Annotated in this window: 59 protein-coding genes and 2 tRNA genes (2 of these 61 cut by a window edge); 37 read left to right on the forward strand and 24 right to left on the reverse strand. The window is 31.4% G+C overall.

Going from position 1 to position 57,671, the window contains the following annotated elements; translation table 11 throughout:
* From C1X07_RS11225 to C1X07_RS11330, 22 genes are all read right to left on the reverse strand, one after another.
* Positions 1-211, reverse strand: partial view of a hypothetical protein gene (locus C1X07_RS11225; protein WP_103070115.1) — the 5' portion only. It extends 53 nt beyond the left edge of the window; the window shows 211 of its 264 coding nt (coding positions 1-211); the start codon lies at positions 209-211; the stop codon falls past the left edge of the window.
* Between the two features lie 24 nt (positions 212-235).
* Positions 236-2,290 (reverse strand): leucine-rich repeat domain-containing protein, encoded by a 2,055-nt coding sequence (locus tag C1X07_RS11230; protein ID WP_103070116.1) that lies wholly within the window; start codon positions 2,288-2,290, stop codon positions 236-238.
* A gap of 3 nt (positions 2,291-2,293) precedes the next feature.
* Complete coding sequence (locus C1X07_RS11235) at positions 2,294-2,929, reverse strand: hypothetical protein (protein ID WP_103070117.1); 636 nt, start codon at positions 2,927-2,929, stop codon at positions 2,294-2,296.
* Positions 2,916-3,335 carry a DUF6678 family protein gene (locus C1X07_RS11240; protein ID WP_103070118.1) on the reverse strand — a complete coding sequence of 140 codons (420 nt, stop codon included), beginning with the start codon at positions 3,333-3,335 and terminating at the stop codon, positions 2,916-2,918. The genes C1X07_RS11235 and C1X07_RS11240 overlap by 14 nt, the downstream gene beginning before the upstream one ends.
* Before the next feature lie 10 nt (positions 3,336-3,345).
* Positions 3,346-3,795: a DUF6756 family protein gene (locus C1X07_RS11245; protein ID WP_103070119.1), complete on the reverse strand. Its 450-nt coding sequence runs from the start codon at positions 3,793-3,795 to the stop codon at positions 3,346-3,348.
* Complete coding sequence (locus C1X07_RS11250; RefSeq protein WP_128755250.1) at positions 3,795-4,262, reverse strand: hypothetical protein; 468 nt, start codon at positions 4,260-4,262, stop codon at positions 3,795-3,797. The genes C1X07_RS11245 and C1X07_RS11250 overlap by 1 nt, the downstream gene beginning before the upstream one ends.
* Entirely contained in the window at positions 4,262-4,555 is a 294-nt protein-coding gene (locus C1X07_RS11255; RefSeq protein ID WP_103070121.1) for a DUF7677 family protein, read from the reverse strand. Before C1X07_RS11255 ends, C1X07_RS11250 begins: the two co-directional genes overlap by 1 nt.
* 18 nt (positions 4,556-4,573) lie before the next feature.
* Positions 4,574-5,257 (reverse strand): hypothetical protein, encoded by a 684-nt coding sequence (locus C1X07_RS11260; RefSeq protein WP_103070122.1) that lies wholly within the window; start codon positions 5,255-5,257, stop codon positions 4,574-4,576.
* A gap of 25 nt (positions 5,258-5,282) precedes the next feature.
* Positions 5,283-5,723: a hypothetical protein gene (locus C1X07_RS11265; RefSeq protein WP_103070123.1), complete on the reverse strand. Its 441-nt coding sequence runs from the start codon at positions 5,721-5,723 to the stop codon at positions 5,283-5,285.
* Positions 5,713-6,012, reverse strand: a complete 300-nt coding sequence (locus tag C1X07_RS11270; RefSeq protein ID WP_103070124.1) for a hypothetical protein — start codon at positions 6,010-6,012, stop codon at positions 5,713-5,715. The genes C1X07_RS11265 and C1X07_RS11270 overlap by 11 nt, the downstream gene beginning before the upstream one ends.
* An 81-nt stretch (positions 6,013-6,093) precedes the next feature.
* Positions 6,094-6,417, reverse strand: coding sequence for a hypothetical protein (locus C1X07_RS11275; protein ID WP_103070125.1), 324 nt, complete (start codon positions 6,415-6,417; stop codon positions 6,094-6,096).
* A gap of 28 nt (positions 6,418-6,445) precedes the next feature.
* Positions 6,446-7,177, reverse strand: coding sequence for a hypothetical protein (locus C1X07_RS11280; protein WP_103070126.1), 732 nt, complete (start codon positions 7,175-7,177; stop codon positions 6,446-6,448).
* A 3-nt stretch (positions 7,178-7,180) separates the two neighbouring features.
* The gene (locus tag C1X07_RS11285; protein WP_103070127.1) at positions 7,181-8,452 is read right to left on the reverse strand and encodes a PA3715 family protein; all 1,272 of its coding nucleotides are present in this window, start codon (positions 8,450-8,452) and stop codon (positions 7,181-7,183) included.
* A gap of 39 nt (positions 8,453-8,491) precedes the next feature.
* The gene (locus tag C1X07_RS11290; protein ID WP_103070128.1) at positions 8,492-8,833 is read right to left on the reverse strand and encodes a hypothetical protein; all 342 of its coding nucleotides are present in this window, start codon (positions 8,831-8,833) and stop codon (positions 8,492-8,494) included.
* Between the two features lie 15 nt (positions 8,834-8,848).
* Positions 8,849-9,730, reverse strand: coding sequence for an NADase-type glycan-binding domain-containing protein (locus C1X07_RS11295; RefSeq protein WP_164914145.1), 882 nt, complete (start codon positions 9,728-9,730; stop codon positions 8,849-8,851).
* A complete protein-coding gene (locus tag C1X07_RS11300) occupies positions 9,693-10,172 on the reverse strand; it encodes a hypothetical protein (RefSeq protein WP_103070130.1) in 480 nt (159 codons plus the stop codon). Before C1X07_RS11300 ends, C1X07_RS11295 begins: the two co-directional genes overlap by 38 nt.
* A gap of 77 nt (positions 10,173-10,249) precedes the next feature.
* Complete coding sequence (locus C1X07_RS11305) at positions 10,250-10,696, reverse strand: hypothetical protein (protein ID WP_241507239.1); 447 nt, start codon at positions 10,694-10,696, stop codon at positions 10,250-10,252.
* An 8-nt stretch (positions 10,697-10,704) separates the two neighbouring features.
* A complete protein-coding gene (locus C1X07_RS11310; RefSeq protein WP_103070131.1) occupies positions 10,705-12,399 on the reverse strand; it encodes an Lcl domain-containing protein in 1,695 nt (564 codons plus the stop codon).
* A gap of 33 nt (positions 12,400-12,432) precedes the next feature.
* Positions 12,433-12,996, reverse strand: a complete 564-nt coding sequence (locus C1X07_RS11315) for a hypothetical protein (RefSeq protein WP_128755252.1) — start codon at positions 12,994-12,996, stop codon at positions 12,433-12,435.
* A gap of 166 nt (positions 12,997-13,162) precedes the next feature.
* A complete protein-coding gene (locus C1X07_RS11320; RefSeq protein WP_103070133.1) occupies positions 13,163-13,900 on the reverse strand; it encodes a LytR/AlgR family response regulator transcription factor in 738 nt (245 codons plus the stop codon).
* The gene (locus C1X07_RS11325) at positions 13,897-16,089 is read right to left on the reverse strand and encodes a tetratricopeptide repeat protein (protein ID WP_241507240.1); all 2,193 of its coding nucleotides are present in this window, start codon (positions 16,087-16,089) and stop codon (positions 13,897-13,899) included. Before C1X07_RS11325 ends, C1X07_RS11320 begins: the two co-directional genes overlap by 4 nt.
* A gap of 338 nt (positions 16,090-16,427) precedes the next feature.
* A tRNA-Pro gene (locus C1X07_RS11330) sits at positions 16,428-16,502 on the reverse strand.
* A gap of 634 nt (positions 16,503-17,136) precedes the next feature.
* On the opposite strand from C1X07_RS11330, the gene C1X07_RS11335 reads away from it, so the two are divergent.
* From C1X07_RS11335 to C1X07_RS11410, 16 genes are all read left to right on the forward strand, one after another.
* Positions 17,137-17,559 carry a hypothetical protein gene (locus C1X07_RS11335; protein ID WP_103070134.1) on the forward strand — a complete coding sequence of 141 codons (423 nt, stop codon included), beginning with the start codon at positions 17,137-17,139 and terminating at the stop codon, positions 17,557-17,559.
* A 171-nt stretch (positions 17,560-17,730) separates the two neighbouring features.
* Positions 17,731-18,327 (forward strand): DUF4738 domain-containing protein, encoded by a 597-nt coding sequence (locus tag C1X07_RS11340; protein ID WP_103070135.1) that lies wholly within the window; start codon positions 17,731-17,733, stop codon positions 18,325-18,327.
* Between the two features lie 253 nt (positions 18,328-18,580).
* Positions 18,581-19,315, forward strand: coding sequence for a hypothetical protein (locus C1X07_RS11345; RefSeq protein ID WP_128755253.1), 735 nt, complete (start codon positions 18,581-18,583; stop codon positions 19,313-19,315).
* A gap of 109 nt (positions 19,316-19,424) precedes the next feature.
* On the forward strand, positions 19,425-20,006 hold the full coding sequence (locus tag C1X07_RS11350) for a Crp/Fnr family transcriptional regulator (protein ID WP_103070137.1): 582 nt from the start codon (positions 19,425-19,427) through the stop codon (positions 20,004-20,006).
* 54 nt (positions 20,007-20,060) lie between these two features.
* Positions 20,061-20,399: a hypothetical protein gene (locus C1X07_RS11355; RefSeq protein ID WP_103070138.1), complete on the forward strand. Its 339-nt coding sequence runs from the start codon at positions 20,061-20,063 to the stop codon at positions 20,397-20,399.
* Between the two features lie 4 nt (positions 20,400-20,403).
* Positions 20,404-20,982 (forward strand): NAD(P)H-dependent oxidoreductase, encoded by a 579-nt coding sequence (locus tag C1X07_RS11360; protein ID WP_103070139.1) that lies wholly within the window; start codon positions 20,404-20,406, stop codon positions 20,980-20,982.
* Between the two features lie 292 nt (positions 20,983-21,274).
* Entirely contained in the window at positions 21,275-22,015 is a 741-nt protein-coding gene (locus tag C1X07_RS11365) for a LytTR family DNA-binding domain-containing protein (protein ID WP_103070140.1), read from the forward strand.
* A gap of 156 nt (positions 22,016-22,171) precedes the next feature.
* Positions 22,172-23,668, forward strand: a complete 1,497-nt coding sequence (locus C1X07_RS11370; RefSeq protein ID WP_103070141.1) for a nitrilase-related carbon-nitrogen hydrolase — start codon at positions 22,172-22,174, stop codon at positions 23,666-23,668.
* 181 nt (positions 23,669-23,849) lie between these two features.
* Positions 23,850-24,473, forward strand: coding sequence for an LbetaH domain-containing protein (locus C1X07_RS11375; RefSeq protein WP_103070142.1), 624 nt, complete (start codon positions 23,850-23,852; stop codon positions 24,471-24,473).
* Between the two features lie 129 nt (positions 24,474-24,602).
* Positions 24,603-25,127: a hypothetical protein gene (locus C1X07_RS11380; protein WP_103070143.1), complete on the forward strand. Its 525-nt coding sequence runs from the start codon at positions 24,603-24,605 to the stop codon at positions 25,125-25,127.
* A gap of 114 nt (positions 25,128-25,241) precedes the next feature.
* Positions 25,242-26,336, forward strand: a complete 1,095-nt coding sequence (locus C1X07_RS11385; protein ID WP_103070144.1) for a helix-turn-helix domain-containing protein — start codon at positions 25,242-25,244, stop codon at positions 26,334-26,336.
* An 80-nt stretch (positions 26,337-26,416) separates the two neighbouring features.
* On the forward strand, positions 26,417-28,069 hold the full coding sequence (locus C1X07_RS11390) for a serine hydrolase domain-containing protein (protein ID WP_103070145.1): 1,653 nt from the start codon (positions 26,417-26,419) through the stop codon (positions 28,067-28,069).
* 161 nt (positions 28,070-28,230) lie between these two features.
* On the forward strand, positions 28,231-28,671 hold the full coding sequence (locus tag C1X07_RS11395) for an SRPBCC family protein (protein ID WP_103070146.1): 441 nt from the start codon (positions 28,231-28,233) through the stop codon (positions 28,669-28,671).
* 83 nt (positions 28,672-28,754) lie between these two features.
* Positions 28,755-29,249: a MepB family protein gene (locus tag C1X07_RS11400; protein WP_103070147.1), complete on the forward strand. Its 495-nt coding sequence runs from the start codon at positions 28,755-28,757 to the stop codon at positions 29,247-29,249.
* 49 nt (positions 29,250-29,298) lie between these two features.
* On the forward strand, positions 29,299-30,195 hold the full coding sequence (locus C1X07_RS11405; RefSeq protein ID WP_103070148.1) for a helix-turn-helix domain-containing protein: 897 nt from the start codon (positions 29,299-29,301) through the stop codon (positions 30,193-30,195).
* Between the two features lie 46 nt (positions 30,196-30,241).
* Positions 30,242-30,688: an SRPBCC family protein gene (locus tag C1X07_RS11410; RefSeq protein WP_103070149.1), complete on the forward strand. Its 447-nt coding sequence runs from the start codon at positions 30,242-30,244 to the stop codon at positions 30,686-30,688.
* A gap of 59 nt (positions 30,689-30,747) precedes the next feature.
* Here the strand turns inward: C1X07_RS11410 and C1X07_RS11415 are convergent, their stop codons facing one another.
* Positions 30,748-31,785 (reverse strand): cytochrome d ubiquinol oxidase subunit II, encoded by a 1,038-nt coding sequence (locus tag C1X07_RS11415; RefSeq protein ID WP_103070150.1) that lies wholly within the window; start codon positions 31,783-31,785, stop codon positions 30,748-30,750.
* A 2-nt stretch (positions 31,786-31,787) separates the two neighbouring features.
* Positions 31,788-33,089: a cytochrome ubiquinol oxidase subunit I gene (locus tag C1X07_RS11420; RefSeq protein ID WP_103070151.1), complete on the reverse strand. Its 1,302-nt coding sequence runs from the start codon at positions 33,087-33,089 to the stop codon at positions 31,788-31,790.
* A 604-nt stretch (positions 33,090-33,693) separates the two neighbouring features.
* On the opposite strand from C1X07_RS11420, the gene C1X07_RS11425 reads away from it, so the two are divergent.
* The 21 genes from C1X07_RS11425 to C1X07_RS11525 all read left to right on the forward strand — a co-directional run.
* Positions 33,694-34,281 carry a Crp/Fnr family transcriptional regulator gene (locus C1X07_RS11425; protein WP_103070152.1) on the forward strand — a complete coding sequence of 196 codons (588 nt, stop codon included), beginning with the start codon at positions 33,694-33,696 and terminating at the stop codon, positions 34,279-34,281.
* Between the two features lie 190 nt (positions 34,282-34,471).
* A complete protein-coding gene (locus C1X07_RS11430; RefSeq protein ID WP_103070153.1) occupies positions 34,472-35,053 on the forward strand; it encodes a Crp/Fnr family transcriptional regulator in 582 nt (193 codons plus the stop codon).
* A 1,388-nt stretch (positions 35,054-36,441) separates the two neighbouring features.
* Positions 36,442-37,080 carry a DUF4136 domain-containing protein gene (locus C1X07_RS11435; protein WP_103070154.1) on the forward strand — a complete coding sequence of 213 codons (639 nt, stop codon included), beginning with the start codon at positions 36,442-36,444 and terminating at the stop codon, positions 37,078-37,080.
* A 90-nt stretch (positions 37,081-37,170) separates the two neighbouring features.
* Positions 37,171-37,815: an HdeD family acid-resistance protein gene (locus C1X07_RS11440; RefSeq protein ID WP_103070155.1), complete on the forward strand. Its 645-nt coding sequence runs from the start codon at positions 37,171-37,173 to the stop codon at positions 37,813-37,815.
* Positions 37,812-38,600, forward strand: a complete 789-nt coding sequence (locus C1X07_RS11445) for a hypothetical protein (protein WP_206604231.1) — start codon at positions 37,812-37,814, stop codon at positions 38,598-38,600. The genes C1X07_RS11440 and C1X07_RS11445 overlap by 4 nt, the downstream gene beginning before the upstream one ends.
* 145 nt (positions 38,601-38,745) lie before the next feature.
* A complete protein-coding gene (locus C1X07_RS11450) occupies positions 38,746-40,299 on the forward strand; it encodes an arylsulfatase (RefSeq protein WP_103070156.1) in 1,554 nt (517 codons plus the stop codon).
* Positions 40,300-40,358: 59 nt separating this feature from the next.
* Positions 40,359-41,351: an HAD family hydrolase gene (locus C1X07_RS11455; RefSeq protein WP_103070157.1), complete on the forward strand. Its 993-nt coding sequence runs from the start codon at positions 40,359-40,361 to the stop codon at positions 41,349-41,351.
* Between the two features lie 9 nt (positions 41,352-41,360).
* A complete protein-coding gene (locus C1X07_RS11460; RefSeq protein WP_103070158.1) occupies positions 41,361-42,098 on the forward strand; it encodes a porin family protein in 738 nt (245 codons plus the stop codon).
* Between the two features lie 20 nt (positions 42,099-42,118).
* On the forward strand, positions 42,119-43,309 hold the full coding sequence (locus tag C1X07_RS11465) for a formylglycine-generating enzyme family protein (protein ID WP_103070159.1): 1,191 nt from the start codon (positions 42,119-42,121) through the stop codon (positions 43,307-43,309).
* A gap of 218 nt (positions 43,310-43,527) precedes the next feature.
* Positions 43,528-44,208 carry a DUF2490 domain-containing protein gene (locus tag C1X07_RS11470; protein WP_103070160.1) on the forward strand — a complete coding sequence of 227 codons (681 nt, stop codon included), beginning with the start codon at positions 43,528-43,530 and terminating at the stop codon, positions 44,206-44,208.
* A gap of 81 nt (positions 44,209-44,289) precedes the next feature.
* Positions 44,290-45,681, forward strand: a complete 1,392-nt coding sequence (locus C1X07_RS11475) for a hypothetical protein (protein WP_103070161.1) — start codon at positions 44,290-44,292, stop codon at positions 45,679-45,681.
* 402 nt (positions 45,682-46,083) lie between these two features.
* Positions 46,084-46,158: transfer RNA gene (locus C1X07_RS11480), tRNA-Pro, on the forward strand.
* A gap of 405 nt (positions 46,159-46,563) precedes the next feature.
* Complete coding sequence (locus C1X07_RS11485) at positions 46,564-48,189, forward strand: sulfatase family protein (RefSeq protein WP_241507241.1); 1,626 nt, start codon at positions 46,564-46,566, stop codon at positions 48,187-48,189.
* Between the two features lie 281 nt (positions 48,190-48,470).
* Positions 48,471-49,937: a sulfatase gene (locus tag C1X07_RS11490; protein ID WP_103070163.1), complete on the forward strand. Its 1,467-nt coding sequence runs from the start codon at positions 48,471-48,473 to the stop codon at positions 49,935-49,937.
* Positions 49,938-50,254: 317 nt separating this feature from the next.
* A complete protein-coding gene (locus tag C1X07_RS11495; RefSeq protein WP_103070164.1) occupies positions 50,255-51,103 on the forward strand; it encodes a helix-turn-helix domain-containing protein in 849 nt (282 codons plus the stop codon).
* A 792-nt stretch (positions 51,104-51,895) separates the two neighbouring features.
* Entirely contained in the window at positions 51,896-52,267 is a 372-nt protein-coding gene (locus tag C1X07_RS11500) for a nuclear transport factor 2 family protein (RefSeq protein WP_103070165.1), read from the forward strand.
* 74 nt (positions 52,268-52,341) lie between these two features.
* On the forward strand, positions 52,342-52,785 hold the full coding sequence (locus C1X07_RS11505; protein ID WP_103070166.1) for a heme-binding domain-containing protein: 444 nt from the start codon (positions 52,342-52,344) through the stop codon (positions 52,783-52,785).
* Positions 52,761-53,255 (forward strand): heme-binding domain-containing protein, encoded by a 495-nt coding sequence (locus tag C1X07_RS11510; RefSeq protein ID WP_103070167.1) that lies wholly within the window; start codon positions 52,761-52,763, stop codon positions 53,253-53,255. The genes C1X07_RS11505 and C1X07_RS11510 overlap by 25 nt, the downstream gene beginning before the upstream one ends.
* 1 nt (position 53,256) lies before the next feature.
* Complete coding sequence (gene ccsA / locus C1X07_RS11515; RefSeq protein ID WP_103070168.1) at positions 53,257-56,430, forward strand: cytochrome c biogenesis protein CcsA; 3,174 nt, start codon at positions 53,257-53,259, stop codon at positions 56,428-56,430.
* 3 nt (positions 56,431-56,433) lie between these two features.
* Positions 56,434-57,282, forward strand: coding sequence for a helix-turn-helix domain-containing protein (locus tag C1X07_RS11520; protein ID WP_103070169.1), 849 nt, complete (start codon positions 56,434-56,436; stop codon positions 57,280-57,282).
* 353 nt (positions 57,283-57,635) lie between these two features.
* Positions 57,636-57,671: the 5' portion of a helix-turn-helix domain-containing protein gene (locus C1X07_RS11525; protein ID WP_103070170.1), read on the forward strand. Its footprint extends 759 nt past the window's final position; the window shows 36 of its 795 coding nt (coding positions 1-36); its start codon is at positions 57,636-57,638; the stop codon falls past the right edge of the window.

Below are 57,671 nucleotides of genomic sequence, written 5' to 3' on the forward strand. Positions count from 1 at the left end.
TTCTTCTCTTTTCTTCTTCAGTATATGCTTCTAGTTTTACTATTAATTCTCTTGCTTCTTTTAAAGAAATTTCCTGATTGACCTGGACAAATGCTACACAACCTAAAAATGAAACACCTTTATCTTTTAGTTCCGTAATTTTTAATGATAATGATTGTAAATCCTCAAATTTACATTGGGCAGCTTCTTTTTTTATTTCATCTAAATTCATCGTATTGGTTATTTTGTTAACATATTACAGTGCAAAATCCTGATCTTTCCATATCCAAAAAGGTACTTTGGGCAAACCATAAAAGACAGCTATTTCGGGCATATTTAATTGATCATAAACCTCTGGTTTTTCTATGATGTTTCCTGCTACATTTACTTGTTTTAAGCTTGGTAATGTATTCAAAATACGTATTTCAGAAATTTCATTTTCGTATAAGTTCAATAGTTCTAAGCTTTTTAAATTTGCTAGCCCATCTATATTTTGAATCATGTTTTCTGAAATATTTAGCATTTTTAAATTAGTAAGTTTATCGAGTCCTTTTACTTCTGTCAAGCAATTATTTTCTAAAGACAGCTTTTCCAGATTGGGTAACTTGTTTAAAAAATCAATCTCTTTGGGAAATGTACTGGAAACATCCAACACTTTTAAGTTGGGTAAATGTCCTAGTACTATTTTATTAGTTCCTTCTATAGAAAGCTCTGTTAGATTAGGAAACTGTTCTAAACCAAAAATTTCGTAATCCTCATTCACCTCTATTTTTAACTTTGTTAGTGTTGGAATCGTGGGCAACTCATTAATATTGACAGAAGGTGTAATCTTTAAATATTGTAAGTTTTTGATTTGATCTAATCTTTTTGCATTACAATAGGAGTCTAGGCTTAGTACTTTTAAATGCTCAAGATATTTAACTCCTTTTAATCTTATCAGTTCTTCACTTTCTATATAAAGTTCTTCTATATTTTTAAGAGCTTTTACATCAAATACGTTCTCTTTTTTGGCATGAATATGTATGGATAGTTTTTTTAAACTGGATAAGGTAAAAATGCGTTTAGCCACCTTTTTTGAAGCACATAAAACAAACAACGATTCTAATGCGGTACACTGTTCTATTAGCTCCAAATTATTCATATGATGATCAGAGAACTCCCAAAGATCAATTTTTTTTATTTGATCTTTTAAAGGCAGTAACATTTTAAAATCTTCAAAACTTTGCTCACGAGTATCAGCATCAATTTTTAAAATGGCTAAGTTTTTAAAGTGTCGTATCTGTGATCTGTTTTGAATAATTGACTCTCTAAATGAAATAGATATGATCTGCTCTGATATGGGTAAAAAGTCTTTTAGGTTGGCAGTAACGTTGTCAAATTGTAATGCCTTTAATGATGTGAAGTTTTGAATACTAGCCACATTACTAATGTCATCATTTTTAAAGGTAAGTGTTTGTATACAACTAGCTATTGCTCTCAGTTTTTCTAAATCAAAAGTTTCTACCGTCGCTTCTTCTTCTATGGCAGGAATAACACATTCTTTAAGTTTGAAAGGTAAATTTGGTGTAACTGGTTTTACATCATCAACAGTAGTTAAGGCATCAATAGTTAAACACTTTAGCGCAGGAAATTGATAAAGCTCTCTAATACTACCTATTTTACAGTTTATAATATCTATATCAATGATCGTTTCTGAGATGGATGAAAAATCGGAAATGTTTTCCATATCCATATTTTTAAGATATAAAAACCAAAATTTTCTATCAGGTATAATTGAATGATAGTGATCCCGCTCACTTCTGTTAATTGTGACCTTATCCAATGTTAAATGGTATAACTTAGGAAACAGGTTGACTTCATAAAAATTACTAATTACACAATTGGTTAGATATATGTACATAAGATTTTTTGCCATAGGCAATAACACACTTAAATGATCTACTGCCATGTTTTTTAAATCCACTACTTGTAAGAACCCTTTATAAGGTGTATTACATGTATCCCCGTGTTTTAGTTCCTCAACATTGGTTATAGTCACATTATCCAGCGTGATATTTACTAAGTTTTCAAAATTGAATAGTTCGCTAATCCTATGAACTGTACAATTGGTTAGTTTCAAGGTATGTAAGTGCTTTGAAAAAGGCAGTAATACATTGATGTTTTCAATACTGATATCTTCAAATACAAATTCTCTTATGTTTGTACTTTTTGTCCATGTACTATAGGTATTTACTTGATGCTCGTTTTTGTAATCATACTTTTCAAGTGTAATACCTAAGAGTTCTTCTATTTGTTGAATTTGGTTTTTCATTTATTAGCTAGCCGCTTTTAAATCCATATTAACTATTTCAATAATCTTTCCATATCCCATTGTATGCGGTCCTTCACAAAATTTAAATATCATATCCTTATACAACCGATTGGCAAAATAGTCTTTACTCAGAATAGAAATTTCGGCTTTTACGGTTTCTCCTGGTGCAACCGTTTCCTGATTGATATAGGTTTGCTGTCCTGAAGTTAGGTGATTTGGATATCCATCAAATTCTATATGAGGTCTGTAGCCTGATGTAACAAAAGTTTTTCTCCCCCCTTGTTCGGTAGTTAAAAACTGGAGTTCTGCTATAAAGTCTGTTGAACTAAACTTGTTCTTTTTCTTAACCCTAAACGAGATGTCTTTAGTATTGAATACCTGAAAATCAAAAATCTTCCAATCTTTACCATCTATCTGCCAATTATATGTATCTAATTGAGCGGTTGCTTCATCTAACAGACTAAATTGTTGTGTTTGTACAATGTGCTCAAATTCTGTTATTTTTTTTTGTAATACTGCATCAAACGAATAAGACATGATCGTTCCTATTACCAGATTATCTGTAAAACTGTGTACCAAAACCTCTGTTATTTGTTCCTTATTTTTATCTCTAAGGGTTATTTTACTATCGATATCCATAAATTTTTAATCCTAGATCTGAATTTTCATATTCAAATTGTTTTCCACTTTGAAGTTCTTTTTCTATGACTTCAATATTTTGATGCGTTACTTTTGGAACTAACAATTCTTCTCTATTTTTTCTCTCTAATGTAATTTTAGAAGGAATTAAAATCCATTCTATTTCTTTTAATTCAAATACACCCCAATATTCTTCAAGATATTTTTCACTGATAAAATCTTCTGAATTTGGTATAGTTACTTCTCGTATTTCATCTTCCAAAAGCAATTTTATTTTTAAGAGATACGACGGGTTTACATTTTTTAGCACTGAAAACAAGGCTTTCCATTTTGTGGCATTCATAAAACTAGCTCTGTTGTCTATTTCTTGTCTTAATTGCCTTTGATGCTTCTCTACTTTAGACATCAGAACGTATTTATCTTAGTTTATCCTTATTTTTTGATTTCAATGCTGTCCCCACTCCTATTAATTGATCACTATGATTTTCACAGATCAGCCACTGTTTGTTTTGATCAATTACATAATACTCGAACGCGCCGCATTCTCCTATTAATTTACCAATAACAGAAGGTTTACAGTTATAAATAGGGTAATAGTCTTCTTCATCGTCTTCTACCATTAGCCAAACTGTATTGGTCTTTTCTGGAATAATATGGATTAAATGTTCAAACGGTCGCTTATATTCTATAAAATAAAATGGTTCCTGTCTAAAATCTTCCCACCACCATTTTCTATCACCAGATGTAACAAAATGGTTCAACAGTTCTAAATACAAGCCTTTACCATCTGAAACCAAACAGATATCTGCAGGTTGCAAATTCAATGTTTTTATGGCTTGTTCTATTTCTGTTTTTACTGCTCCCACTATTCTATTTTTTCTTCAAAAATGTATTCGACTAACTTCCCATTCAAATGCGTTATAAGTGCAACAAGTTTTTTATCTCGTAGCTCTAACGATAGATGCTCTGCATACGTACCTTTAGTTTGTGCTGGAATAAAATCAATTCTGATTTCTTTATTGCGTAACAATTGCCAGTCATATTGTCCTATTTCGTATATGGACTCCTGACCACAGGTAGATATTTCTATTTCTGATACTTCTACCTGTTTTTTATCAAAAAATAGCGATAAATAGACTTCGCTACCTGCACAAGGATTATCATCTGGTGTTTCTTCGCAGATAGCCCCCACTTTTGCTATGAGTTTTTTGTTTAAGTGATTTTTTACTTTCTGTGCATGAGATGATAAACAGTATATACAACACAGTATCATCATTACAATTGTCCTTTTACTACGGGTAGTACGTTTTATGTCTTTTTTCTTATACATCATTAATATAATTCTATTTCCCAATCTTCATAAGGAGGTGCTACTTCAAATTTTGGATCACAATACGAGCGAAGGTAGTCAACAGCTCTTTTTTCGGCATATTTGGCATTGAGAACTTCTCCATTTTCATCTAACTCAATCACATTGGCAAATATGGCAAAGACTTGCTCTATTGCACTGGGTTCTTCTCCATACAGTCGTAGATAATCTATTCCTTTTAACTGATAGTGTGTGCCACTTGCCATAAAATAGGCAAAGGTTCGTAGTGCCCCGCTAAATGATTCGCTTAGTCTCATTGTTTATCTTTATTGTTTTTAACATTCTTCATCTTCACAGGAAGTATAAGACCAATCAATAGTCAAATTCTCCAACAGGTTATCAAATCGTTCTTTATAAGTTGTTCCTATAAAAATAGCCGTACAATTGCTCTTCTCATCAAAGCTTAGGCTAAGAATTTCTTCAAAATTATGGGAATATATTCGTTGCCTATCCCAACTAATTTCTTTGACCTCTTTCCAATTTTCCTGAATCTTTTTCACTGTTTCAGAGGCAATCTCACCAAAACAATTGGCATGGTACTTAAGACCTCCTAATGTTCCATTATAAACTCCCATAAGTAATAAAAAATCTTCGGTTGTTTTTGCTTCTAGATGCCAATCCGGAGATTCATTTGTTCCATAATTTCCCCAAACAGGCGGATTTTCAAGTTCTAAATCCTCTTTTTTAATTCCCCAATATGCAACTGTTTGATTTTCTTCATAAAAAATCAAGTAGCCATCATCAGATAATCGAATTTCTTTATTAGGTTCTAATAACCTGTTATGACTTTTATTAATACATTCGTTTTTCCCTAAAGTGAGATAATACTCTTTTAGTATTTTTGGAATATTAACTTTTAATTGCGTTTCAACTTCAATAAGTTCATCCATCTGATAGCCGAATTCATGTTCTATTTCGGTTACATTATAAAGCCTTCTTATGTTATTCCAATTAGCCATTTGGTTCAATTAGTTCATATGTTTTTTATTGTAAAGCTTCATCTATCTCCATCTTTTCAGAAAACACTTCGATCACTCCTTTTTCAAATGGAAATTTAGCTCTAAATACGATTTTATCGTTCTTAAACGTGTCTTGCTCAACTCCTACCTCATAGGTAATTAAATCTTTGTACAGGTCACCAAAGTTTACTTGGTTAATATGAAATTGACTAATGTTCATACATTTAACTGTAAAAATTCTATTCTCTCCAGCTAATATTAAAGATAGTTGATAATTGCCTTTTGAAACACATTCATATTCAATTTTCTCAACACGACAATCGTGTAAACTTTTCTCTCCTAAATCATGTCTCTGCGGATCGGAGATAAAATCAAACAATGCTTTAGGAATCTTGTGTTTTATGGTTTGAAGGTATTCAATATACGCTTCAAATGTTCTGCCTTCGTATGATTTGTTATATTTCATCGTTATGATCATCACTTATTTTCCAATCTAATTTTTTGGCAATTCTGGTACCAATTTCCAGATAGTGACTAAGTGATTCTTCCGTATCAGAAAACAGTAACTCTATCAGGTTTACTTGGGCAACGTGCTTCTTTTTATCAAAACTAAAACATCCGTGATCATCGCATTTTATTAGCGAAACCACCCCCCAGGGGCAATCATCTGTATTTTCAAACTGGACTTTATCTGTTTGTTTTAATTCAGGGATCGTTTTTATAAATTCTACTAATTCAATTGTGTTTGTATACATTGTGTATTTTGAATCAAATCGAATGTTTACATATTTATAAGTCACCGTAGTTTATTTAATTATTTTAACCTGTTTAAAAAATCATTCTATAACTTTATAATCTTCGTCTTTATAGCCAATTTTAAACTTGCTATTCGACCGTTCTATATCCCAACCATTAATCAACGCAAATTTTATAGCATTACTCACAAATTGTGGAGTGACTATCTTAGGTTCAAACTCGGGCGGTTCATTTTCTTTGTCATTTACAAATTCCCATACGTCATACCATCCAAAATCTATTGTCAAAATATTGTTTTTACAACAATTAGGTCTCACATCAATAGTTCCTTGAAAGCGCCAGTTAAACTCAATATTTTCCACCTTTATAGGTCTAAAGCCTCTCTTTTTTCTTGGTTTGGTCATATGCTATACAATTGTGCTATTGTTTCAATTAATCTTTCACCCAACCAATGATACTTTGATCCTTTTCTTTTAAAATTACCAACAACCACTCTTTTTGTGTTTTAATAACGACAACCTCTTTATTTTTTATTGTTCTTATCTGGTTTCCTGTTTTGGGATCTCCCGTACAAGGGTCTATTTTCTTATTATCATTTATAACAGGTCGCGTTCTTAGGATTCCTGAAATTATCTCCTGTTGGAGTACCTTATTAATTGTACTCATTTTTGTATCCGAATAGTGCGCTATCGTATTTTCAGAAAGGGTATTATCACTATTAATAACAAGCGTTGACAACATCATCATATCAAAACAACCGATAGGTCGACTTAAAACATGGATGGTTGTTTGTTCTTCCTGCTTTATATCAACTAATGCTCCTGGTGCGTTCCATATTTCAACAAAATCATTATCTTTCTTTGTCAGTAATACGGTTGTAGTATAATGGCGAGTATCCTGATAAATAATATCTTTTTGACCATCATTATTAAAGTCTATTAAATGTACGTTTTCATTATTGATATCAAACACATCTGTATCCCCATTTTTGGTAAAAAATGTAGCATTTTTCATTTTTAAAAAACCCTCACTATCCAAAGGAAATATGTTTACTGGTGGGGTTTTCAACAGTTTCAATTGTGTTTCTAAATGATCATTTTGAGCATACCCAAATAGGGTTAAAAACAAACAGCCTATAAAAAAAAAGAGTGCATTGTTTTTCATGTATTACTTTTTTAAATATTTTTTTCCATTAAACTGCAATACTGCTGTTTTAGAGGTGATTTTATCTTTTTCTTCTTCACATTCTCCATTTTCATCTACGTACGTCTTACTTTCCGTGATTTTACTTTTTACAATAATATCAAAGTATCCATTGGTTTTTTCTTCAGACATAATGAATGTATTTTTAACACTCGTAGATTCTCCAGCACATTGGGTATCCCATTCGGCACCATAATCCTCTACATCATAATGTAACACTTCTTTTAAAGCGTCTCCTGACTTTACAAACAAAGAAATAGTCCTGTTACTGTATGGGTTTGGTTTAGACATTCCATAGTAAAACACTCGTACCCCCAACGCCCTAGTATCTTTGGCAAGGATGTAAGGGGCAGTATCAATTGAAATCTCGGATAGTATTACTGCATCAGAAACCCAGCCATTTGTCTTAGAACTTTCAAAATATTTATGTGTTATTTTTCCTGTGGTATTATCAACCAATACAATATGGCTATTGAGCTCAAAAAGGTGTTCATCTTCTTCACCTGCAATTTCTGGAATCACTACAATGGTTTCATTAGGATTATGTGGTTGCACTTTAGAAACTATAAACTCTTCTTTGATTTTTTGTTTGTCCAGGTTTAATTGCTGTATCACGCTATCAATAAGAGTTTCTTCTTTTAAAACAGGCTTAATTTTACCATTAGCCATTATCTGAAAGGATGTTGTTTCTACTTTTTTTTCATCAATCCATAGAATATTATTAATGGTTAATTTGTTTTCTTCAATTTTAGACTCAATTCTGGATTGACCTTCGGCTATTTCATCGTAAGCAATGACTTTAGAATCGATGATACTTCCTTGTAAATCGTAATTAATTAATACTGATTCCATTTCGTGATCGCCTTTAAGAGTAGTTACTACCACAGAATAGAACGCTTTAGATAATTCTATCGTATAGCAGTATATTGCTCTATACTTATACCCCTCTTTATTAAAATTAGGATATATTTTTTCTAGTTTTAAAGCTTTGACATCAACTTTTCTATAATCTTCTTCTTCAATAAAGCTATCAAAATTTGTAGCGTCTATTCGTGGAATTGATTTAGTTTCAATTTTACTGATGACCTCTCTGAAACTAACAGTATCAACCTCTTTAGCCACATTAATTGATTCTGCAACGGCATCTTGCTCTTTTACAACGACTTCTTCTTTTTGTTTAGCCTTTTGAGAACAAGAAACTAATATCAATAAAATTAGAATGTACAGGTTTTTCATTTTTTTACTTTTTTCAATTAGTTTGAAGGGTTCTTTTTTCTAAATAACATCAATAACCTTCTCTAACACATAATGTATGATGGCAACAACCATAGTAATACCAATGAGGAACATAAATCTAATAATTGTTGCTTGTATATTGTTTTTTAATTTCTTTTTCAGGTAAAAAACATCCAATAGAATAAACAAAAGGGCGGTTACGCCACCGATTATAGCTCCTATATAAAGTAGTCCAAAATTGTAAAAAACATGAAGCAAAAACCACAGCCCTTCAGAAGATGCGTTGTTGGATCCTAAAACAATTCGCATATATACTATACCCAATATAAGTGATACTGCTGTCCATACTAAATAGGTTAAAATTTGCTTTAGGGTTTTCATAGGTTAACATTAAATTTACTTTTTATTCAACAATTCCATAAGATTATACTTTTTGTTTAAACTAGGAAGTGCCGTTTTACCCAAATTTGTTTGTATTTCGGTAATACATACATCATCATATTTTGTTCCTTTATAAAAGCTTATAGGTTTTAATGTAATGATATCGTTTGTTTTAAAAATTGCATCCACTTCAAGTTCTTGCACTAACGGTGTATCCATTAAAACTACTGTTTCTATGAATTGATCATCGATATATACTTCTACTTCTCTAACCCTAGTATTCTCATAAAAAAGCACCTCTGATTTCACATACCCATTGATTAGGCTCAGCTTTATCGGATTCATTATAACCTCATTTGGATTGAGCAATTTTTTATTTGAATATTTTCCACTTAAAAAAGATTTATCCAGATTCAATTGTATGGTAATTTTCACTTCGGCATTAGGTTTAAATACATAAGCCGTTGAATAATCCATATCCGAAATGTTTGTAACCGGATATTTTTTATTCTCAACGTTAGAAGTAACTTTAAAAAACAAATTTTCGTTAAAAGTAAGGTCAGCATTTGAACAACACCTCCCAAATAGTTTTTCAGACCAGGCACTATAATCTTCTACCAATTCTTGTTTATAGTAATCGAAAATAGTGGGCAACTCATCATTTATATATCTTTTTATTTCGTTTATACTTACAGTATCAATTGTGGCTAACCTAACTTTTCGTTTTTTATCTAATCTTGAAGCGGTTATAGTGGTACTTGTATCTGTTTTGATAACATCAACAGGTATATTGGCTTCTTGTTTTCTATTTGAATCGCAAGCACTAAGTACCAATATAATTGCTATTATGTGTATGAGTTTATTCATCATTTTTAGCATACCCTCTATTTGTTTCAAAATTTACACGTATTACCTTAATTAAATTAGTTTGTCCATGAACATAGGTGCCTTTTGGACCATAAGCTGTCGATTGAATAACTTCTCCCAGTTCCACTAATTCTTGTTTGTTATACCCAGAGTATCTAATTCTATCAAGACAAGACACTAATGAAGTTGTAAAACTTGTTGGATTCGTGATTTTATCTTCATTACACCCGATCAATGTAAACTCTATCGTATTTGCTTTAAAATAAATAGTGTCGGAAAACTTTGAACTTGTAATCATACCTGTTGCCTCTCCATCAGTAAGATCATCACCATCTAAAACATGTCCTACTGCAGTGACATCAACGTTAAGATTTGAAGCACTTGCTTGATACGTTGCTTTTGTCTCAAAAAAATAGCCATTTCCGCATCCCGTCAGGGTTATTACAATTACTATTATTAAAAGTTTCTTCATTCGTAATTTTCATCAAGTGTTTTTTATTGTAGGTATAGCCCAACTATTTTATAGTATAGGTCAATTCACAATAATAGTTACACAGCTGCTTTGCTAACTACTGCTTCTAGTTCTTGAAAAGCTTTTTTCTGAGAAGGCAGCAATAAAGCTCCCTTTATTTTTCCAGCAACTATTTCAATAATATCTCTTCGCGCCTTTACACTCTTACCAAAATAAGCATTCATAATCAAACTTGGTATGATATGATTTATTTTTACTGTATTATCTTCTATAAAATATAGCTTAATGGCTTGCATTGCGCTTTTTTTCAGAATAACACATTGTGCCATTTGTCCGTTAGTATCTGTTCTGACTTCCCATTTGTCATATTCTTTAGAACATTCAAATGAAGATGCTGTTTTTAGGTAATTGTATAGTGTATCTAACGAATTGTATTGATCTTTAACTGTAATTATTTTTTCCATCTGTTTAGTATTATTAGTATTGTTTATAATAAGGGCAACATAGATTATGTTGCCCTTCATTTTTTTAATTAAAATGCTCTTACTACTCTGATTGCATAGTTGAAACTCTTATTAAAATTACCCCAAAGCCCAGTTGTAAGGTTTACAAGTGCAGCATTGTCCGTATTATTTAATAATTCTGTAGAGCTCCAATGGAATTGATAGGGTATTGTTCCTCCACTTGCTATCATAGCGGCATCTACTACGCTTTTATTTGCATAATATTCAAGTAATTCATCTCTACTAGGTAAAAACCAATCATCATAACCATTAAAGTCTAAGTTAGCTGCAAAATCAGCTGCTGTTCCTGATGTTGTACAAGCCGCTTCAATTACTACCGTATTTGCTGCTCCACTCCCTATTGCTGAATTAGTTCCAGGTATGCTTACCCCATGACACCCCCAAGGTCCTCCAGAAGGTTGATTATTTATAGCAGAAATCACCAGACCGCTATCATTTGTTGCGTTAACCCAGAACACAACACCACCAAATTTAAAGTCTCCAACTTCGTGTATATCATTTAAATCAATGGTCACTACAGCTGTTTCTGTACTTATAGAATTACCTACAGTTATATTTGCTGTAATACTAGTGTTGGTTTCAAAATCAAACAAGGTAGCATCTGCAACAGTTAAGTCGCCTGTACTTGCATTTATATCTAAAGCTCCTACTGGTATTTGTGAGGTGATACTAAAAACCAAAGTTCCATCTCCTGTAGCTGTAACTGCTCCTAAAACTGTACCGTTTGGAGAATTTTCGTCTATACCGGTAGTAAAATCTTGAATGCTTAATTCATTTACATTAGTAAGATTAACAGTTGCATTCGCAGGAGCTATTCCATCACCTACGGTTATCGTTGCCGTAATAGTTGGATTTGTTTCAAAATCAAACAAGGTAGCATCTGCAACCGTTAACTCACCTGTATTAACATCTATATTTAATGCTCCCGCCGGTGTTTGTGATGTTATACTGAAGTTTAAAGCTCCGCTTCCATTGGTTTGTACAGTGCCTACAACATCACCATTGGTTGGATTTTCATCAATAGCTACCGTTAAATCCTGAACAGTTATCTCATTTACATTAGCAAGGTTAATCGTTACAGTAGCAGTATTTATTGCCTCTCCATCAGAAACCGATGCTGTAATTACAGGGTTTGTTTCAAAATCAAACAGTGTAGCGTCAGCAACAGTTAACTCACCAGAATTCGCATCTATACTCAGAGCTCCTGCTGGTGTTTGTGATGTTATATTTAAATTTCCACCTCCATTGGGTTGTACCGTACCTACAACATCACCATTGGTAGGGTTTTCATCAATGGCTACTGTTAAATCTTCAATAGCTACTTCTACATCCGTAAGATTAATGGTCACTGTTGCTGTATTTGCAGCTTCATCTGCCGAAATCGTAGCTGTAATCACAGGATTTGTTTCAAAATCGAATAAAGTAGCATCTGCAACCGTTAATTCTCCGGTACTTGTATCTATACTTATGGCTCCGTTTGGTGTTTGCGTTGTTATGCTATACGCTAAAGGATCGCTACTATCACTTTGTACTGTTCCTACAACTTGCCCCACGGTTGGATTTTCGGCAAGAGTTACTTCTAAATCCTGAAGGTTAATTATTTGGGGTTCCTCTATTTGATGATCATCATCGCTTTTACAACTATAGCCTATTAATAGTAAAGTTACGATCACCCCCTTAGTAAATGTAAATGCTTTTTTCATATTCCTTAATTTATTTTAATCAATTGTGTTTTTTTAATAATCCATTTCAATAAAATCTCCGTTTAGCTTATATTTGAAGGTGAAATTAGTCCCCCCATTTTCTGGTGTTAGCACCACGACATATTCGGTTTTAGCTATATCCCCATTTTTTGGAAATTTTAAATATGCCATTTTGAATGCTGGATTTTTTATATCTTTTTCCTCTTCCAATTTTTTGCTAGACTTTTCGGCTAACTCACCTAATTTTGAGAGATTAATGTTTTCGTTTAATTGAAACATAAAGTCTACGGCTTTTGTTCCTTCTGGGACTTCTAAAGATATTTCTGAGTTTTGCTTCCAGCTACCTCTCATTAAATTCCATTGTCCCATTTTTAAAGATTCTGGAGCTTCTGTTACGGTTACTCCAATGATGTTACCAACTGATTTATCTCGGGTAATCATTAGATCAGTGAAATAAGCTTCATCTCCAAATTTGCTTTTTATCTCTTCTTCGATTGCTTCAAATCCTTTTGCATTGGCTTCTTGTTTACTAGCTCCTCCGCAAGACATTAGTATGATTAGTACACCTAGTAGCGCTGTAAATTTTAGTTCTTTCATTTTATCGTATTTTTGGTTTATTAATCATCATAGTTTTTATAATGATTTTAGTTATATGACGATAAAAGTATTGCGTAAGAGTGTGTTAGAAAATAGAGAATCTATTTCCGAGGTGTTAGAATTAATAAGTGAGATACTTGATTAAATATCTGTGAAAAGAAGGGACTTAGTGATTATTCCAATGTAAAAATGCGTTCAAAAACTGTTCTTTTTTGCGAGAAGACACAGGTATTTTTTTTCCATTTTTTAAATGAATGACTCCAGATTTGTCGTACTTATCAATAAACTTTAGATTGACCATAAAGGATTGATGCGGACGGGTAAAATTAGCTTTAGAAAGGCGTTCTTCAAATTCTTTTAAGGTTTTTGAAACCATATACTTTTTATTATCATTACAATAAAAAGTAGTATATCCTTTGTCTGATTCGCAAAACAATAGTTCGTTTAGATCTATAACTTGAAAACTGTCATGGAGTGATAATATTAATTTAGAGTCTTCATTATTCCAGACTTCCTTTACAATTTTTACTTGCTGTTTTTGCTTTGTTATTGATAATTCAGAAACCTTTTGTAACGCCAATTCTAGTTCTTCTATATCCACAGGTTTTAAAAGATAATCTATCGCACCAATTTTTAATGCCTGTAAAGCATGCTCTTCATATGCAGTAATAAAAATAACTTTAAAGTTTAAACTTTCTGTTTGTTCTAAAAAATCAAACCCCGTTCCGTCGGTTAGATTTATATCCAAAAAAATCAAATCAGGCTTACAAGCATTTGCTACAACAACAGCCTCTTTTACAGATTCGCACTCACCTATTACCTCTACCTCTGTATCTACTAATTGTAATAGGTTAAGTAAACCTTTTCTAATATATTCCTTATCTTCTATTACTAATGCTTTCATGTGTTTACAACTTCTTTATAAGGAATTACTAACCTAACTATGGTTCCTTGCTCATTATATTTTTGTCTATCTTCAATAATTACCGAACCTTTCATTTTAAAATCTTTAGATAGCATTTTTAATCGTTCAGAGGTTATCGTAGTAGACAGTGATGTTTTATATTGGTTTTTATTTTCTTTTTGAGAATCAATACCGATACCATTGTCGGTAATCGTACAGATTAGCTCTTTATTTACATACTTAAGTCGAACATCGATGATTCTATTTTCTTTTTGATCTACAAATGCATGTTCTATCGCATTTTCTGCAAATGGTTGAATTAGCATGGGTGGGATTTTAAATAGTGAGGAATCTATAGATTCCTCTACCACAACTGTATATGTATACGACTCCTTTTCTAAATTCTGAAGCGCTAGATAGTTCTCTATAGCTGTTAATTCTTGAGAAAGTAAAACCGTTTTGTCTCTTGAGTTTTCTAAAATAATTCTAAGTAATTTCGAAAATTTTGACAAATATAAAACAGACTTTTTCTCTTCTTTATTTAAAATCATGCCTTGTAATACCGACAGTGAATTGAAAATAAAATGAGGGGTCATTTGTGAACGTAATAATTTTTGCTCTATTAATACATTTTGAGTTTTAGACTTTTCGTTTCTTAGTTTTAAAAAGAAAATTATCCCTCCCAGAATCAAACTTGTTACCAAAAAAGCAATCACACCCAGTAATAGGTTTCGTTGTGATTTTTCTAAATTCTGAGAGGTTGTTTTTACGGTCTTAGTCAGTCTTAATTCTCTTTTCTCTGCAGATTCCAACTCATTTTTGTACTTATATTCATACTCTATTTCTGTAATTTTTTGAATGCTTGCTCTATTAAAGAGGCTGTCATCTAATATCTTAAATTGCTGACTACTTATTAGAGCTTTTTGGTGTTCTCCTAATTCATAGTTTATTTTGGAGAGTAATTCATAAGCATCTCTATGGTGCTTCAAAAGTTTGTACTTACTTGCGAGTTGAGCTACTTTTTCTGCATTAATCAATGCCAGATTATATTTTTTCATATTGTAATACGTAGTTGCCATACCTATATAGGACTCTAACAAATCGTATTGTCTTTGATTAGTATAGGTGATTTTATTAGCTTCTTGAAAACTAACTAAAGCTTTTTCATATTTTTTAATTCCTAAATACGCAAAACCCAAACCATTAAGACCAACTGCCAAATGCTCATTATCCTTAATTTCTCTACTCAGTTTAATAGATTCTTTAAAAGAAAGAATAGCTTTATCGAACTCCTTATTATCGATATAGATACCCCCAATATTGTTTCTTATGCCAGTAATTTTTTTAGTGCTATAATGAGCCTGTTTAATATCTAGTGCTTTAGTATAATAGTCCAATGCCTTTTCATTAAGCTCCTGCTGTCTATACACATTACCGATATTATTTAACGATTGAAAAATGCCTATAGAATCTTTGGACTTCTGGGCGACATCTAATGATTTATTATGATACTCTATAGATAGTGGAAAATTACCTTGTTCTGTATACACTATAGCTATTGCATTAAAACAGCTAAGTATTCCGTATTCATTATTATTATTTGTAAAGGCGTTTAATGCTTTTTTAAAATTAGTTAAAGCTTCTTCGTATTTTCCCGTGTCCGAGTATATATCCCCAATATTATAAAGATAATTAGGAATATTCTTTTTCACTCCCAATTTTTCATCGATTGCCAATGCTTCTTCATAATATTTTAATGCAAGTTGTTGATTACCCTGATAATTATACAGAACCCCCAAAGCATTTTTACAACCTGCTATACTTTTTAAATCATCTATAGACGTATAAAGCTCAATTGCCTTTTTATAATTATTGATGGAAACTTCAAACTTAGCCTGCTCCATATAAGTAATCCCTTTCATATAAAAACTACGGGCTTTTCCTTTTATGGATTTTATTTCGTCAGCTAGTTTCCCAGCTTGTTCGGCGTATACCAATGATCGAGAAGGGTTATTTCTAGCATTATAAAAAGCTAAATGATTAAGGATTTTTACACGAACAGTGTCTTTCTTGGTATAGTTTTTTAGTTCTTTTTTTAAACTGTCAATCTTTTTATGTTGAGCCTGCATGTTTCCTACCACAAACAAAAAACTAAATAAGGAAAGAATATATACCTTGATGGGATTCATAAATTATTAAGCTAATTTTTAAGTATTGATAAAAATAGTGTGTGCTAAATCTACTGATTTTTAGATTAGGGCGAATAATTTCTTATTTCTTTTTATAATATTCAACTCTCTCTTACTCCTTAGCTTATCGAATGAGTCTTACAATTAACCCTCTATAAATAACAATTGCTGTTTTGGAATACTCTAACCAAGTTACTTTGAAACCCCAATCAAACTACAGCAGTCTTGCTAAGAAAGTACACTTGTTAGATCCTGCCTAAAGACGACATTAGCTATCATAAAAAAACACTGAAAATCATACAATTAACAGTGTTTCTAAATTGATTTATTATCAGATGTCGGGTAGAGAGGATTCGAACCTCCGATCTCTGGTCCCCCAGACCAGCACTTTAACCGGACTAAGCTACTACCCGTTCAGAACTATTTCTATTTTTTCATTTGATAGAATAGCCTATTCAAAAAGGCTACCTGATAAGTATCAGAATACATCTGGGGCGCAAATATAAATATATTTGGGTTTAAATAAATGAACTCGTTTAAACTTTTTCCATTTCTCAAAAGATTGCTCGTTTCAATAGTATTTGCCTTTTTCAAATTTGTCTGATAAATTAGAAAATTAGCTTTTATTATATGCCGTGATGATGCTAACGCCCCGTAGGTAGTTAATCAACGCCCTTTAGGGTGTTTACCAACAGGTTATAGGTCGTTCAGACATCCCCTATGGGGATGTTACAGCACCATATTGACCGTCTCGAACACCTTATAGATAGTACAACAACGCCTTATTGACCGTTTATAACGGTCTATTGGCAGTGTACATACAGGCTATTGGGCGTTATAAAGCCTTTTCGGTCCGTCTTAAAACTAGCATTTAGCTCTAAATAACCAAATACTCTTCATTCAAAAACAGAATATTATCGTAATTTTAACCTCCCTCCTAAAACATGGATGTAATTATCACTTATGATACGATTATAAATGATTATAAGTGTTCGACAATAGTAAGGTCTTCATCTAATGTTTGCTTAATTAAAAAACTTATACGGATTGGAAATAATAAAGAAAATAATACTATTTGGGCTACTATTACTATTGGTCAGCTGCTTCCCTGTTGAAACAAAAAATGCAGAAAAAGCATATAAATATTGGTCTAAAGGTGAACCACCAAAAGAAATTAAATTGATTAATGGGGAATACTATCAGTCACCACATTTCTCTTTGGAATACGAATTGTTCCTAAAATTTAAGTCGGACAAAAAATGGTTTAATGAATTTATTGAATATAATAAACTTGAAATAGATACTATGAGAAACGATTGGGCAAGATGGACTGAATTACCAAAATGGTTTAAAACAGACAGTAATTATTTGATTTATGCCAAAAATCAAACTGATGAATTTGAACGTTCAAGATATTTTATAAATCCGAAAACAGGAATTTGCTATATCTATGAATCTACTGGAATGTAAAATAAAACTACAATATTATATATAACAAATAGAGCGGTTGATATGCAATCTTTTTTTTGATTTAGTGCTAAAACAAAAAAAAGATTGAGTCTACGACTTGACTCAAAACAATTGTTTGTTTTCTGTTCTGCTTGCCATATATTAAACATTGTGTATAACTCAAAATATTATATGAAAGTAAAAATCATAATTCTAGTATTAACGTTCGGTTTTATCTCATGTAAATCTGAACGAAAACCTGAAAGTATAAAATCCAATTCAAAAGATTCAAACACTAAAACCAATGCGGTTCTGAATAAAAAACCTGTTGAACAAAAACAAACGATAAATGACACTATTGAACGATTCTTTCCACTAGAAAAAGAAACTATCAAAACCGATACTTTGATTAGGAATTTGGATATACAAATATCTATCATTCAAAATTCTTTAGATTCATATGTTGTTAACGAATTTGACAGTGATGGAGTAAAAAATATTCATAAGTATCGTGATTTTGAACATCAATTGATTATAAAAAAAGGTACAAAGGTTCTGATCGACACAATTTTTAAGAAAGAAAAATTTGTACAGAATGCTGGTCAACAGCTAATAGATATTTCTAGGTTTCACGGATATTCGTTTAATAAAGTTAAAGACGAACAAATTGAATTGTTTGGTGTGATATCAAAACCTGAAGGCGATGACTGGACATTCGCATTTCAACATTTCTTTGATGTAAATACAGGTAAATTTGAAATAAAAAAGTCAGTCGATGATGAAATTTAAAAAAGCTGCAAAAAGCATAATGTATTGTGGTCATACTAGCTAGGAGATTATTTCATTGTTCTAGTATTTTTATGAAGGCTCAATACTTTCACAAGCCAAAAACTATTAATCCATTAGAAAAACTGAAAAGAAAGGTGAGATTTGGTGTTGGTACGACTCATATACTAAACGTTATCATTAACTCTGAAGAAACTTCATGACTAAAAACAAGTACTTATATAGGATTCTATTTCTTGTTTCAATATTCTTACTATTGATAAACGACTTATACCTAAAATATGAATATCATAATTATATAACAGGAAAATTATCTGATTTTGCTGGTCTATTCGCTTTCCCATATTTCTTTAGTTGTTTCTTTCCAAAAAAAATTAAGGCTATTTATATCTTATCTGGAGTTTTATTCGTGTTTTGGAAATCGGAACTTTCACAACCTTTTATTCATCTTGCCCATTCTTATGGGATTGGAATGAATAGAACAATAGATTCTTCTGATTTTATTGCCTTACTCATTTTGCCAATTTCATATATTTATTGGAATTGGGATTCTAAACTTTTTGAGCCAACGAAAATTCTAAAGCCTATGGTTATTGGAATAAGCTGTTTTGCTTTTATTGCAACTTCTTTACCAGAGCATTACGAACAGCTATCTATGAAATCTGAATTTTCGATAAATGTTAACTCCAATTTTGAATCTGTAAGAACCCAATTACATTTATACAAAAACAGGGTACTTGAGGAGGGCAATTATAGCATTAACCTTCCTAAAAAAAATGCTCGCATTTTAACTTCAATAAAAGTAGATTCTATAGATGAAAAAACCACAAGAATTATTTTAGACAGCATCTTGAGTTTTGCAATCGAGGAAAATGGATTCATTTTTAGTAGTGGAATTGATGATGATATTGAATATATTAAAAGCCTAAGTATAGCTAATATTGAACAACTTTTTTCAAAACAGATACAAAGTGAGTTCAAAGAAAAATGACCATTACTAACACTAAATAGTTAGCAAAAAATTAATATTTAATCAAACGGTTATTCTCTTTTGTAAAACGCCAAATAGTAAACCACATACCCAAACAAACATTAAAAAAATGAATAGTGAGAAAATCTTAACTAAAGTTGGAGAAATATACGCTCCCTTATCTACTGCATGTCAACAAGATCTCATTGCCAATTCAAAAACTAGCACATTCAAAAGAGGTGAGATTGTTGTTCGCGAAGGGCAGTTTTCCAAAAAAGCATATCTAATGGTGCAAGGCTGTGCAAGGGCATTTTATATAAAAGGTGGTAAAGATATCTCAGACTGGTTTGCCTTTGAAAATCAATTTATGGCTCCAATAGTTAGTTTTTTTAGTACAGAACCAAGCCCTCATTATATCGAATTTGTTGAAGATTCGACGGTTTTGGAATTTTCAAAAGATACAATTGACACGCTTTCTAACAAATACCATGATTTTGAACGTTTTATTAGTAAAATAGTGACAGAAACCATGTTAGGGCTATGCGAAAGATTATATACAATTCAATTCACTAAAGCAGAAGAAAGATATACACACCTATTAAGTATTCATCCAGATATAACAAACAGAATCCCTCTTACCCATATTGCATCCTATCTAGGGATAACACTTGAAACTTTAAGTAGAATCAGAAACCCCAAAAACCGAATTTGATCTATATCAAATGATAATTCTTCTATTAAAGTGACTTTTGTAAAAAGAAACAAAATGGAAGAAAACAACAAACAATTAAAATCAATTTGGGGAAAATGGTGGGAGCCATTTAGAAAATGGTTTTATCCATCCTGGTTACTATATGAAACTACAATTCGTTTTAGTGATTATGCTCACTCTATTCATACCTATTTTATACAACAACAGGATAATATCTCATCATATATTGGAGAAATTGGAGCTCAGACTTTAGATGTTTTTTGTAGTATTCTCACTTTCGCTATTTGCGCAGCCTTTTTAACCCTGCCAGCTTGTTTTGTATTACATAAGTTCTTTAAAACAGATAATTTAACAGGCACTCAGTTTGAAAATAAAATGAAACCTTTTTTCTAAGAATATGAAAAAAATACTAATCATAAACGGCCACCCTGACAAAGAAAGTTTCAATTTTGGGCTTTCAGAATCATATAAGAAAGGGGCACAAAAATCGAATGCTGAGATAAAGGAAATTAATATTCGAGAATTGGATTTCAACCCAAATCTGCAATTTGGATACCGGAAGCGAACCGAACTGGAACCTGATTTGATAAAAGCTCAGGAAACCTTAAAATGGGCAGAACATATCGTTTGGGTTTATCCAGTTTGGTGGGGTTCTGTTCCTGCAATTATGAAAGGTTTTTTGGATAGAGTTTTGCTTCCTGGATTTGCCTTCAAAAAAAGAGAAGGTTCATTATGGTGGGATACATGTTTCAAAGGAAAAACATCCAGAGTAATTTGTACTTTAGATCAACCACCTTGGTTCTATACTCTGATCAATAGATGTCCTAGTCATAATGCAATGAAGAAGCTAACAATGAATTTTATTGGTGTTAAATCTGTTAAAATCACTTCGATTGGTCCCATTAGATTATCAAAGGATACGTTTAGGCAAAAATGGTTAAAGAAAATTGAAAAACTTGGAGAGAAGAATAAATAAAAAACAATCCGTTCTTTTTATTCATAAAACAACAAGTTAATTTTCAAAGACTTAATTCCAATTAATGATACTTATTGGTAAAATAAAAATAAAAACATGTTACGGTAACACTTATAATTAATACCGTTTTTAGTTCCTTACTCGTAATCGATAACTTCACACTTAGTCGGTCAAATCTTTTGATCCAATATCAATTGGCACAAAAGATTTGGCTACTACTAAACCTCAATAATCGCTTGTTTTCTACCCTACTTATTCTATATTTACTGCTATCAACAAGTATAAATTGGAAATGAATAAACTAAACCCATCCATTAAATACCACTTATTGGTGGGATTATTTATTAGCATTTGGGGTTTTGCTTTTGCGTTTTTTGTAAGACCTTTTGATGATGGTTCATTAGGCTTAAAAGGGTGGATCAGAATAAGTCTTGGATTTAACCTCATCTCATTCTTAGCATATGGATGCCTCGTTGTTATTCAAAAATATATTTATGACAAAACCAAAAAATGGTCTTTTGGTCTTGAAATAGGAAGTATTCTTTTTTATCAAGTCCTTTATACTATAGGGACATTTATTTTTTATAAAGGACCTTTATTAAATGGAGATTACACCTTTTTTCAGTTTAATACAATTATTACTTTAAGAGTAGCATTAGTATCACTTCCGATTGTTGTAATCGCCAGAAGGTACTTAATCAAATTAATCCCCATAAAAGAAGATGTGTTAACCATCAAAGGAGAGAATAAGTTAGACATACTAAAAATTAGAAAATCAGAATTAATATGTATTTCTAATGCGCAGAATTATGTTGAAATTTTTTATTTGCATGATAATGTACTCCATTCTAAACTAATTCGAACCTCTTTAAAATCACTGCAAAAAGATCTTGATTTTTTGATTCAGATACATCGTTCGCATCTCATTAACCTATCACATTTTAAATCCTGGAAGGATCAGAGTACCATATATCTGACTCAAATGGAACTACCCGTTTCTAAAAGCTATAAGAAACAATTATTATCCTTGTAATTTTCTGTACCTAAAATCAGCCCTTTCGTAATAGTCCAGATTCTTGTTAAAAATTTTGTACCTAAAAATGCTGGTTTTATACCTAAACCCTAAAAACACTGAGGTTGAGGAGTGATCCTGTTTACTTTTGTTTCATAATCAATACAATAAAAACAAATGAAAACAGTAAACAATAAGCTCGGTAAATTAGCATTTTTAGTAACACTACTACTATTACTTTTAGTCTCAAATGGTAGTTATTCCCTATTTTTTGCTCCCTGGATTTCAATCACTATGTTACTTTATGCAGTTCGTCAGTTCTCTGTTATTAAAGGTTTTTTATTAGCCTGTGTGCTTCTAATTATTGCAACTCTATTTCAGAATTATGAGATCCTTCCGTTTCCCTTTCTCATGTATGCTCTTATAATGGTTCCTTATGGATTGATAGCCGCGATACCCTATCTTATAGATGTACTTTTTTCAAAAAAACGAAACGTATTTTTACATACACTAATCTTCCCTGCCACATTAGTTTTTATTGAATATCTAAGTAATCAATTTCTACCATATGGCAGTTGGGGGCACATAGCCTATACACAACAATCACAAGATCTTTTATTACAATCAGTTTCTGTTTTGGGAATGGGATATATCACTTTTTTGATAGGTTGGTTTGCTTCCATAGTCAATTGGATTCTCATTCAAGAATTTCAATGGGTAAAAGTTAAAAAAGGGATTTTGATATATGCCATAATTATCGGATTAACGCTAGGATATGGTGGTTATCGTGCGCTATTCCAGAAATCTACTTCTGAAACTATCAGAATAGCTTCTATTTCTGCCATGGATCACTTACGAATCTACGATAATGATTTTTATGGTCTTAATCTCAAAGGTGGTAAAGAGAAATTCAGAAAGCAAGCTTCTGATTTAAATCAAAATTTATTGGATCGTAGTGTAAAAGAAGCCAAGGCGGGAGCAAAAATAGTTTTCTGGGCAGAGGGTAATGGTTTTATTTTAAAAGAAGATGAAAACAAATTATATGAATCAGCCAGCTTAATGGCTAAAGAAAATGGAATATATCTTGGAGCTGGAGTCAGTGTTATTGACCCTACAAACGATAAACCATTAGAAAACAAATTTGTATTATTTGACCCTAATGGGAAAAAGACGATAGAGTATTGGAAAGTTATTCCTGTTCCTGGTGGAGAAAAAGCTATGAGTAATATAAAAGGAGATGCCATTCAAAAATCAAAAACACCTTATGGTATAATTGGATCTGCCATTTGTTTTGATATGGATTTCCCCGAATATTTAAAACAAGCTAAAGGCACAGATATTATGTTGGTACCAAGCAATGATTGGAAAGGCATCGATCCTATTCATACCAATATGGCAAAATTTAGAGCCATAGAACAAGGTTTTAATTTGATACGTCAAACAAGCTTTGGGCTATCAGCTGGCTTCGATTATACAGGTAAAAAACTTAGTGAGATGGATCATTTTACAGATAACGATAAGATTCTGATAACCCAACTCCCTACAAAGGGGATTACAACTGTATATTCTCTAATAGGTGATATCTTTATCTATTATTGCTTATTAATGCTCATTGTAGTCCTATTTAGACTCAAAAAATTACCAACAAAAAAAAGGCAACCATTAGACTACTAAAAAAACCAATTACCACTATAATAAAACACACAGACGTTTTAGCACCACTAAAACGTCTGTGTGTTTTTAGTAGGTTACCAATACAAAATTTGGAATTAGAAAAAAGAATAGAAGTAAAATTTTATATTTGGCTTAGGACAATCGAAACAAAATATGCACAAACCTGCTTTACCTTTCTTTTATGGAACAAAAAATAAATGTAACCGATTTTATATCCAATATTTCCGAACATTTTAAAACATCTCAAGATCTACCACCTTGGGAGTTTACCTCTAATTTGAAAGCAATCATTGAAAGAATACTACCCAACCTCAATTCTGATTTCGAAATCATGGACGGAATTGCCATTCATAAATCTACAGTGGTAGAAAAAGGAGTTACGATTAAAAGACCATTTATTGCAATGGAAAATTGTACTATCGCAGCAAATACATATTTTCGAGAAGGTGTATTTCTGGACAAATCAGTAAAAATAGGACCTAGTACTGAAGTGAAAAGTAGTATAATCTGTGCTGGTACAGCTATCGCACATCTAAACTATATTGGAAATAGTATAATCGGTCAAAATGTTAATTTTGAAGCTGGATCAATAGCAGCGAACCACTACAACGAAAGAGATGATAAAAGAATATGGATCGCCTACAACAATGAATTAATAGATACCGGTGTCGAAAAATTTGGAGCATTAGTCGGTGATAATTCGAGAATCGGTGCGAATGGAGTTTTATCACCTGGAACGATATTAAACAAAAACGCTATCGTAAAAAGGTTAGAATTAATCGATCAACAGCAGTGTTTTTTGTAATAAGAATAGCTCTTTTTTTTTTACAAAAAAACATTTACAAATACTATACAACAAATCATAGGAACCTATCGGTCAGTTATACTTGCTATAGGAGATAGTCAAAACTATTTATAAAAACCGAATTACTAGTTGAAAAATAAAATTCTCAAAATATCCAAAAGAACTTTAATTTCAATAGGAGTACTATTCGTTTTCATTTACGTTACAAACGAAATTCTATATAGAATTAGCATTCCTCAGGAATTTAACAAAGCTAATTGGAACGGAAAATGGAACAGCACAGAATATAAACTTGTAAATGGAAAAATACTGACTTTTATACCAAATCCTATTATAGAGAATTCAGATTTCAAAAGTAAAACCGCCCTGTACTACAATATTTGGAGCTTATATAAACCAGGTCAAATAAAAATTGTGGATATGAATGGAACATTTAGGCAAAAAAACTTTAACGGGAATAGTATGCTAAATCAAAAAAATGCTATCAACCGAAAACCTTTAACATCATTCTTTTTCAAAGCAAAAATTTCTTTCGCAAATGGACAGTCAATAGAATACACAGGGGAGAAAAGCAATAAAAATCCTGAAATTTCTGGTAATTATATATCAAAATTCCCATTTGACTCTGGAAGTTTTATAATTAATTTGGAATAGAAATTATACAAAACAGGATATCTGTAATCATAGAGCTTAGAAGTATTATACAAATTCGTTACTTTTAAATCTCATTCTAACCAGTACAAATCCTTTAAAAAAAGCACAAAATTATTGGAAAATAAAATAGAACTAATTCAAAGCATAGGAAAGATTGTTGTTTTTATAATGATACTACTTTCTATTTTTCTTTTTACGGTCAAAACAAAACACAAACTACCCAATATACTATTTGGTCTATATCTACTGGTTATCGCTTTTGATTTAATTGGTTTATTTACCAATAAAACTTTAGAATATCCTAACATCAATATTCTAAAAACATCTTCTAGTTTGTTACAATTACCTCTATTCTATCTCTATGTATTATCTGCTTGCTATACTAATTTTAAGATCAAAAAAACACATGTGATTCATGCTTTTTTATTCTTATTGTTTCTTTTTATTTTCAAAATAACGTCATTTTCTAATCAAAGTTTTATGTTTTTTGAAGTAATTGCCGAGCTACAGTTCTTTACTTACATCATTGCTATATTCTTTATTTTAAGAAAATACAAAACAGTATATCTTGAGAATTATTCAAACGCAAATTATGCCATCTATAAGTGGCTATTCCAAATTACAGTATTTTCTTGTATAGCACATACATTTGTAATTACAAGATGGTATTTATCTAATTCTACACTACAAGAGTATGTCCTAAACATTAATATCTTAATAAGCTTTTCTGTTCTATCTATAACAGTATTCTTTGTTCTTAAAGCTTTGTATAAGCCAGAACTTTTTACGGGTATAAATATAAATCTAAGACCTCTAAAATCAACAATTGATAAGAACACAACCCAAACTAATGTTAACGAAAATAAACATCTAGAGAAACTTTCTTTATTTATGGAAAAGGAAAAGCCATTTTTAGATTTCGAATTAACGTTACAGAAGCTGGCTTTTCAGACGGATATTCCAGAAAGAGAATTGTCTATAGTAATCAATCATCATTTAGGGAAGCATTTTTTTGACTTTATAAATGAATATCGAATACAGGAAGCTAAAGCTATTTTAGAAAATCCAAATGAAAAAGAAGTGACTGTCTTAGAGATTTTATATAAAGTAGGTTTTAATTCAAAGTCGTCTTTTTATACCGCATTCAAAAAAATAACAAATCAAACTCCTACACAGTATAGAAAACAAGCCTTATCGAATAAAGCATAAATAAATTAGTCCGACTTTATTTACTCGGACGTTTCTCCCAATAAAATAGCTCAGATTTGTATCAAACAAAAAAAAACATCATGAGTTATTCTTTAAAAATGACAAGAGTCTTACTCCTCTTCCTTCTATCCCAATCTCTTTTTTCACAAAATGAAATTTTAAAAAAAGAAACATACCGAAAGATAGATTCATTATTCATGGTATACAACCATCATGACAAACCTGGAGCAACCTTATCCATTATTAAAAATGAAGAAACCATTTACAAAAATCATATTGGTTTAGCCAATATTGAGAATAGTCAACCTATAACAGATACTACTGTTTTCAATATCGCTTCTGTTTCTAAACAGTTTACTACTTTTCTTGCATTATTATTAGAGCAAGAAGGGAAACTTTCTTTTGACGATGATATAAGGCAATATTTACCAGAACTAAAAGAGTTACCTGCCACAATAACAATTAAACAACTTACCAACCACACCCATGGCTTACCTAACCCGGATGAATTAGCACAACTAAAAGGCGTAAAAACAATGACACATAAGGAGGTTCTGGCAATGTTGCTACAAGTTAAACAAACCAATTACCTCCCTGGAGAAAAATTTGAATACAATAACACAGGATATATACTATTATCAGAAATTATAGAACGAGTGGGACAAAAGCCTTTTAAAAAACAATTAAAAGAAAAGATTTTCACCCCTTTGAAGATGAAACATACTCAGGCTATTGATAATAACAATATTGTAATCTCTAAAAAGGCATATTCATATCGGCTTAGGGATACTATGTATGTAAATTACCCAGTAAAACTTTCGACAATTGGTTCTTCTGGTATATACACTACTATAAATGATTTGAGTCTATGGGCAAAGAATTATCATAGCCAAAAAGTGGGTAAACTAGAATTTTATAAAAAAATGGAAACGGCTACTTTTCTTACGTCAAGAAAAAAAGTAAAATATGGTTTAGGGCTCTACTTTGATAACTATAAGGGAATAGATATCGTATTTCATGGAGGTGGTACCGAGAGTTACCGTTCATATATTCTTCATGTCCCTAAGCATCATTTATCCTTAGTCTATTTGTCAAATACAGGTGGTTTTTCTGGATTAGACATTATTTATAAATCACTAGAGATTTTATTAAAAGAATCCATTCAACAACAAAAAACACATCCTGCTTCATTAAGTGGTAATACAGACTTCAAAAATCTTGAAGGAACTTATGAAATGTTTCCAGGAATGTATTATAACATCATTGCAGAAAAAAACAAGCTGTATTTTCAAACATTCGGTTCAAACGAAAAAATCCTTCTGCCTATTCTTGAAAAAAATGTTTTTAAAGTACCATTTATCCCACACTCAAAATTTACTTTTTATAAAAACAGATTTGACTTTCGTATTGCTGATTTTGACTACCCCTGCAAAAAAACGGTTATACAATTGCCAAAATCTAAAGATTTAGAATTAGAAAAATTTATCGGAACCTATAAAAACATAGAACATAATATCACTTATGATTTAGTCGTAAAAGAGAACAAACTAATGGCTATACATAATAGTATCGATTATAATATTACATTACAGCCTCTTGCAAAAAACAGTTTCTACTCAAACGAACCATTCTTTGGAAAAATAGATTTCATATTCAATGCAAATAAGAAGATTATCGGATATAAGCTGTCTGGACAAAACCTAAACAATATAGTTTTTAAAAAAATTATCTGATGTTAGCTAAAAATAATATAACATTGGATTGAATAGTCCCTAAACCCTATTTTTGTATTATTACTATAAAAGATAAATCATCATTTATCTAGTGTGCTATAGCTTTTGAACTACAACCATACTATGCATAAACTATTAACCAACATCAAAAATAAAGCAACATGAGTAAAGAATTAATTTCGATATCATCAATAGACATTAATGCTTCACTATCTCAGATATGGAATATATTGATCGAACCAGAATTGGCGAAAGAGTATTTCTTTGGAGCAGAAATTATAACTGATTGGAAAATAGGAAATCCAATTATCTTCAAAGGTGAATTTAACGGAAATGCATATGAAGAAAAAGGAGTCCTTTTAAATGTAGATCCTAATAGTCAACTTCAATATTCGCATTGGAGTAATTTTGATGGACTACCGGATGAGCCCGAAAATTATAGAACCTGGACTTTTGACCTCTATAAGAAGAGCGAGCAAATACAATTATCTATTACCGAAGACAATATTCCAACCGAAAAACAAAAGAACCGCTCTGATGAATTTTGGAGTGAAGCCCTTTTGAAAATCAAACGACTTGCAGAAAACTATGAAAACGATTAAGATCAGTTTTCACAAAAACCAGATCATAAAAACATACATCTAAATAGTTTTATACTAATCAAACCCCAAGTATACACCATCAAATGGATACTAATCTAACTCAAATCAAAACCGAAGTTTATGACCAATGCTTACTTAAAATGTCAAACTTCAAAACCGAACTGGAAAGCACAGAATACAAAGCCTGTCAGTTTAAATTAAATGAACTGAGTATTATAAGTAGAAATGCTAAAATCACTCCAAAAAAAGTAGGGCAATTCGTAACTTTTTGGCAACGAAACGAAAATGGGTCTATTGAGCCTTTTGATGAGACAGATGCCTTTGATTTTTACATCGTAAACGTAAAGACAGATGCTAAGTTGGGGCAATTTGTTTTCCCAAAAGCTGTATTGATTAAGAAAGGGATACTCTCTACTAGTAAAAAAGAAGGAAAAAGAGCTTTCCGGGTTTATCCAAATTGGGACATCACTAAAAACAAACAAGCAGAACGAACTCAAAAATGGCAACTGGATTATTTTTACGAAATTAGTAATCTGACAAACATGAGTAAAGTGACGGAGTTGTATAACGTGAAATAATCTAAAAAAAACAGAAGGATATACAAAATCATCCTACTCACATCAAAAGATGAAAAAAAACCACGACAATGCTACAGTAACAAATAAGAGCTGGGAAATAGAAAACATTTCTATTTCTCATAATATTGTTGATTATACCTCATTCGGAAAAAATGTATCTAAAAATGATAAGAAATTAGTGAGGTTACATTTTGGACTAAGTGGTAGTTATGATTTTAAATGTAAACAACTTAATTCTGAATTTACTTTTACAGGACATCATAATAATATACTCTATTCTGATGGTCTTGAAATAGAGGTATTCAATAAAAGTAAACGTATTGAAACTTTTGGTGTTAACTTCTCCTCAGATTTTTTTGTAGATATTGCTCAGAATGGAACAGATGCTTTAAAACGTTTTTCTGAAAAAGTATTAAACAATCAAAACGCCATTTTTTCTGATCAATGGAAACCAAATAATTTTAAAATTCAATCTGTAATAAACGAAATACTCAATTGTTCATATACTCATGAATTAAAAGATTTATTTCTACTTTCTAAAAGCATTGAATTACTCGTGCTACAAGCAGAGGTTTTTAATAAAAAGAATGAACTTAATTTTATAAGATCTAACACAGATAAAAAAAAATTATTTGAAGCAAAAGAGATTCTTAATTCAAAAATTGACACCCCTCCTACCATTGTTCAATTATCCAAATTGGTTAATCTAAATGAATACAAACTTAAAAAAGGCTTTAAAGAACTCTTTGGAACGACTATTTTTGGACATATTCATAAAACCAGAATGACACTGGCTAAAAGACTTCTTTGGGGAACCCAAAAATCTGCCAAAGAAATTGCTTATCAAATAGGTTATAGTTCTCCTCAACATTTTTCTAATGCTTTTAAAAAAGAATTCGGTGCTACTCCCGATAGTATTAGAAAAAATCCGGATACTACAATTTAAACACGACTAAACTCATCAAATTTGTTCTATTAACTAAAAGAAGAAAATGAGTACATCAATGATCATTACAAAAGAAATCACCTTTAATGCTCCCAAACAAAAAATTTGGGATTTAATAACAAATCCCAAAATGACCAAACAATATATGTTTGGATGTGAAGTCATATCAAACTGGGAAATTGGAAACAAAATTACTTGGAAAGGGCGAACAGAAGATCAAAAAGAGGTAGTATATGTAAAAGGGGAAATTACAGATATTATCCAAGGGACTAAAGTTTCATTTACTATGTTTGATCCTAATATGGGCATAAAAGATATTCCTTCTAATTATGTAAATTTAACTTATGAACTGGTTGAATCGAAAGGTAAAACTAAACTCATCATTATTCAGGGAGATTTTAAAGGATCTGAAAATTCAGAAAAGCGATTTGAAGAGTCAAAAAAAGGTTGGGATATGGTAATCCCACTTATGAAAGAATTAGTACAGAAATAATACACCTTCTGCTTAATTAACCAACTGGTTTATAAGGAACGAACACATCAATCAGTAAATTAAGCAGAAGGTGTATTATTTTGTTCTAAAATCTTAATCATTTTAAATGACTTTAATAAATGGAACATTCCTGGTAGGATTATTGCCCCACCAATGATAAGTGATATTCCTAAAACCTTGATAACACTATCAGGGGCTATATTTTCTAGTAGACTAACACTTCCTGTTTTAGTAATAATAATATCTGGGAAATGAGAAATCAAAGCTGCCAGTAAAATTAAAAACACTTGTAATCCTGCAAAAAACCTACTCCAAACTGTATTCCCTTTCTTAATTGCTCGCCATAATGGGTATAATAATCCCGCAGAAAACACTACTGATATCATTGCATAAGGATTTTTTATAAAATCCAGAACAAATACATTTCCAGAAATATAACCGTAACCAAAGGTTACTAATCCCACAACAAAAACAGTTATAGTCGCAATTGCAGATTTTCTAATATAAATATTTTCATTTCCTTCTTCAGATTCTCCAATTAGTAAAACAGAAGATAAAAATGCGCAAAGTGCTGCAAAGAAAAAACCAACAAATATACTAAATACATTACACCAAGGTTTTACAAAAGCCTCATAAAAGCTCATAGTACTAACATCCTCTACAATACTAATTTCACCACCAATCAATGCACCGAATGTCATTCCTAAAAAGACAGGAGTTATCAAACTCGATACTTTAAACATCCCATCATATAGTTTTTGAGAGTTATCAATCACAGCATCATAATGTCTAAAAACAAAGGCAACGCCTCTTAGTGTCACTCCTAATAGTACAATAGTAAGAGGGATATGTAAGTTAACAACCATTATATTATAGTATACCGGAAAAGCTATCCACAAAATTACAATTAGAATAATAATCCAAATGTGGTTGGCTTCCCAAACTGGTCCCATAACACGGTATATGGTTTTTTTGGTAATTTTCTGATTTTCTTCTGATGAGAACAACTCTACTATACCCGCTCCATAATCCGCTCCACCTAATACTACATAGAGATACAAGGAAAAAATCAAAAAAAACAGTACAACAAACAGCATATTTAATGATTTGAATTATTTAAAACTTTTATTTGTCTTATCATAAGCCAGGTAACTGCAACGGATAACATAAGATATACCACGATATACATATAAAAACTAAACACAATACCTGGCATAGGTGTTACCGCGTCTTTGGTTCTCATAACTTTATGAATAATCCAGGGCTGTCTTCCTACTTCAGTAACAATCCACCCCGCTTCTAAGGCTATAAACCCCATAGGAGCAAGTAATACAAACAGTAACCAATACTTATTGTTATTAAGCCATTTTTTCTTTTTTAAGGAAACAAAATATAATAACCCTGCTAGTAGCAACAAACCTCCTATTCCCACCATAATTTGAAAAGCATAGTGAACCATAGGTACATTTGGTCGTTCATCTTCAGGAAAATCATTTAGTCCTTTTACTTCTGCATCAAAATCTGCAAAAGCCAAAAATGATAACATTCCGGGGAGAGCAATTTTGTAGCTGACTTCTTGTGTTTTGGGGTTTACGATTCCTCCGATATATAAGGGAGCTCCTTTTTCTGTATGATAATGAGCCTCCATCGCCGCAAGTTTTACGGGTTGCCGCTCTGCAATGTCCTTGGCAGAAATATCACCACTAACAGGTTGTAATATTGCCGCTATTGCTCCAAAGGTTATAGCTATTTGAAATGCTTTTTTGTGTAACTCTACTTTTCTTTTTTTATAAATTTGATAAGCATGAATTCCTGCTACCGCAAAACCTGTTGCTGTAAAAGCAGCTAGCGTCATATGTAGTGCCTGTGTAAACCATGCTGGATTTAGCATTGCCTGTACAGGGTCTATATTCAAGAATTTTCCATCAATATAATCAAATCCACTGGGTGCATTCATCCATCCATTTGCAGCGACTACCAAAATCCCTGAGGCTACACCTGACAAACCAATGATAACACCTGTAATCCAATGAAACCGTTCGGGTAATTTGTTCCATCCGTATAAATAAAATCCTAATGCCAATGCTTCTACAAAAAATGCTGCTCCTTCTAATGAAAAAGGCATCCCAATGATTGGTCCCGCATGTTTCATAAATTCTGGCCACAGCAGCCCTAATTCAAAAGACAATGCTGTACCCGAAACAGCGCCAGTTACAAAAAAAATAGCAACGCCCTTTTGCCAGGATTTGGTGAGGGTTAAATATACCTGATCACGTGTCTTTAACCATTTATAGTGAGACACTACCATAAAAAAAGGCATAACCATACCAATACAAGCAAAAACAATATGAAATATCAGGGTAAATGCCATTTGGAGTCTTGCTGCGTCAAGGTTTTCCATAGATAAAGTTTAGAGGATAAACTGGCTTTAAAATTTACGCTATAAAGATACGATACAAGGCTGACTTTTTACAGGTATTTTCTTGTTCATTTGTGTTAAACCCGTTTTTTTAATCTTACTTAAAAAGTAAAATCTCATCACTCCTCGTTTATTATGAGCTACAAAGAAAATCATAAACAAATAGCAAAGCCTGTTTGTATATCTAATAAACAGATTTTATAGTATTAACATCAAAGATTTGATTTAATAAACTGGTGTAAATAACCATATCTATTTTGCAAAATGTGCTCTACAAGCAATTGCAGCTTTATATTTTAAAGTCATCATACGTTACAATTGGCTTCTTGTATATGTTTCATCTCTTCCTTTAGATTCTTCATCTTTTTTTAACAATTTCCAAAATCTATATCAAAACAAATTACTTTGGCATTCTTATTTTTACTATTACAACATGGTATCTCCTCTTCTTTTCACAAAATAAACAGCTAATAATCAAAAAATTACCTTCAAAAATCAGCTTTTAAACAACTATCCATCAGAATACAAAATATTATATATTTACTTTTTAATTTAGTATTTTTATCACTGAAAAACTGTAAATAGCATGGAAACAGATGTTCTTACAAAAGAATTATTGATGCTTGGAATACCCAAAGATTTTGTTTCAACTTTTATTGAATTAGGTAATCTTCAAAAAGTTGCTTTTAATCAAACAGTGGTAACTTATAATGATGTTAGTCAAAATGTTTTTATTGTTTTAAAAGGAGGATTTGTGAGTCAACGAATGGTTAACGACGGATCTTTTAGAACCATTAATTTTTTTTTAAGAGGACATGAACCTTACATGTCTAGTTTTCATAGTTTTTTTAATGGAGAAAAATCCCCTGTACAATTAAAATCAATTAAAAAGTCTACAGTGCTAGTTTTAAAAAAAAGTGAAATAGACAATCTTAATCATTCCTATTCTGAGTTTAAAGATTTTTATATTGAACGTTTAATACATGCTTTACTGTTAGAAAATGAATTTAAATCTTATTTAATAGCAAAGACACCTCTGGAAATTTATAATATTATTTGCGAGAAATACCCTATACTAATTAAAGAACTTCCTTCAAAATACATTGCTGAATTTATTGGTATAACAAGAGTATGGCTCAGTAATTTAAAGCATCAAAATTTAAAAAAAAGGTAAATTAATTTACTCTTGACTAACTCCTAGATTCTTTATTTTTATAAACTTATAAACCTACAATTATTAAGTAATTCTTTTTTAAAGTTTTCAGAAAATGAAAGAGGATTAGAGATTTCTTTTGATTAATACAATTGAGACTCTACTTAACTAAACTAATAGTCAAACAATTTTGAATCATTAAATTACTCGAGTGAATAAAAATTCTATTTTTGAAATATTAAAAAGAAACAACATCCCAGATAAATATGTATCCATTTTTATTGAATGCGGAACTATTCAGGAAATAGAACGTCATGAAACATTGGTTAAAATTGGTGATATTAGCCAACAAATATATATCGTTTTAAAAGGAGGTTTCGTAAGCCAACAAATGAATGGAAGTAATGTTCCAAAAACTATCAACTTTTTTCTAGATAACCATGAACCCTATATGTCCAGTTTTCATAGTTTTTTTAAAGAAGACTTATCTCCTGTACAATTAATGGCCATCAAAAAGTCAACTGTTTTAGCTCTTAATAAAAATGATATAGAAAAACTCAATAGAACACACACAACATTCAAAGATTTTTTTATCAAAAGGTTAATCCATGCTTTATTAATAGAAAATGAATTTAAATCTTATCTAATTACTAAAACGTCATTTGAATTGTATAACCACATAATAGAAAACTACCCAGAGCTAATTAAAAGTGTTCCTGCTAAATACATTGCTGAATTTATGGGCATATCTAGAGTCTGGTTAAGCAATTTAAAAAGACAAAAATTCAAGTAACAATTCGCATAGCCCAAAACGGACTAAATAGTAGCAAATAGATTAGAAAGTAATTTATATTCGCAAAAAAAATCTTCTAAATATTTAAGAATCAACAATCAATTCTCAAGAACACCAAGATATTAACTCGTTAAATCCAAAAGAATACTCTATCTATAGGGATAAAAGGTGTTTTTTGATGTTTTTAGTAAATTAGTTTACGTTTTGAGGCACAATAAGCAAGGAAATATGTTGTAATTTTAATCAAGTTTCAATCAATATTAAAATGTTGACTTACTAATGAAATACATAGTAGTATGTTTATTAGTAGTAGATTCTCCCAGAAAGGAAGTCATCATTTTTGAAGTTTGTATTAATTGATTTAAGTGTTTAATCAAATAACTTATTATGAGAAATTTATTAAAAACTACCTTACCTACACTTCTATCATTTTTTCCTACAGCTTATGTTTCAATTGCTAGTCTATTTAAGAGGAAACTATATTATTTGGATTTTAAACTAATTTTTCTTAATTTACTTTGGTTCAAACACATTACGCCTGAATTAACATCCGTTTTTTGTAAGAGACATATAACGACTATAATAAGTTGTTGCTTTGAGAAACTATTATTATCGGCAAAAAAAAGAAAATCTAATAACAATAAACTACTTACCCCTATCTAACAGCTTACTTACCTTTATACGATAGGCTTCTTGCTTCATTTCAATGTAATATCTAACCTACTCTGTTCAGGTATAGCGAACTATTACCCCAACTTTACGACTACTTACCCAAATCTAAAAAGCTATTTACCCGATCCTAATTTACGTTTTTGAATAATCACGTAAACAACAGATATCTTAATTAACAATAAGCATAACAATCAATATTAAGACTTACTGGATAGTTTAAGTAACCATCATGGATGGAAAAAAAAGTAACGATGAATACAGAAACCACACTATTAAAGAATACCTAGATCTAATGCAGGTGGAAAATAATATAAAATATCCGTTTACTAATCAGTTCGTATTTCAGAAAATAGAACACACTGTAAATTCTATGGCACTTTCTATTTTATCAAATGGATATATTTAGGACATCAGTCAGTTTCTAGTACTATTTATCATTCTTTACAGGGTTACTTCTTGATAACTTTCGTTTAAAAAACATTTTTAAAACCTAAGACTTTATACAATTTAAAACTAATTAAAAATACAATATGATAAATACAAATCTATACATAAGAGTGCTACACTTAACTAAGAAAATTTACTTTAAAGATTTTAGAGAGTTTATATCAATGTAATTTGGCAAGTCTTGATTCGTCACTTGATCTCCCCACAAATATAGATTTAAGTATTGCTTTAGCTACCTAACTATCCTACTAACAGAAAAGTAAACAAACATGAAAAATTTAGAAAAAACCTTTATCTATATCTCATTTTTCTTAACTCTAAATGCTTGTCATAACGATGATGATACAAGTATAGAAGATTTTGATATTGTTAAAACACAACACTCTCAAGGTTTTTGGGATAATAATTCTCCAACTACTTACCATTTATTAGACGAAGTAAGGTGGATAGAACAAGATTCGGGACAAGGAAACATTAACCCAACAATAACAAGAGACTACGACCAAGCCATATTATCAAGTATAAATAAAAACATGACGTCTTTGGGATATACAAAAGTAGATTCTTTAGATGTAAACAATCTACCTGATATTATTATTAGAAGTAATGCCTTAGCCACAACATATTCTCAAATCGATCTTATCTACAATAGTTGGTATAACTGGTGGGGCTTTTATGATCCCTATTACCCAGATAGTTTTTACCCTATTTATTATGAATGGAATGAAGGTACAATTATCATTGAAATGGGTGATGCCAATTCATTAGATATCCAAAAAAAAGAAATTGATATTGTTTGGATAGCTGGTATTAATGGTCTTGTAAGAGGAACACAATCTGGAAACATTGATTTTATAGAATCTCGTATAAATGATGCTTTTAAGCAATCTTTTTATTTATCAAATTAAGTAATATCAATTTGGAAAAACAACAATAATACTCAAGATAGCCTGGACTTTTAACAAAATGAATACTCTAACAATAAAACTTTTTAAACTATGAAAACCTTTTTTAAAACAGTAAATGATTCAGTAAAGTATTGGTACCTACCTCTTATAATCGGACTTATTTTTATTGCACTAGGAATCTATGTTCTCATTTCTCCCTTAGAATCGTACGTGACATTATCCTATTTATTTAGTATTTCGTTTGTTATATCAGGAATAGTAGAAATCTATTTTTCTGTTTCGAATAGAAACGAAATAGACAATTGGGGATGGAACCTAGTTTTTGGGATATCAACCCTGATAATAGGAATTTTACTGTTTATGCACCCCGAAATCTCAATAACTATTCTTCCTTTTTATGTAGGTTTTCTATTAATGTTTAGATCAGCAATGGCGATGGGATATGCCTTGGACTTAAAACACTATGGTGTATTAGATTGGGGGAATCTTATGATTTTAGGAATTTTAGGGTTTATATTTTCCTTCATCCTAATTTGGAATCCATTATTTGCAGGAATCACAATACTAGTTTGGACAGCACTTGCCCTTATTGCTGTTGGAGTATTCAATATTTATGTTTCTATAAAATTGAAAAAATTGAAAAATATCCCCAGTAAAATTTCAAAAGAACTAAAAGATAAACTCGCAGCAATTAAACAGGAAATTCAAGAAGAACTTAAACCAGAAACAAAATGAAAAAGAAATCTGTTCTAATGGTCTTCTTTTTCTATTCTTTTTTTGTAATGGGGCAAGAGTCACAAGAGAATAACTCGACCCAAGCTAACAACCCATTAGCCAATATGACAGCTCTTAGCTTTCATAATTACTATATACCAAAATTGACGGATACTTCAAGTGATGCCTACCTTAATACATCCTGGGTGCGTTTTGCAAAACCTCTAGCTAACGGAAAACTACTGTTCAGATTTTCTGTCCCACTTAGTACAATTGCTTTTGCAACAAACACTGGAAGTATTAATTCTGAAAATGGTCTGGGAGATATCAATGCTTTTTTATCATATAGCTTCGTTTCTACCTCTACCACTACACTGGGAATTGGACCATCAATCACCGCACCCACAGCATCAGATGATATTTTAGGTACCGGAAAATGGCAAGGAGGGTTAACTTTTGTTGCTTTTTTAGCAAATTCATCTCAGTTTCAATGGGGAGGTCTTGTTACTTGGCAGACATCTTTTGCAGGTGATCATGATAGATCTAGTACAAATAACGCAGCAATACAACCATTTTATTTTTGGCAACTTGGTAAAGGTACTTATTTAAGAGGTGCTCCTATATGGTTTTTCGATTTCAAAAATGATAACTATCATGTACCATTTGCTTTGGGTATAGGTAAAGTAGTTCAAATTGGAAAAACAACATGCAATTTATTTATAGAACCACAATACTCCATGCTTCATAACGGCATACAACCTCAATTTCAACTATTTACAGGTATTAATTTGCAATTCTCTAAGTAATCGTTGCTATAACCTATTACATAATAAACACTACTGATTATGAAACAAGTAAATTCTACACTAAACAAATTCTTTTAAAAGAGATTGATTAGTAAAATAACGTATAAGCGCTTTATGAATACGAATATTAATTAAACTTTTTTTTATGAAAAAACAAATTCTAACTGTTTGCTTCTTGCTATCATTAATGATGACAGCAAGCGCACAACAACAACCAAACATTTTAGTTATCTGGGGGGATGACATTGGACAATCTAACATTAGTTCTTACACCAAAGGAATGATTGGATACCGCACTCCCAACATTGACCGAATCGCGAAAGAAGGAATTATTTTCACCGATTATTACGGTGAACAATCCTGTACAGCCGGTAGATCTTCTTTTATTATGGGACAAAGTGTATTTAGAACAGGACTATCAAAAGTAGGTTTACCCGGAGCAAAAGAAGGTATGAATGAAGCCGATCCGACCATTGCTGGCTTGTTGAAAGACCAGGGGTACATGACAGGACAATTTGGTAAAAATCATTTAGGTGATAGAGATGAGCATTTACCAACAAATCATGGTTTTGATGAATTCTTCGGTAATCTTTATCACCTAAATGCTGAAGAAGAACCAGAAAATGAAGATTACCCAGGAGATGTTATCATGCCTAATGGCAAAACATTTAAAGAGACATTCGGACCTCGTGGTGTAATACATTCATATGCAAAAGGATCTATTAAGGATACTGGACCATTAAACAAAAAGAGGATGGAGACTGTGGATGACGAAACATCAGATGCAGCCATCCAGTTTATTAGGAAAGCCGTTAAAGCCAAAAGACCATTTTTTTTATGGTGGAGTGGTACACGTATGCATTTTCGAACACATGTAAAAAAAGAACTTAGAGGTATTTCAGGGCAAGATGAGTATTCTGATGGTATGGTAGAACATGATATGCATATTGGCAAATTTCTCAAAGTACTGGATGAACTAGGAATCGCTGATAATACAATAATACATTATTCTACCGATAACGGACCACATTACAATACGTGGCCCGATGCTGCTGCTACCCCTTTTAGAGGTGAAAAAAATACTAATTGGGAAGGAGGTTGGAGAGTTCCCGCTATGATTAAATGGCCTGGAAAAGTTAAACCAGGCTCCGTAAGCAATGGTCTTGTCCACCATATGGATATGTTACCTACTTTTTTGGCGGCAGCCGGAAAAAAAGATATCAAGGAAGATTTATTAGACGGATATCACTCCAAATCTTTGGGAAGAAACTATCGAATCCATCTAGATGGATATGATGTTAGCAAACATTTAACCGACCCCCAAAACATAAAAAGTCCTCGAAATGAAATATTTTACTTCTCTGATGACGGGGATCTCACTGCACTGAGATATGGAGATTGGAAACTAGTTTTTATGGAGCAGCGCATTGCTCAGACTTTAGAGGCATGGGCTAACCCTTTTACTCATCTGAGAGTACCGCTAATCTTCAATTTGAGAAGAGACCCTTATGAAAGAGCTCAAATAACTTCGAACACATACTACGATTGGCTTCTTGATCGAGTCTACCTACTCGTACCTGCTCAGCAATACGTAGGTCATTTTTTGGGAACTTTTAAAAAATATCCTCCCAGACAAAAGGCAGCTAGTTTTAGTTTAGATAAAGTAATGGCAAAACTATCCGAAACTACCAATAAATAACATTAACAAAATGTCGAGGCATTTAAATTGCCTCGGCATTATATAAAAACATAAAGATCATGAAAAAAATGAATGCAAATCTATTTTTTTTCTTTCTTGTTTTGCTTACATCATCCTGTAATTATAATGGTAATAGAGATCAATTACCATCATGGAACGAAGGTATCGTAAAGTTAAACATTACTGACTTTGTTAATAGAGTAACCGATAGTAATAGTAAAGACTTTATTCCTATAAAGGATAGAATAGTCGTTTTTGACAATGATGGTACATTATGGTCAGAACAACCAATGCCATTTCAGCTTTTTTTTGCCATAAACCGTATCAAAAAACTAGCTAATAGCAAGAAGGAATTAAAGGAAAAACAGCCTTTTAAAGCTGTTATTGAAAATGATCAAAAAACTATTACCAATTTTCACTCAAATGATGTACTAAAATTAGTGATGTATGCTCATGCCGTAGATGATGTCGAAAAATTTGATTCAATTGTAACTAATTGGTTAAAAACATCTAAACATCCAAAACTCAACAAACCATATACAGAATTAGTTTATCAGCCCATGCTTGAGTTATTAGAATATCTACGAAAACATCAATTTAAACTTTATATAGTATCAGGAGGAAGCGTAGAGTTTATGAGAATATGGGCTCCAGAAGTCTATGGAATACCAAAAGAACAAATTATCGGCACTACATTAAGAACTCAAATGAAGTCCGTAAATGGAAAACCGATTATACAAAGATTACCAGAATTGCTACACAATAATGATCACGAAGGAAAAGTAATATCTATCGATAAAATTATTGGTAAAAAACCAATAATAGCTGTGGGTAATTCTGATGGGGATCTTGAAATGATGCAATACACGAATTCAGTAGAAGGATCAAAACTTATACTTTATGTAAAACACACCGACGAAAAAAGGGAGTTTTTTTATGATGAAGATACCAGGTTCGGCGTATTAAAAAAAGGTATAACAGAAGCAAAAAAAAACAACTGGACAATTATTGACATGAAAAAAGATTGGAAAATAGTTTACCCTACAAAATAGTTTTTAAACATGAATAATATTTTACAGATCGTCCTAACTTTCTATATGATCATTGCTACACAAACAGCTTTTTCTCAAGCTGCAATTCTGGCGGCTATATTTGGAGATAAAGTGGCCTCAGAAAAATTCAATCTCAGTCTCGAACTAGGAGTACCTCTTAACAGTTTTAGTAATATAGAGAACCTTTCTTCAAGTTCAGGAATTAACTTTGGTATTGCTGGAAATATAAAACTATCAAAAAACTGGTATGCCAGCCCCACGGTTTACTTCCTTTCTAAACGAAGTGCGGAAATTGAAGATATCTCACTCAATACAACTAATCCAAATTTAAATTCTCTTTATCAAAATGTCAATGCAGATTTGCTTGTAAAATATATAGATGTAAACACTTTTATCTACTACCAGTTTAATAATTCAGGAATTAGAATAGGACTCTCCCCGCAAGTTTCTTTTAGACAAGAGGCCACAATAACTTATAAAAATGAATTAGGAAGATTTGAACAAAACATTAATTCCAAGGTAAATAAAATAGATTATGGTGCTTTATTTAATCTTGGATATTACTTTAAAAGTGGAAACAAAGGAAAGGGAATCATGGTACATTTCAGATATTATCAAGGGTTTTCTAATGTATTCAATAATGATCTTTTTAAAGGTAACAATAAAAGCAACTATTTTTCAATACACATCAGTTTACCATTTATAACAGAAGAACTTGCAATGAAAAATTTAGAGCATAATCAATAGACATTTAACATATAAAAAAGATGAATGTATCTCGTATTTCGAAGTTATTACTCCTGTTTGGATTCCTAGCTTTTTCAGGATGTAAAACTGATTCTAAAAAACAATTAGTAAAAAAACCTAAGGTCGGTTTTACAACGCAGTGTATTCGTACTGATGACCTAATGGGGAAAGAGTATTTGGATGCCAAATTCCTTAGTATTATAGATAGTATCTCAACATCAAAAGAAAAATCTAAAGACTATTCAGGTATGGTATTTATAAAAGGAGGAACGTTTGAAATGGGTGGAGATTTTCCGGAAGGATCCAGAAATATGCAAAGAACGGCGCTCCCTCAAGGTGATGAAATGCCTAAACACAGCGTTACAATTTCTGATTTCTATATGGATGAACACGAAGTTACGATTAGTCAATTTCTAGAATTTGTAAAAGCCACCAATTATAAAACTGTAGCAGAGTACAATATCGATTGGGAAGAACTTAAAAAGCAAGTACCTATAGGCACTCCTAGACCAGAGGAAAATGCTTTAAAAGCAGGGGCTTTGGTTTTTCATTTTGCAGAAAAATCTGCATCAAAAGATAATCTCTCCAATTGGTGGAGCTTTGTTAATGGAAGCTCATGGAAAAACCCAGATGGAAAAAGTAAAAACTTAAATACATTACTAGATCATCCTGTAACCCAGATTTCATGGTACGATGCAATGGCTTATGCCAAATGGGTAAATAAACGGCTGCCAACCGAAGCAGAATTTGAGTATGCTATGCGAGGCGGAAAAGCAAACAAAATGTATCCCTGGGGAAATCAAAAATTAACTTCAAAATCAAAAAAAGGGAACTTTTTACAAGGAGAATTTCCATATAATAATACCGCAGAAGATGGTTTTATGTTTGTAGCTCCTGTAAAATCTTTTCCTCCAAATTCTTATGGACTATATGATATCGCCGGCAATGTATGGGAGTGGACCAATGACTGGTATGGAGCAAACTATTATAAAATTTTAAAAGATAAAAACATCGTAGTTATAAACCCAACTGGTCCAAATAAAACAATCGAAGTATACAATCCGAATGCGATTAATAAAGTCGTACGGGGTGGATCTTTTCTTTGCCATGATTCATGGTGCTCTGGTTATCGGAATTCAAGACGAATGCGACTAAGTCCTGATAGTGGTATGCAGCATGTTGGTTTTAGGTTAGTAAGAAATGAAAAATAATCACTACGAATAGGCAAAAAAAATCGTCCACAAGAGATATGAATAAACAATTAAAGCATATGATCCGCCATCCATATCCACTAAGAACATTTAGTTATACTAAAACCTCACCTAAATACCTCAATAAAAATGATATATCCATAATTAACCAATAAACGAAGCAAAAGCACTCTTATAATTATTCTAATCTCTAATACAAATGCTATTACTATCTAGTTATGAAACATACATATATACTTCTTCTAATTATAGGATTTAGTTTTAATCTAAAAGCTCAAACTGAATTCTTTCATGAGTTCGAGGTGACTAAAGAATTAAAAGATACTGAAAGCTGGAACATACAAATAACAGGAAATTGGAAACATTTGTATGAAGAGCCATCGTGGCGCCGCCTTGGAATAAGTGGACTCGCCATAAAAAAACTACAAAATTGGCAACTATTAGGAGGAATGAATACCTACTACACTTTTGATAAGGAAATTGATAATTTTATAGAGCTAAAACCATATCTAGGGTTAGCATTAAAAACGAAAATTATAGAACGATTAGACTTAAAGCAACAATTTAAAGGAGAATGGAGGAATTTTCTATTTTCTGAAGAAATAGAAGATGAAAATTACGGTCGTTTAAGGTATAAAATAGGGATAGAATACTTATTTAAAGAAAATGAAGAAATCCCAAAAGAATGGAAGCTCGTAGGAACTATAGAATGGTACTTCTTAAGAGAACACTTAACAAAAGAACGTTTTTCAAATTCTAGAGAATATTCATTCAAGATATTACATAAACTTACTAATGGACAGGAAATAGGTTTAGGATTTCTATACGAAGAGTTCAATCAACTATTTGGGCAAGAAAACAAAAGTGGTACTACTATACTATTAGAATATCGCTTTTAAAAGAACTGAAAAGATACAACAAGTAATTAAAAAAAAATTCTTGTATACAAAAAAGACAACAAACCTTCTATGTACTAATATATGCTTCGTTTAAATCTATACATAATAGTAAGTTGTTTCAATTTATTTATTCTTTACGGACAGCAAAATTATAAATATGAAAATTTTGGTGACAAATCTATTCTTTTAAATGGCAATGTTACAGGTAGTGTTAGTGATTTAGGTGCTACTTATTATAATCCCGCTAGGTTAACTACTATAAAAGATCCTCTTTTTAGTATTAATGGTAAAATTTATCAACTTAGTGAGGTTAAAACAAATGAAGGAACACATGATAATCATACTCTAAAAAGTTCTGAGTTTTCAGGATTACCTCATATGGTAGCTGGTACATTTAAACTCAACAACACTAATAATCATCATTTTGCTTACTCTCTTCTTTCCAGAAACAGATCAAATACATCTATATCATATAGTACTGGTATTCAAACCTCTGACATTATTGCAGAACAAGTAGGCTTAGAGACTTATGTAGGTAATATAGAAATCACGAATAAAATTAATGAAGAATGGTATGGAGTTTCATGGGCAACAAAATGCACCGAAAATCTGAGCATAGGAATATCTGGTTATTTTTCAAGCTATGAGTTTAAAGGTTCCAATTCATTGGAATATTCAAGTATCGCTCAGGATTCGGCAATTGCTTTATATAGAAGCAAAGTTGGTTTTGTTCAAAAATCTTATGGTTTTTTTGGAAAAGTCGGGATAGCATATAGTACTAACAAATTAGAACTAGGGATCAATATTGATATACCTTACATTGAATTCTTAGGTAAAGGAAGATTTAATCAAGAAGAATTTTTAACGGGGCTTTCTAGTATCGATAATCGCTTTTCCTACAATAGTTTTGAAAACCTTGATTCAAAAAGAAAATACCCTTTAGGAATTCAATTTGGAACGGGATTAAAACTTGGAAAAAACAAGCTGCATTTTAATATAAATTGGAATAATAAAAAAAAGCTGTACGATAGAATCTCCATACCAAGGTTTAATAGTGAATTAGAAACCTCTACTCAATTGCTTTTTCAAGAAAGATTAAAAGATATTGTCAATTTTGGTTTGGGGATTGATTTTTTTCTAAATACCAAATTAAGTGGCTATGCTAGTTATTCAACAGATTTTTCTCCATACATAACCAACGCTACTCTCTTTGACTTAACCAATAAACAAAATGAGGATATTAATTTGATTGCAGACTTTAATCACTATGGTTTAGGAGTAAACTTTTCAGTAAACAAATTAGATATTGTTTTGGGGGGTGTTCTATCTTCTGGTGGTTCAAATTTTAACCGCCCATTACACTTTCCGAGCGAAGCTCTCAATTCTCAAAGCTCAGTAACCAAAATAAAGCTTAGAAGGTATCGAATCTTAGTCGGTCTCAATTTAACCATAGATCAAATTTTAAAAAAGTAATTATTAATCTATATTTTTTACAGTTTTAGATTCAAATTCTTTGTTTCCATACTTTATGCCTCTATAAAATCGTATTCATTATTTGTCTCAACAAAAAACATTGTAATCTGTATACATGTGAATTTGTTAAATGATTACTTCCTTTTACCTATATGTTTTCCTTAATTTAATAATTGTTATGGATTATTTTCTTAAGTAACTTTTTAGATAAGCCTCAATTAAAAAGCACTTTCTTCTGGTTCTCTCACATAATAGAAATTCATACAGTGAAATCTTAGTCAAAATTAAGGCTTTGGATACAGCCATGTTAAAAAAACAAAAATAATTTTCAATTTATGATTTAATTTAGCCTTAATATAAATGTTTTATATATATTTGCACTCGCAAAATGATAACCATACTCGGGGTGTAGCGTAGCCCGGTTATCGCGCCGCGTTTGGGACGCGGAGGTCGCAGGTTCGAATCCTGCCACCCCGACTAAGAAACCGCTCATTTTATATAGAAAATGAGTGGTTTTTTTAGTTCTATACTTCGGAGATTAGTAATCATGCCTAAAAAAGGTCATTTCTTAAAAAGTTATAGTTTGACTGTATGAACATAAAATCGTCAGATAAAAGATTTTTCTCCGAAAAAATACAAATTCTTTATTACAAGTTAACTTTTTATCGCCTAACCCACGTCGTTCATAGAATTTTTTGATTCTATACTATAAAGTTTAGTAATTTCTAGCGCTTAAACACTTACTCATCATATCATTAAGTACTTTTCTATCAATAGAAAAAATACTTTAACCAAGAGGGTTTTTATCGGTATAAAAAATATACGAACTAAAACAAACAAACTGTGTATCCAAGATTTATTCATTTTCTCACTCTAGTTGTAGTGTCAACACTTCTATCATGTGGAGGAAACAAACAAGAACCAAAAAAACGTCCCAATATTCTTTTTATCATGTCGGACGATCATGCATATCAGGCCATTAGTGCCTATTCAGGTCATCTCATAAACACACCTAATATTGACCGTATCGCAGCAGAAGGTGTACTATTTACCGAGGCAAGTGTAACTAATTCTATTTGTGCTCCTTCGCGTGCAACATTACTAACAGGCAAACATACCCACCTAAATGGCAAAATAAATAATATCCAAAAATTCGATACTACTGAAACAACTTTTCCTCAATTATTTCAAAAAGCAGGTTACCAAACCGCTATGTTTGGTAAGTTGCATTTTGGAAATAACCCAAAAGGAGTTGATGATTTTATGATTTTACCAGGACAGGGAAGTTATATCAATCCAGAATTCGTTACTCCAAAAGGAGATACTACAATAACGGGCTATGTAACTGATATTATTACCGATGTTACTTTGGACTGGTTGGACAAAAAGCGAGACACTGCAAAACCATTTATGCTGATGTATTTGCACAAAGCACCCCACAGAGCTTGGTGGCCAAGCGCCGAAAAAATGAAGGAATTTTCTAAAAAAACTTTCCCTGAACCAGAAACTCTTTTTGATGATTATTCAAACAGAGGCACAGCTGCAAAAACCGCAGAAATGAACCTGCTATATCACATGGACTATACGCAAGATTCTAAAATTATGCCTGAAACTATTGAAGAAATGGGAAGTGTAGAACCCGTTATTCCGCCTATTATATATGGTGGTAAATATGCTTTAAAACAGTCTCTAAATAGAATGACAAAAGAACAAAAAGCCCTATACAATCCTATTTTAGATGCTATTAATACAGATTTCAAAGACAATTGGAATGGAATGACCGATAAGGAGAAAATGAGTTGGAAATACCAACGGTACATGCAGGATTATTTGGCGTGTATTTCGTCTGTGGATGATAACGTAGGAAGGGTATTAAATTATCTCGACATAAACAATCTTACCGATAACACCATGGTAGTTTACACCTCCGATCAAGGTTTTTACCTTGGTGAACATGGGTGGTTCGACAAGCGTTTTATTTACAATGAGTCTTTTAAAACACCCCTGTTGGTTAGATGGCCTAACCAAATCAAAGCTGGTATTACCAATAAAGAAATGGTACAAAACCTAGATTTTGCTCAAACGTTTTTGGAAGCTGCACAAATAAAAGCACCATCAGACATGCAGGGCAAATCATTAATGCCGCTTTTAAAAGGAGAAATACAAGGATGGGATCGTGACGCTGTATATTACCATTTTTATGAATATCCTGGCTGGCATTCTGTAAAAAGACATTATGGTATTGTTACCAAGGATTATAAGTTGGTACATTTTTACTACGACATAGATGAATGGGAGCTCTACGATCGTAAAAAAGACACACATGAATTGAAGAACGTTTATCACGATCCTAAGTACAAAAATGTAGTATTAGAAATGAAAAAAAGACTATCTGAGCTAAGAATTAAATATGGTGATTCTGATGAGTTGCAGCAAAAATATTTAGAGATGACCCAAAATACCTCTTCTAATATCAACGAATCAGAATCAAAAAAATCAAAACCATAATATATAAAAACTCTAGAAGTTATAAATCATTATTAGGGAATTAAATATAACAAAAGCTAGTAATTTGTATAGGTAATAATAGAGAAAACATTAAACATCAAAGTTTTTCACATTTCAAATCAGAGTATTATGCTAAAAAACTAACACACGATTTATAATTCTTAGTGAGCTTTCACTCAACTTTGCGATTTCCCTCTTTTCATATTTTCGTTCTCTAACTCAGAACTAAGTTTATTAGGCAGTTAGAGTCGACACAAATAAAAACTTAATGACAAAAAGCTATGTTTTCGGAAAAAAATAAAAAAATACGCTTTAGTATAGTATTTTTTGCAAGTGTAATTTTAATTTCATGCACTCAAGAACAGAAAAAAGACTATAATGTACTTTTCATTATTTCGGATGATTTGACAGCGACAGCTTTATCTTCGTACGAGAATAAAGCGTGTAGCACACCAAACATTAATAAACTTGCTTCTGAAGGAGTTATGTTTACAAAAGCATATTGTCAATACCCTGTATGTGGACCATCACGGGCGTCTTTAATGAGTGGATATTATCCGCATGCCACTACTACATTTGGATATGTAAGTGGTCGTAAAAATATTGGAAAGGAACGTAAAACATGGTCACAATCTTTTAAAGAAAATGGATATTACACCGCCAGAGTGAGTAAGATTTACCATATGGGTGTCCCTATAGATATTGAAACTGGTAGCGATGGGCAAGATGATCCTGCTTCCTGGAATGAAAAATACAATAGTCAGGCTCTAGAATGGCAAACAAAAGGAGAAGCTGAACTTGTACAAGGTAATCCAGATGGAACTATTGAAAGAAAAGGGGGCAATGTAATGACAATAGTTAAGGCTGATGGAGATGATTTAGTTCTTGCAGATGGAATAACAGCTAAAAAAGCCAGTGAATTAATTAGAAAACATAAGAATGAAAAATTCTTTCTAGCTATAGGTATGGTAAGGCCGCATGTCCCATTTGTGGCACCAAAAGCCCACTTCGCTCCTTATCCATACACAGACATAATTTTGTCAGAAAAAGTTGAAAATGATTGGGATGATATACCAAAAAGAGGAATTAACTACGTTACAAGCGTAAATGGGGAAATGAGTATTGAGCAACAACAAAAAGCCGTCGCTGCATATTATGCTTCAGTTTCTTTTATGGATGAGCAAGTTGGTAAAGTCTTGAGAACATTAGAGAAAGAAGGTTTAGAAGACAACACCATTGTCATATTTACATCAGACCACGGGTTTCATCTTGGAGAACATGATTTTTGGATGAAAGTTAGCTTACATGAAGAGTCAGTTAGAGTTCCACTTATTATAAAGGTACCAGGTAAAAAACCTGCTGTTTGTAATTCATTTGTTGAACTTATAGATATGTATCCAACTGTAACAGAATTAGCAGAGATAAAACATCCCAAGCATATTCAAGGAAAAAGTCTTGTAAAGATACTTGATGACCCTAATCACAAAGTTAGAGATATGGCATTTAGTGTTTCCCAAGGAGGAAAATCATTTTTATTGAGAACAGATGGCTGGGCTTATATTCAATACGATGAAGATGCGAAATCAGGTATGGAACTTTTTGACATGAAAAATGACCCGAAACAATATACCAATTTAGCGTATGATCCGAAATATGTCAAAATTATAGATGAATTTCAGCAAAAACTCCAAGACAAATTGAAAGAAGTTAGAACCAATGATTTAGGAATTGATTATAATAAAAGATAAATCTTGAAATGACAGTGTATATGACTGTAACAATTTGTATGAGTAATGGTAGGTAAGCTTACACAAGTATTCTGGTTAATCCAAATACGAGAAACTCTATGTTTTTGGCTCCTCTAAACACCTTGAATCCTGTTCCTTACATTTTTATACCGATGACCTAATTTTGCGTAGACTACTTGTATGGTGGTAGCAATAGATAGTTAATTATTTTACTATATACCCTCAACACTTATAAATAATTACTAGATTTAGTGTAAGAACAGGTCGAATTAAGCTTAGAGTGTTATTCATTTATCATAAACACTTAATTAAATAACATGCATTATAAACATACTGGGAAAAACAATGGTCTTTTCGAACTTATAGATACTGCAACTATTAAGTATAGCTCTAATAAATTATTGTCAGATTGCTATAAAGTAGTATGGGCAAGAAATGATAGTATTACTTTAGGAGTAGATGGTTATCGAATTTTTCTTGATAAAAATCATCTTCTTTTCCTTTCTCAACTTAATACTGTTGAATTCGAAATAGCGCATAAAGATATTATAATTTATTCTTTTAACAGAGAATTTTATTGTATTAGAGATCATGATGCAGAGGTATCATGTAATGGTTTTTTGTTTTTAGGATCTTCATCACCACTAATAGTAGAACTCTCAGAAAAGGAACAAAAAAGTTTTCATCTATTATACGATTTTTTTGTAGAAGAATTTGAAACCATGGATCATATTCAGGGTGAGATGCTGTTAGTGCTTTTAAAGCGATTATTAATAAAATCTGTAAGAATTGCCCGTAAGCTCTTACCAAAAGAAGATATGCCTAAGTCCAAATTAAATGCTATCAGAAAGTTTAATTTATTAGTAGAGATGCATTTTAGAGAAAAACACAAAGTAAGTGATTATGCTACACTAATGCATGTTACTCCAAAATCTCTCTCTAATTTGTTTTCACGCTACTTTCATAAATCTCCTTTAAAAATCATTAATGAAAGACTTATTTTAGAGAGTAAAAGACTTTTAGAATTTTCTGACAAGAACATCAATGAAATTGGATACATCCTTGGGTTTAATGAGATTTCTCATTTTTCAAAATTTTTCAAAACCCATGTTGGCTTATCTCCAACTGAATATCAGAATATCTATGTAGACAAGAAAAATTTATAAATCAACGTAATCTATTATAAAAGGACTAACTCCTCTTTTAGAAGATATCACAAAAATTACATTCAATCAAATACATCTAACAACCCTCACATTGGAAAGTGAAGGAATACCTCCTCCCCTACCGCAAGCATTTGAATACAAGTAAATGTAAATTATAAAAAGAACGAATAGCCGAAGCTTTAGACAGGCTTAAAAATTAGAATCAGAACTCGAAGTCTGAAAAGAGCACCCCCAAGATAATAATCGTTCTTATACCAAAACAATCAAATAAACAAATTCGCTTTCATGTTTTCAAGTTAAAAACAAGAGGTATAAACTATGGAAAATAGTGCAATGATTTTTTATTGAATAAGTTGTTACTTTGCTATTAAATTTTTAATCAGATAGCACTAAAAAAGCTTTTAAATTGAATATCCGACATATTATTTGTTCAACAACAGATTATTTAACAAATGCATAAAGTGTAAAAACATGAAGTGACGAAAACAACTTTATTACCCTTTCATTCTTGGACATGAAATATTGATAAAATTCTGTATTAAACAAAACGGTCAGATTCTAATAGGTTTTAAAAGAAGAAATTGAAGTTATAAATGATAGAACTAGTTTGCTTCAAAATAGATTAATGAAACTGAATGTATTATGTAAACCCAAGTTTGTTATAGTCGACTTCGTATATCGGATCAACCTAATACAATCTCAGCTTTATAAATGCAACATATTTATTACACGTTATGAATCAAGATTACCATATTAAGTAGTATTAATGTATAATTTAAAATAATAAGCAAAATGACAGAACAACAAATCAATGAAAGCATTCATGGGTTACTAAATTTGGCACACGATGGCAAAATTTTGGAAGCAATAGATAAGTACTATCACGACGATGTTGTCACTCAGGAAGGATTAAATGGAGAGCCTAGAAAAGGTGGTAAAAAAAGCTACCTCGAATTTTATAAAGACTTTTTGGATAATATGACTGAGGTAAATACATTTAAAGGCAAAGCACACCTTGTTGGAGAAAATGTTTCGGCAATTGCTTGGGATTTAGACTTTAACAATAATCTTTGGGGAAAGATTAATTTCACAGAATTGGCTATACAAGAATGGAAAGATGGTAAGATCTTTAAAGAAACCTATTTCTATAACCCACAAGTATAAGTAAGATTCAATATAATAAAAAAGTATCATTACTTACTTTTCTAGAATTGGTGTTCTAATATATTTAATACATTATGAAAACTAAAGGGTTAATTATTTGTTCTTTAATATTTGGTGTTGCAATACAGTTTATTAGACCCTATAAACAAGAGTATAGCCAACCAACCTCTAATGATCTCTTAATTGCCAATAACCCAAGTGTAGAGGTGGAGTACTTAATAAGGGTTACTTGCTATGACTGTCATTCAAATGAAACAAAAAACTATTGGTATAGTGATATTGCACCCATCGCTTGGTTTTTAGATAAAAACGTAAGTAATGGTAAGACAAAGCTTAATTTTTCTAATTGGGAGAAATATACATTTGAGCAACGAGTAGATGTCGCTGCAGAAACTATGTTTCAAGTGTACGAAGGAAGAATGCCTGTTAAAGAATATTTATGGATGCATAAGGATGCAAATCTCACTAAAAAGCAACAGAATAAAATAACTAAATGGATAAATTCTTTAGTAAAGTAGTTTTAAAAAAAACACTTCTTTTTCTTTTTATAGCCTTTATATTAATTCAATTTTACAGACCTGGAAAGAACAATTCGGTATATACTGCAAATAATGATTTTTTAGAGTTAAGTGATGCCCCAACAGATATTGGAGCCTTACTAAAAAAATCATGTTACGATTGCCACTCTAACAATACGAATTATAAGTGGTTTGATAATATTGCTCCTGTATCTTGGTGGGTAGATAATACTATTTCCCGAGGGAAATTAGCTCTAAATTTTTCAGAATGGAAAGATCATGACCCATGGCGTAAACTATCTTTCTTATCTGCAAGCGTTTATGATATACAAACAGACAGAATGCCAAAAGAATTATATATAAAGTTGCGTCCTGAAACCAAGCTTTCTAAAAAAGAAAAAGAAAGAATAATAAATTGGATTAATAATATCGATAGGTTTGAAACCTACTACAAAAACGGAAATCATTAAGATGAAACTGTTAAATGCAACTATACATTTTTTATTATCAACAAGATTAACAGCATTCTTATTTTTAATCTTTGCATTTGCATTGGGCATGGCAACTTTTATTGAAAACGATTACAATACCGAAACTGCCAAGACCCTAATATACAACGCATGGTGGTTTAATGTAATATTATTTCTTTTTATCCTAAATTTTATTGGAAACGTCAAGCGTTATCGTTTATACAAAAAAGATAAGGTATATATTTTAGTACTTCACTTTGCTTTTATAATTATCCTTGTTGGAGCAGCAATAACAAGATATATAAGCTTTGAAGGTATCATATCTATTAAAGAAAATGAAACTTCTTCTACAATGCTTTCAGAAAAAAAATATTTATCTGTAGCTATAGATAACGGCTTAAAAACAAAAACAATAGAAAAGAAACTGCTGTTATCTCAAACAGGAGTTGAAGGATATAAGCCTCTTGAGCTTTCGATGTTAAATTTTTTAAGCGGAGGAAACCATTTTCAAATACATACTGATTTTGACAATGAACCTTTTGAGATTTCCTATTTAGGCTATGTTCCTAATGCCAAAATAGAATTTAAAGAAAATGAATCCAGTAGAAACAGATTTCTTCATTTGGTAGAGTCTTCAAGAGGTGTACGAAGTGATAAATACCTAAAAAAAAATGACTACTTAACTTTTTTTGATGCAGATATTAGTTTTCAAAATATAAAAGAAGGGGTAATTAATATATATTCAAAAGAAAATCAACTCTATATAAAAGCACACCGTACATTAAAGTATGTGGTTATGGCTAATCAAGAAACTGGAGTTATTATGCCAAACACAGCTCAAGTTTTAAAGTATAGAACACTATACACATTAGGAAGTTTGCAATTTGTAATCCCAGAACCTTTAGTACATGGGTATTTGACATATAAAACATCGGACGCAGAGGAGTTTCCCTTAGACATGTTAAGCTTAAGAATAAAAACCAAAGATATAAGTAAAGACATCAATGTTTTTGGTGCGCAGTTTTTTGAAAAAGAACCAAAAAGAGTAAAAATTGGATCTCTAAATTTTGCAATTAGTTATGGTTCTAAACAGGTTAAATTGCCTTTTGAAGTTAGGCTGAATGATTTTGTTTTAGAGAGGTACCCTGGGTCAGAAAGCCCTAAATCATTTACAAGTAAATTATCTATTAAAGACAAATCAGAGTCTTTTGACACAGATGTTTATATGAACAATGTCCTAGATTTTAAAGGATATCGCTTATTTCAATCAAGTTATGATGAACAAAATGGAATAGAAAGTACAATTTTATCTGTAAATCATGATATGCTTGGTACATGGGTTACATATGTTGGCTACAGCTTGTTGTTTACAGGTTTAATTTTAATGCTAATTACCCACAATTCATACTTTGGCAAACAAAGAAAACGATTAAAAAAAATAAAAAACCTAACCTTCTTTCTCCTTCTAATATCTCCTTCGCTATTACTATCCCAAACGAATGATGACCATACAACTGATAAGGAAGTTCCTGATATTTTTTCATTTACAGAGAAGATTCCCTTATCACATGCCGAACAATTTGGTCGATTGATTGTTCAAGATCCTGGCGGGCGAATGAAACCTGTAAATACTTTTGGTTCAGAATTCCTTAGAAAGGTCGCAAAGAAAAATCATTTTCGAGGGCTGAACTCAGATCAGATCATTCTTTCTATTTTCCTAAAACCCGAAAGCTGGAAAAATATTCCAATAATTTATATAAAGAAAAACAACACTAAGGTTCGTGATTTTTTAGGTATTCCCCATTCACATAAATATGTTAAGCTATCATCTTTTTTCAATAAAAAAGGAGAATATCTCTTAAAAGAAGAAGTCTTTAAAGCAAGTAAAAAGAAAATAAAAAGAAAATATGACCAAAGCGTTTTGGATATAGATGGTAGAGTTGTATTGCTGTATTTAGCAACACAGGGTGATCTATTTAGAATTATCCCTATACCAAAAGATTCTCATAACACATGGGTAAATCAAAATGAAGCGATAAAAAGAGATTTGACAGATGTGCGATTATCTAAAATTAGTTCAATTATTAGCAACTATAAAAAAACTTTTTCTAAGGGTGTAGGAACGGCTAACCTAAAACGGTCATTTACAATATTAGAAAAGATCGAAGATTTTCAAAAATCATATGGCAAATCAGTAATTCCTTCAAAAGAGAAAATTAACCTAGAACTTTTTTATAACAAATACGACATATTTAAAAACCTTTTTTGGCAATACATGCTGGCTAGCCTATTTTTGTTTGTAATCGTAATAATCTCGGTTTTTAAGAATAAAAGTAAACTACTTCACCTTTTGACAAAAATAGGTATTAGTTTGATTATTTTGCTATTCGTTTACCATGCTATCGGGCTAGGCATTAGATGGTATATATCTGGACATGCCCCCTGGAGTAATGGATATGAATCTATGATATATGTTGCTTGGTCTACATTGCTCTTCGGACTACTTTTTGGTAGAAAATCTGGCATAACGATTGCTGCAACTTCCTTTGTAGCATCCATGATACTAATGGTAGCACACTGGAATTGGATGGATCCGTCAATTGGCAATTTGGTTCCTGTCTTAGACTCATATTGGTTAATGATACATGTAGCGATTATCGTTGCAAGCTATGGTCCTTTTGCCATTGGGATGATATTAGGAATGATCAATTTATTGCTATTTGCTCTTTTCACTAAAAAGAATAAAAAAAAATTAAACAAAATAATATCTGAGCTAACAATTATTAATGAATTATCTTTAACTATCGGGCTCGTAATGCTAACCATCGGTAATTTTCTGGGAGGCATATGGGCAAACGAAAGCTGGGGGCGCTACTGGGGTTGGGATCCTAAAGAAACATGGGCATTAATTAGTATTATGATATATTCATTTATAATACATGCCAGATTAGTTCCTGGACTAAGAGGTAAATTAACGTTTAACGCTTTTTCTATCTTTGCTTTTACAAGTATACTTATGACGTATTTAGGAGTTAATCATTTATTATCAGGACTTCATTCGTATGCAAAAGGGGATTCAGCACCAATTCCTTTAGAAATATGGAGTTGGTTAATTATATCAATGATTTTAGTAATTTTAGCTAAGTATAAACAACAGAAACTTATTTCTAATTAAAAAATGAACTATCAATTCACTAATAAAAAGGAACAGAGTATTTTTACTATAACTGATTTTAGTGATTCAAGTGAGCGGAAATCTATTCAAAAGAATTCTAACTTTATAATTTTATGGGCATATAAAAATTCAGCAAGCATTTATATAGATGGATATAGTGTGCCAATAAAAAAGAATTGTATTATTTTCTGTACCCCCCATAACAAAATTAATTTAGACAAAAGTACTTTTGGAAGTGTCATGGCTTTTATTTTTAATCGAGAGTTTTATTGTATAAGAGACCATGACAATGAAGTTTCTTGTAACGGGCTGCTGTTTTACGGGTCGCATCAACCTTCAGAGATAAAACTTAAGGATTTAAACTTGGAGACTTTTAAAATGGCTCATCTCATGTTTGAAGAAGAGTTTCGTGCTTATAATGATTCGCTTCATGGCGAAATGCTAAGGGTTATTCTTAAGCAAATTCTAATAACTTGTACAAGGTTGTTCAAAGATAATTTAGAGGCTACAGATGTATCAGACGAAAAAATAGACATAACTAGGAAATATAATATTCTAGTAGAAAAATTTTTTAGAGAAAAACATAAAGTAAAAGATTATGCCGAGATAATGAATGTTTCTCCCAAAACTATTTCGAACATTTTTTATTCTTTTTACAAAAGGAAACCAAGTGAAATTATTACAGAGAGGATAATGCTTGAAGCCCGAAGATTAATCCTGTTTTCTGACAAAAACCTTTCAGAAATATCAATTCTATTAGGGTTTAAAGAGTTATCACATTTTTCAAAATTTTTCAAAAAACACATGGGGGTTTCTCCAAGACAATTTAAGAAGTCTTATGAAAAGATTTAAACTCTGAAATATATATTTAATTTTTTTCCAAAAAAAACAACTAGTTCATTTGCTGTAATCAAATTAAGGAAAGTTCTACAACTTTTATAATTTACATCAGAAATAGTTTACTACACATTACGTACTTATTACAGTCGATTGAACACCTAATCAACTATTAACAAAGCTATTAACTTAATCGCAAAAGAGTTTCTTTAATCCATCTGTACAAAAACATAAACGTGCTCTCAATATCTAACTATCAATTCCTTTTTTGATAATTGTATAAATATTCGGGAAAATAATCCATTTACTTTAAAAGGGAGATATTATACATTTGATTCAACTAACTAAGACATAGCTTTTTCACATTTATGAATGAATTGAATCGATCCCAATTTGAAATTATA

It is taken from the genome of Aquimarina sediminis (assembly GCF_002895435.1).
Taxonomy (GTDB): domain Bacteria; phylum Bacteroidota; class Bacteroidia; order Flavobacteriales; family Flavobacteriaceae; genus Aquimarina; species Aquimarina sediminis.

Coding starts and splice junctions, on each gene's coding strand:
- C1X07_RS11415 (WP_103070150.1), bottom strand. CDS start 31,785: ATGCTGTTTGTTGTACTGTTTTTTTTGATTTTTTCCTTGTATCTCTAT.
- C1X07_RS11490 (WP_103070163.1), top strand. CDS start 48,471: ATGTTTTCGGAAAAAAATAAAAAAATACGCTTTAGTATAGTATTTTTT.
- C1X07_RS11315 (WP_128755252.1), bottom strand. CDS start 12,996: ATGAAAGAACTAAAATTTACAGCGCTACTAGGTGTACTAATCATACTA.
- C1X07_RS11465 (WP_103070159.1), top strand. CDS start 42,119: ATGAATGTATCTCGTATTTCGAAGTTATTACTCCTGTTTGGATTCCTA.
- C1X07_RS11270 (WP_103070124.1), bottom strand. CDS start 6,012: ATGTATACAAACACAATTGAATTAGTAGAATTTATAAAAACGATCCCT.
- C1X07_RS11440 (WP_103070155.1), top strand. CDS start 37,171: ATGAAAACCTTTTTTAAAACAGTAAATGATTCAGTAAAGTATTGGTAC.
- C1X07_RS11350 (WP_103070137.1), top strand. CDS start 19,425: ATGAATAGTGAGAAAATCTTAACTAAAGTTGGAGAAATATACGCTCCC.
- C1X07_RS11320 (WP_103070133.1), bottom strand. CDS start 13,900: ATGAAAGCATTAGTAATAGAAGATAAGGAATATATTAGAAAAGGTTTA.
- C1X07_RS11500 (WP_103070165.1), top strand. CDS start 51,896: ATGACAGAACAACAAATCAATGAAAGCATTCATGGGTTACTAAATTTG.
- C1X07_RS11235 (WP_103070117.1), bottom strand. CDS start 2,929: ATGGATATCGATAGTAAAATAACCCTTAGAGATAAAAATAAGGAACAA.
- C1X07_RS11445 (WP_206604231.1), top strand. CDS start 37,812: ATGAAAAAGAAATCTGTTCTAATGGTCTTCTTTTTCTATTCTTTTTTT.
- C1X07_RS11370 (WP_103070141.1), top strand. CDS start 22,172: ATGAAAACAGTAAACAATAAGCTCGGTAAATTAGCATTTTTAGTAACA.
- ccsA (WP_103070168.1), top strand. CDS start 53,257: ATGAAACTGTTAAATGCAACTATACATTTTTTATTATCAACAAGATTA.
- C1X07_RS11290 (WP_103070128.1), bottom strand. CDS start 8,833: ATGAAAACCCTAAAGCAAATTTTAACCTATTTAGTATGGACAGCAGTA.
- C1X07_RS11420 (WP_103070151.1), bottom strand. CDS start 33,089: ATGGAAAACCTTGACGCAGCAAGACTCCAAATGGCATTTACCCTGATA.
- C1X07_RS11475 (WP_103070161.1), top strand. CDS start 44,290: ATGCTTCGTTTAAATCTATACATAATAGTAAGTTGTTTCAATTTATTT.
- C1X07_RS11355 (WP_103070138.1), top strand. CDS start 20,061: ATGGAAGAAAACAACAAACAATTAAAATCAATTTGGGGAAAATGGTGG.
- C1X07_RS11275 (WP_103070125.1), bottom strand. CDS start 6,417: ATGACCAAACCAAGAAAAAAGAGAGGCTTTAGACCTATAAAGGTGGAA.
- C1X07_RS11375 (WP_103070142.1), top strand. CDS start 23,850: ATGGAACAAAAAATAAATGTAACCGATTTTATATCCAATATTTCCGAA.
- C1X07_RS11410 (WP_103070149.1), top strand. CDS start 30,242: ATGAGTACATCAATGATCATTACAAAAGAAATCACCTTTAATGCTCCC.
- C1X07_RS11495 (WP_103070164.1), top strand. CDS start 50,255: ATGCATTATAAACATACTGGGAAAAACAATGGTCTTTTCGAACTTATA.
- C1X07_RS11510 (WP_103070167.1), top strand. CDS start 52,761: ATGGATAAATTCTTTAGTAAAGTAGTTTTAAAAAAAACACTTCTTTTT.
- C1X07_RS11425 (WP_103070152.1), top strand. CDS start 33,694: ATGGAAACAGATGTTCTTACAAAAGAATTATTGATGCTTGGAATACCC.
- C1X07_RS11280 (WP_103070126.1), bottom strand. CDS start 7,177: ATGAAAAACAATGCACTCTTTTTTTTTATAGGCTGTTTGTTTTTAACC.
- C1X07_RS11455 (WP_103070157.1), top strand. CDS start 40,359: ATGAAAAAAATGAATGCAAATCTATTTTTTTTCTTTCTTGTTTTGCTT.
- C1X07_RS11260 (WP_103070122.1), bottom strand. CDS start 5,257: ATGGCTAATTGGAATAACATAAGAAGGCTTTATAATGTAACCGAAATA.
- C1X07_RS11360 (WP_103070139.1), top strand. CDS start 20,404: ATGAAAAAAATACTAATCATAAACGGCCACCCTGACAAAGAAAGTTTC.
- C1X07_RS11450 (WP_103070156.1), top strand. CDS start 38,746: ATGAAAAAACAAATTCTAACTGTTTGCTTCTTGCTATCATTAATGATG.
- C1X07_RS11405 (WP_103070148.1), top strand. CDS start 29,299: ATGAAAAAAAACCACGACAATGCTACAGTAACAAATAAGAGCTGGGAA.
- C1X07_RS11390 (WP_103070145.1), top strand. CDS start 26,417: ATGAGTTATTCTTTAAAAATGACAAGAGTCTTACTCCTCTTCCTTCTA.
- C1X07_RS11460 (WP_103070158.1), top strand. CDS start 41,361: ATGAATAATATTTTACAGATCGTCCTAACTTTCTATATGATCATTGCT.
- C1X07_RS11435 (WP_103070154.1), top strand. CDS start 36,442: ATGAAAAATTTAGAAAAAACCTTTATCTATATCTCATTTTTCTTAACT.
- C1X07_RS11365 (WP_103070140.1), top strand. CDS start 21,275: ATGAATAAACTAAACCCATCCATTAAATACCACTTATTGGTGGGATTA.
- C1X07_RS11285 (WP_103070127.1), bottom strand. CDS start 8,452: ATGAAAAACCTGTACATTCTAATTTTATTGATATTAGTTTCTTGTTCT.
- C1X07_RS11340 (WP_103070135.1), top strand. CDS start 17,731: ATGAAAGTAAAAATCATAATTCTAGTATTAACGTTCGGTTTTATCTCA.
- C1X07_RS11470 (WP_103070160.1), top strand. CDS start 43,528: ATGAAACATACATATATACTTCTTCTAATTATAGGATTTAGTTTTAAT.
- C1X07_RS11305 (WP_241507239.1), bottom strand. CDS start 10,696: ATGAAGGGCAACATAATCTATGTTGCCCTTATTATAAACAATACTAAT.
- C1X07_RS11230 (WP_103070116.1), bottom strand. CDS start 2,290: ATGAAAAACCAAATTCAACAAATAGAAGAACTCTTAGGTATTACACTT.
- C1X07_RS11300 (WP_103070130.1), bottom strand. CDS start 10,172: ATGAAGAAACTTTTAATAATAGTAATTGTAATAACCCTGACGGGATGC.
- C1X07_RS11240 (WP_103070118.1), bottom strand. CDS start 3,335: ATGTCTAAAGTAGAGAAGCATCAAAGGCAATTAAGACAAGAAATAGAC.
- C1X07_RS11265 (WP_103070123.1), bottom strand. CDS start 5,723: ATGAAATATAACAAATCATACGAAGGCAGAACATTTGAAGCGTATATT.
- C1X07_RS11255 (WP_103070121.1), bottom strand. CDS start 4,555: ATGAGACTAAGCGAATCATTTAGCGGGGCACTACGAACCTTTGCCTAT.
- C1X07_RS11250 (WP_128755250.1), bottom strand. CDS start 4,262: ATGATGTATAAGAAAAAAGACATAAAACGTACTACCCGTAGTAAAAGG.
- C1X07_RS11395 (WP_103070146.1), top strand. CDS start 28,231: ATGAGTAAAGAATTAATTTCGATATCATCAATAGACATTAATGCTTCA.
- C1X07_RS11520 (WP_103070169.1), top strand. CDS start 56,434: ATGAACTATCAATTCACTAATAAAAAGGAACAGAGTATTTTTACTATA.
- C1X07_RS11325 (WP_241507240.1), bottom strand. CDS start 16,089: ATGAATCCCATCAAGGTATATATTCTTTCCTTATTTAGTTTTTTGTTT.
- C1X07_RS11310 (WP_103070131.1), bottom strand. CDS start 12,399: ATGAAAAAAGCATTTACATTTACTAAGGGGGTGATCGTAACTTTACTA.
- C1X07_RS11400 (WP_103070147.1), top strand. CDS start 28,755: ATGGATACTAATCTAACTCAAATCAAAACCGAAGTTTATGACCAATGC.
- C1X07_RS11505 (WP_103070166.1), top strand. CDS start 52,342: ATGAAAACTAAAGGGTTAATTATTTGTTCTTTAATATTTGGTGTTGCA.